The sequence below is a fragment of the Desulfovibrio piger genome (assembly GCF_951793255.1).
In the GTDB taxonomy this organism is placed as follows: Bacteria; Desulfobacterota; Desulfovibrionia; order Desulfovibrionales; family Desulfovibrionaceae; genus Desulfovibrio.
Map to the genome: position 1 here is coordinate 1,981,479 of NZ_OX636706.1, position 53,522 is coordinate 2,035,000.

General features: G+C 58.0%; 50 protein-coding genes, 2 tRNA genes and 1 other RNA gene (1 of these 53 only partly in view). 27 read left to right on the forward strand and 26 right to left on the reverse strand.

What is annotated here, in order from left to right:
* Positions 1-109 precede the first annotated feature (109 nt).
* From Q4I12_RS08740 to Q4I12_RS08770, 7 genes are all read right to left on the reverse strand, one after another.
* Positions 110-1,084 (reverse strand): DUF1848 domain-containing protein, encoded by a 975-nt coding sequence (locus tag Q4I12_RS08740; RefSeq protein ID WP_302261345.1) that lies wholly within the window; start codon positions 1,082-1,084, stop codon positions 110-112.
* A 302-nt stretch (positions 1,085-1,386) separates the two neighbouring features.
* Positions 1,387-3,096: a hypothetical protein gene (locus tag Q4I12_RS08745; RefSeq protein WP_302261346.1), complete on the reverse strand. Its 1,710-nt coding sequence runs from the start codon at positions 3,094-3,096 to the stop codon at positions 1,387-1,389.
* 77 nt (positions 3,097-3,173) lie between these two features.
* Entirely contained in the window at positions 3,174-6,224 is a 3,051-nt protein-coding gene (locus tag Q4I12_RS08750) for a type I restriction endonuclease subunit R (protein WP_302261347.1), read from the reverse strand.
* A complete protein-coding gene (locus Q4I12_RS08755; RefSeq protein ID WP_302261348.1) occupies positions 6,209-7,501 on the reverse strand; it encodes a restriction endonuclease subunit S in 1,293 nt (430 codons plus the stop codon). The genes Q4I12_RS08750 and Q4I12_RS08755 overlap by 16 nt, the downstream gene beginning before the upstream one ends.
* Before the next feature lie 384 nt (positions 7,502-7,885).
* Positions 7,886-9,646, reverse strand: coding sequence for a type I restriction-modification system subunit M (locus Q4I12_RS08760; protein ID WP_302261349.1), 1,761 nt, complete (start codon positions 9,644-9,646; stop codon positions 7,886-7,888).
* 399 nt (positions 9,647-10,045) lie between these two features.
* A complete protein-coding gene (locus Q4I12_RS08765; protein WP_302261350.1) occupies positions 10,046-12,226 on the reverse strand; it encodes an autotransporter outer membrane beta-barrel domain-containing protein in 2,181 nt (726 codons plus the stop codon).
* Between the two features lie 630 nt (positions 12,227-12,856).
* Entirely contained in the window at positions 12,857-13,276 is a 420-nt protein-coding gene (locus tag Q4I12_RS08770; protein WP_302261351.1) for a hypothetical protein, read from the reverse strand.
* Positions 13,277-13,914: 638 nt separating this feature from the next.
* Here Q4I12_RS08770 and Q4I12_RS08775 point away from each other — a divergent pair.
* The 6 genes from Q4I12_RS08775 to tnpA all read left to right on the forward strand — a co-directional run bounded on the left by Q4I12_RS08775 (position 13,915) and on the right by tnpA (position 18,794).
* Entirely contained in the window at positions 13,915-14,784 is an 870-nt protein-coding gene (locus Q4I12_RS08775; RefSeq protein ID WP_302261352.1) for a tyrosine-type recombinase/integrase, read from the forward strand.
* A 239-nt stretch (positions 14,785-15,023) separates the two neighbouring features.
* Complete coding sequence (locus tag Q4I12_RS08780; RefSeq protein WP_302261353.1) at positions 15,024-15,893, forward strand: Rha family transcriptional regulator; 870 nt, start codon at positions 15,024-15,026, stop codon at positions 15,891-15,893.
* Positions 15,881-16,216, forward strand: coding sequence for a plasmid mobilization protein (locus tag Q4I12_RS08785; RefSeq protein WP_302261354.1), 336 nt, complete (start codon positions 15,881-15,883; stop codon positions 16,214-16,216). The genes Q4I12_RS08780 and Q4I12_RS08785 overlap by 13 nt, the downstream gene beginning before the upstream one ends.
* Complete coding sequence (traI, locus tag Q4I12_RS08790; protein ID WP_302261355.1) at positions 16,213-18,021, forward strand: TraI/MobA(P) family conjugative relaxase; 1,809 nt, start codon at positions 16,213-16,215, stop codon at positions 18,019-18,021. Before Q4I12_RS08785 ends, traI begins: the two co-directional genes overlap by 4 nt.
* Positions 18,022-18,031: 10 nt before the next feature.
* Complete coding sequence (locus Q4I12_RS08795; protein ID WP_302261356.1) at positions 18,032-18,184, forward strand: hypothetical protein; 153 nt, start codon at positions 18,032-18,034, stop codon at positions 18,182-18,184.
* Positions 18,185-18,365: 181 nt separating this feature from the next.
* Positions 18,366-18,794 (forward strand): IS200/IS605 family transposase, encoded by a 429-nt coding sequence (gene tnpA, locus Q4I12_RS08800; protein ID WP_302260190.1) that lies wholly within the window; start codon positions 18,366-18,368, stop codon positions 18,792-18,794.
* Between the two features lie 77 nt (positions 18,795-18,871).
* On the opposite strand, the gene Q4I12_RS08805 is transcribed toward tnpA, so the two are convergent.
* From Q4I12_RS08805 to trbL, 6 genes are all read right to left on the reverse strand, one after another.
* Positions 18,872-19,402: a hypothetical protein gene (locus Q4I12_RS08805; protein WP_302261357.1), complete on the reverse strand. Its 531-nt coding sequence runs from the start codon at positions 19,400-19,402 to the stop codon at positions 18,872-18,874.
* Between the two features lie 1,235 nt (positions 19,403-20,637).
* Entirely contained in the window at positions 20,638-21,231 is a 594-nt protein-coding gene (locus Q4I12_RS08810) for a phage tail protein (RefSeq protein WP_302261358.1), read from the reverse strand.
* Positions 21,228-22,049, reverse strand: a complete 822-nt coding sequence (locus Q4I12_RS08815) for an HNH endonuclease signature motif containing protein (RefSeq protein WP_302261359.1) — start codon at positions 22,047-22,049, stop codon at positions 21,228-21,230. The genes Q4I12_RS08810 and Q4I12_RS08815 overlap by 4 nt, the downstream gene beginning before the upstream one ends.
* 5 nt (positions 22,050-22,054) lie before the next feature.
* Entirely contained in the window at positions 22,055-22,291 is a 237-nt protein-coding gene (locus Q4I12_RS08820; protein WP_302261360.1) for a hypothetical protein, read from the reverse strand.
* A gap of 23 nt (positions 22,292-22,314) precedes the next feature.
* Positions 22,315-22,578 carry a hypothetical protein gene (locus Q4I12_RS08825; protein ID WP_302261361.1) on the reverse strand — a complete coding sequence of 88 codons (264 nt, stop codon included), beginning with the start codon at positions 22,576-22,578 and terminating at the stop codon, positions 22,315-22,317.
* A 33-nt stretch (positions 22,579-22,611) separates the two neighbouring features.
* On the reverse strand, positions 22,612-23,733 hold the full coding sequence (trbL, locus tag Q4I12_RS08830; RefSeq protein WP_302261362.1) for a P-type conjugative transfer protein TrbL: 1,122 nt from the start codon (positions 23,731-23,733) through the stop codon (positions 22,612-22,614).
* Between trbL and Q4I12_RS08835 the strand changes: the two genes are divergently transcribed.
* Positions 23,702-24,100: a hypothetical protein gene (locus tag Q4I12_RS08835; protein WP_302261363.1), complete on the forward strand. Its 399-nt coding sequence runs from the start codon at positions 23,702-23,704 to the stop codon at positions 24,098-24,100. The genes trbL and Q4I12_RS08835 overlap by 32 nt on opposite strands.
* On the opposite strand, the gene trbJ is transcribed toward Q4I12_RS08835, so the two are convergent.
* The 5 genes from trbJ to Q4I12_RS08860 form a co-directional block, all read right to left on the reverse strand.
* Complete coding sequence (trbJ, locus tag Q4I12_RS08840) at positions 24,097-24,798, reverse strand: P-type conjugative transfer protein TrbJ (RefSeq protein WP_437438855.1); 702 nt, start codon at positions 24,796-24,798, stop codon at positions 24,097-24,099. The two genes, Q4I12_RS08835 and trbJ, sit on opposite strands and share 4 nt — an antisense overlap.
* A 103-nt stretch (positions 24,799-24,901) precedes the next feature.
* On the reverse strand, positions 24,902-25,630 hold the full coding sequence (locus tag Q4I12_RS08845) for a nucleotide-binding protein (RefSeq protein ID WP_302261365.1): 729 nt from the start codon (positions 25,628-25,630) through the stop codon (positions 24,902-24,904).
* Positions 25,631-25,647: 17 nt separating this feature from the next.
* Positions 25,648-25,989 carry a TraK family protein gene (locus Q4I12_RS08850; RefSeq protein ID WP_302261366.1) on the reverse strand — a complete coding sequence of 114 codons (342 nt, stop codon included), beginning with the start codon at positions 25,987-25,989 and terminating at the stop codon, positions 25,648-25,650.
* A 3-nt stretch (positions 25,990-25,992) separates the two neighbouring features.
* Complete coding sequence (locus tag Q4I12_RS08855) at positions 25,993-27,057, reverse strand: helix-turn-helix domain-containing protein (protein WP_302261367.1); 1,065 nt, start codon at positions 27,055-27,057, stop codon at positions 25,993-25,995.
* A gap of 202 nt (positions 27,058-27,259) precedes the next feature.
* Positions 27,260-27,333, reverse strand: an RNA gene (locus tag Q4I12_RS08860) — hammerhead ribozyme type II.
* A gap of 143 nt (positions 27,334-27,476) precedes the next feature.
* Here Q4I12_RS08860 and Q4I12_RS08865 point away from each other — a divergent pair.
* On the forward strand, positions 27,477-27,620 hold the full coding sequence (locus tag Q4I12_RS08865; RefSeq protein WP_302261368.1) for a hypothetical protein: 144 nt from the start codon (positions 27,477-27,479) through the stop codon (positions 27,618-27,620).
* A gap of 29 nt (positions 27,621-27,649) precedes the next feature.
* Here the strand turns inward: Q4I12_RS08865 and Q4I12_RS08870 are convergent.
* The 3 genes from Q4I12_RS08870 to pyk all read right to left on the reverse strand — a co-directional run bounded on the left by Q4I12_RS08870 (position 27,650) and on the right by pyk (position 29,428).
* Positions 27,650-27,726 (reverse strand) — tRNA-Glu (locus Q4I12_RS08870).
* A gap of 17 nt (positions 27,727-27,743) precedes the next feature.
* Positions 27,744-27,818 (reverse strand) — tRNA-Gln (locus Q4I12_RS08875).
* A gap of 191 nt (positions 27,819-28,009) precedes the next feature.
* On the reverse strand, positions 28,010-29,428 hold the full coding sequence (gene pyk / locus Q4I12_RS08880) for a pyruvate kinase (RefSeq protein WP_168935455.1): 1,419 nt from the start codon (positions 29,426-29,428) through the stop codon (positions 28,010-28,012).
* 279 nt (positions 29,429-29,707) lie between these two features.
* Here pyk and Q4I12_RS08885 point away from each other — a divergent pair, with 279 nt between their 5' ends.
* From Q4I12_RS08885 to ftsZ, 15 genes are all read left to right on the forward strand, one after another.
* Complete coding sequence (locus Q4I12_RS08885) at positions 29,708-30,154, forward strand: division/cell wall cluster transcriptional repressor MraZ (RefSeq protein WP_168935454.1); 447 nt, start codon at positions 29,708-29,710, stop codon at positions 30,152-30,154.
* Between the two features lie 8 nt (positions 30,155-30,162).
* Positions 30,163-31,167: a 16S rRNA (cytosine(1402)-N(4))-methyltransferase RsmH gene (rsmH, locus tag Q4I12_RS08890; RefSeq protein ID WP_204674773.1), complete on the forward strand. Its 1,005-nt coding sequence runs from the start codon at positions 30,163-30,165 to the stop codon at positions 31,165-31,167.
* Positions 31,164-31,484 (forward strand): hypothetical protein, encoded by a 321-nt coding sequence (locus Q4I12_RS08895; RefSeq protein WP_168935452.1) that lies wholly within the window; start codon positions 31,164-31,166, stop codon positions 31,482-31,484. Before rsmH ends, Q4I12_RS08895 begins: the two co-directional genes overlap by 4 nt.
* 27 nt (positions 31,485-31,511) lie before the next feature.
* The gene (locus tag Q4I12_RS08900; RefSeq protein WP_302261369.1) at positions 31,512-33,644 is read left to right on the forward strand and encodes a penicillin-binding transpeptidase domain-containing protein; all 2,133 of its coding nucleotides are present in this window, start codon (positions 31,512-31,514) and stop codon (positions 33,642-33,644) included.
* A 2-nt stretch (positions 33,645-33,646) separates the two neighbouring features.
* Complete coding sequence (locus tag Q4I12_RS08905) at positions 33,647-35,101, forward strand: UDP-N-acetylmuramoyl-L-alanyl-D-glutamate--2,6-diaminopimelate ligase (RefSeq protein WP_168935450.1); 1,455 nt, start codon at positions 33,647-33,649, stop codon at positions 35,099-35,101.
* Positions 35,092-36,513: a UDP-N-acetylmuramoyl-tripeptide--D-alanyl-D-alanine ligase gene (locus Q4I12_RS08910; RefSeq protein ID WP_168935449.1), complete on the forward strand. Its 1,422-nt coding sequence runs from the start codon at positions 35,092-35,094 to the stop codon at positions 36,511-36,513. Before Q4I12_RS08905 ends, Q4I12_RS08910 begins: the two co-directional genes overlap by 10 nt.
* On the forward strand, positions 36,514-37,590 hold the full coding sequence (gene mraY, locus Q4I12_RS08915; RefSeq protein ID WP_168935448.1) for a phospho-N-acetylmuramoyl-pentapeptide-transferase: 1,077 nt from the start codon (positions 36,514-36,516) through the stop codon (positions 37,588-37,590).
* A 110-nt stretch (positions 37,591-37,700) separates the two neighbouring features.
* Complete coding sequence (gene murD, locus Q4I12_RS08920) at positions 37,701-39,011, forward strand: UDP-N-acetylmuramoyl-L-alanine--D-glutamate ligase (RefSeq protein ID WP_302261372.1); 1,311 nt, start codon at positions 37,701-37,703, stop codon at positions 39,009-39,011.
* Positions 39,008-40,216, forward strand: a complete 1,209-nt coding sequence (gene ftsW, locus Q4I12_RS08925; RefSeq protein ID WP_204626213.1) for a putative lipid II flippase FtsW — start codon at positions 39,008-39,010, stop codon at positions 40,214-40,216. Before murD ends, ftsW begins: the two co-directional genes overlap by 4 nt.
* Positions 40,198-41,268, forward strand: coding sequence for an undecaprenyldiphospho-muramoylpentapeptide beta-N-acetylglucosaminyltransferase (murG, locus tag Q4I12_RS08930; RefSeq protein ID WP_302261373.1), 1,071 nt, complete (start codon positions 40,198-40,200; stop codon positions 41,266-41,268). Before ftsW ends, murG begins: the two co-directional genes overlap by 19 nt.
* A 38-nt stretch (positions 41,269-41,306) precedes the next feature.
* On the forward strand, positions 41,307-42,680 hold the full coding sequence (gene murC, locus Q4I12_RS08935; RefSeq protein WP_289616332.1) for a UDP-N-acetylmuramate--L-alanine ligase: 1,374 nt from the start codon (positions 41,307-41,309) through the stop codon (positions 42,678-42,680).
* Positions 42,673-43,551: a UDP-N-acetylmuramate dehydrogenase gene (gene murB / locus Q4I12_RS08940; protein ID WP_297159198.1), complete on the forward strand. Its 879-nt coding sequence runs from the start codon at positions 42,673-42,675 to the stop codon at positions 43,549-43,551. The genes murC and murB overlap by 8 nt, the downstream gene beginning before the upstream one ends.
* Positions 43,548-44,456, forward strand: coding sequence for a cell division protein FtsQ/DivIB (locus Q4I12_RS08945; protein ID WP_302261374.1), 909 nt, complete (start codon positions 43,548-43,550; stop codon positions 44,454-44,456). The genes murB and Q4I12_RS08945 overlap by 4 nt, the downstream gene beginning before the upstream one ends.
* Positions 44,457-44,475: 19 nt before the next feature.
* Positions 44,476-45,708, forward strand: coding sequence for a cell division protein FtsA (gene ftsA / locus Q4I12_RS08950; protein ID WP_168935441.1), 1,233 nt, complete (start codon positions 44,476-44,478; stop codon positions 45,706-45,708).
* Positions 45,709-45,754: 46 nt separating this feature from the next.
* On the forward strand, positions 45,755-47,089 hold the full coding sequence (gene ftsZ / locus Q4I12_RS08955) for a cell division protein FtsZ (RefSeq protein WP_168935440.1): 1,335 nt from the start codon (positions 45,755-45,757) through the stop codon (positions 47,087-47,089).
* A gap of 244 nt (positions 47,090-47,333) precedes the next feature.
* On the opposite strand, the gene Q4I12_RS08960 is transcribed toward ftsZ, so the two are convergent.
* The 5 genes from Q4I12_RS08960 to Q4I12_RS08980 all read right to left on the reverse strand — a co-directional run bounded on the left by Q4I12_RS08960 (position 47,334) and on the right by Q4I12_RS08980 (position 50,630).
* Positions 47,334-47,495 carry a hypothetical protein gene (locus tag Q4I12_RS08960; RefSeq protein WP_297231383.1) on the reverse strand — a complete coding sequence of 54 codons (162 nt, stop codon included), beginning with the start codon at positions 47,493-47,495 and terminating at the stop codon, positions 47,334-47,336.
* Between the two features lie 33 nt (positions 47,496-47,528).
* Positions 47,529-47,951 (reverse strand): tRNA (N6-threonylcarbamoyladenosine(37)-N6)-methyltransferase TrmO, encoded by a 423-nt coding sequence (tsaA, locus tag Q4I12_RS08965; protein WP_302261375.1) that lies wholly within the window; start codon positions 47,949-47,951, stop codon positions 47,529-47,531.
* Positions 47,952-48,139: 188 nt separating this feature from the next.
* Complete coding sequence (locus Q4I12_RS08970; RefSeq protein WP_302261376.1) at positions 48,140-48,508, reverse strand: cupin domain-containing protein; 369 nt, start codon at positions 48,506-48,508, stop codon at positions 48,140-48,142.
* 187 nt (positions 48,509-48,695) lie between these two features.
* Complete coding sequence (locus Q4I12_RS08975; RefSeq protein ID WP_302261377.1) at positions 48,696-49,235, reverse strand: lysozyme inhibitor LprI family protein; 540 nt, start codon at positions 49,233-49,235, stop codon at positions 48,696-48,698.
* 60 nt (positions 49,236-49,295) lie between these two features.
* A complete protein-coding gene (locus Q4I12_RS08980; protein ID WP_302261378.1) occupies positions 49,296-50,630 on the reverse strand; it encodes an MATE family efflux transporter in 1,335 nt (444 codons plus the stop codon).
* Between the two features lie 216 nt (positions 50,631-50,846).
* On the opposite strand from Q4I12_RS08980, the gene Q4I12_RS08985 reads away from it, so the two are divergent.
* The 4 genes in view from Q4I12_RS08985 to Q4I12_RS09000 are tightly spaced (at most 35 nt apart) and all read left to right on the forward strand, a layout consistent with a single transcriptional unit that may run on beyond the window.
* A complete protein-coding gene (locus tag Q4I12_RS08985) occupies positions 50,847-51,527 on the forward strand; it encodes a NifB/NifX family molybdenum-iron cluster-binding protein (RefSeq protein ID WP_168936489.1) in 681 nt (226 codons plus the stop codon).
* Between the two features lie 9 nt (positions 51,528-51,536).
* Positions 51,537-52,424, forward strand: coding sequence for a nucleotide-binding protein (locus Q4I12_RS08990; protein WP_204626220.1), 888 nt, complete (start codon positions 51,537-51,539; stop codon positions 52,422-52,424).
* Positions 52,417-53,286, forward strand: coding sequence for an ATP-binding protein (locus tag Q4I12_RS08995; RefSeq protein WP_302261379.1), 870 nt, complete (start codon positions 52,417-52,419; stop codon positions 53,284-53,286). Before Q4I12_RS08990 ends, Q4I12_RS08995 begins: the two co-directional genes overlap by 8 nt.
* Positions 53,287-53,321: 35 nt before the next feature.
* Positions 53,322-53,522: the 5' portion of a NifB/NifX family molybdenum-iron cluster-binding protein gene (locus tag Q4I12_RS09000; protein WP_205906129.1), read on the forward strand. It continues 180 nt past the right edge of the window; 201 of the gene's 381 nt are visible here — the first part of the coding sequence; it begins with the start codon at positions 53,322-53,324; its stop codon lies off the right edge, out of view.

The window sequence follows — 53,522 nt, forward strand, 5'->3', positions numbered from 1 at the left end:
GCTGCCCGCCGGGGCCGTGGGCCGGGAGACAGGCAAACGCCAGAGCCCAGAAGACAGGCTGCAACACACTGGCCGGTCAGGATGTCGGACAGGGCGGGCGATGAAAATATCAGCCCAGCAGGCTCTCCCGTACTTCCGTCTGCTGGCGGCAGCGCAGAAGGTTGGCGCGCACCGCCTGCTCCGAACGGTTGGCGTAGCAATAGACGCAGAAGTGCGGGCAGCTGTCATAGGCGCCGATGTCCTTGCTGGGGATGCAGCCGCAGGCCGTGCGCTGGCCCGTATCCTTGGACGCGCTGGCGGCCGTCTCCATGCCGGGCAGGAGGGAGAGCTGCCGGCGGGGTGCCAGCTCGGCCTGCACCAGCGCATCCTGCGGGCACAGGCGGCGGATGAGGGCATCGTCGATACATTTGTTTTTATGGATGCCCAGGGCACTCAGGTCGATGCCTTCGGCGCAGGTGGCCAGCTCCAGCCGGTGCGGCCAACCGGCGTTCAGGGTCGCGATGCCCCGGGCCAGCTCCCGCATCTCGTCCACCGTGGGCGCGCGGTAGGCCGGATTGAGCCTTTGCAGGGCAGCGGCGGTCTTGTGGTACATGTCCACGAAGCTGAAGACGAGCTTTTCCGTATAGGGGGAAAGCTCACGCCCCAGCCGGTCGATACGTTCCAGCAGGGCATCCGTACTCAAGCGGCCGCCCACGATGAGGGGATCGCAACGCCAGATGACCCGCTGCGGGCCTATGGTGTCCGCCAGCCGCTTGAACGTCTCCAGACGGCGGCACAGGGAGGGCAGGCCGGGCTCCAGCCCCTCGGCCTCGTAGGCATTGAGGGTGTACTGGAAGTAGAATTGCCGGCCTGTGGCCGCGATCTCCGCCAGATGCGGCAGGAAGGGCGCGGGATGCTTGCTCCAGAAGACGAAAACACGCGTGCGGGCAAAGGAGATGAGGCTCTCCTGACGACTATTGAAGGGATTGCGCCGACGGCAAAAGCCCGCCCGCAGCCGGGCCATGAACCACTCCCCGTAGAAGGCGGGGATGTCCGTGGCCCGGCTGGCGGAGATGACGAGGGGGGAGTGGGAGAAGTGGGACATGGAACGGAGCCCCGGGGAAAAGGTGTGCGAGATGGACTGCTGCTGTTTATGCTTTGAGAGGAAACGCGATAGGGAATTTTTGAAAGGCAGGCTGTCCGGCACGTGGGGTACGGCAGTGCAATCGTACCTTGCGTAGCTGCGTCATGAGACCTCGAGAGCGTAGAACCCCACACAAATAAAACTCCATCTTTCTCCTTTAAGGCTCGTTGCGCTGAGTAGACACAAAGGGATTTTCTGCGTCTACTCAGAGGTGCGAGAAGAGCTAATTAAGTGAAACTATAGTTATATAGAATTGAAAAAATTTATTCTTTCTTTTTATATGTTGCGATTTCATCTTTTAAGGGAAGCATGGATGTATAAAGTTTATGGAATGCGATACCTATAGCGCCCGTGTAAAGATTCATTTTGACAGGGGTATATCCAGAAGAGAGGATATGTGGTTCTGAAATGTCAGGATAGGGGTCAAGATAGACGATTTCTTTGATACCGAACTGATATGCTTTTTTAGCACAGAGGACACAGGGAGAGGCAGAGGTAAAAAGGATACCGCCGTAAATTTGATTGTTCCCATGCTTCGCGACTTGCAAAAAGGCATTCTCTTCTGCATGGAGAGCCCGCGTGTGAACTTGGTTTTTGTCTCCATCAGCTTTTGATTTTATAGATTTGAAGCAATATAGTTTCGGCAGAGCTGATTGCTCGAATGCCTTATTGTTTTGAAAATGACTTTTATCATATTTTTTGATTTCTGTAATAAATTTATCTGTATTTTTTTCATACTGACTGTAGGCGACATCATCTTCTGTCTCTTGCAATGCATCAACATTTCGAAGATAGCAAGGAACCTGTCCCCGTGGTACGCAGTTCCAACCTATCGCCAGTGGTTCGCATTGGCTATCGCTGACAACAGCGCCAACATTTCGGGAGAGGCAACCAGAGCGTGTAGCGGCTGTGACCGCAATTTGCATGAGCATCTCATAACTTGAAGGCTTTACAAGGCCTGGGTGTTGTATCAGGCTGACCATCCTTGTTAACTGGTATCGCATATGTCCAGATTCTTTCGTGGCACTTTTCTTTTTTTCAGAGTTATTGATGTAAAAGTCAGCCATAGATATGCACACCTTTATATTTTGTCCAAAAAAAGTATTTTGATTTTCGAAAAAATCTTCTTTTGGATTTTCTTTGTCATCAATCTGTTTTATTTGGGTGCGCGTAAAATCTGCATTAAGAAGTCTATCTTCACGTTCTTTATCGTTACAGTTTATAGCAATAAGGTAAAAAGAGGCATATTTTTCTCGAAAGAAATGTGCTTCCATCGGGTTACGGATAGCGTCAATGACAAAATAGCTTTTATTATTATAGGTGTTGTTTTTATTATCAATTCGACGTATTACCTTTATAAGAATATTAATACGTTGGGGGATCGAAAAAATAAATTCATTTAGGTCTGTTGAATCTTTAAATGCACAGCCAGACTTTCTGATATTGTCACCAATTTTTTGAAGTATTTTTGTATAGGTATCCTGAGGATAATGTTTGCTTATCGTATCTTGGAAGGCAGCAGAGAACGTAGTAATATGCTTTGTAATATAACTAAGGAGATTTTTGTCTTCGGCTGCTTTGTTTATTTTTTCAAGCGAGATATTATTTATGCATCGATTCTTTTCAAAAAACTCTTCATATATTTCTTTAAGTTCTGAAATATCAACTTCGAATTTGTTTTTTAGATAAGTAGACGCTTCAAAATATGAAGCTTCTAAAATGAAAGTTGATATAATATCTTTAATTTTAATGTGGTAAAATCCATGCCAATGCTTTTGTGCAAAGTTCTTTATTATATTGTATTCACGTTGTTCTATCCTTTCTTCAAAATCTATATCAAGATTTTCGATATCAGGGATTTTATTAGCAAGAATCTTTGCCGCAGTCGTACAACCGCTCCCAGTTCTTCCTGTTAGACCAATGATGATAAAATTTTCTCTGAGTTCGAAAATTTGATTAGCATAACAATACATAATAAAATCTCCTCTATAAAAGTATTGTAGAAGTAATCTGCAAGTTTTCTCTGTGCTTACGGTAAAACTGCCTTTTATCAAAGACACGTTTCCTTTTCCCGCCTTTTTTCCAGCGCCTCCTGCCAGATGCTTTCCTTGAGCAGGGTACGGATGAAGGCCAGGGTATCCGGGTTGCGGATCAGGTCAAGGAAGGCCGCGCTGTGCATGGCTGTCTCTCCGGCGCCCGCCATGAAGGCCGTATCGTAGACCATCTCCCAGGTAGCGCGGTTGTCCTTGTCGGCAAGGCCCACGATGCGTGCATCGCTGGCAAGAACATGCTTTTGCAGGGCCCGGAAATTCTCCACCTGGTCCCCGGCGTTGAATTGCGTGCCGAAGCGCTGGTTTATCTTTTCCACGATGCTGGAGAGGCTGTCGAATTCCTTTTGGGCCGGGGCGCCGGCATCGCCCTTGATGGCGGCGTAACCTTTTTCCGACGGCGTGAGGGGGATGCTGGCCTCGCCGGTCTTGACCAGTTTGTAGTATTCCAGGTCTATCTGCCCGTCGAGGTTGACCAGACCGTCGTTTTCGGCGGGCAGGGCGGCGGCCAGCTGTTTGGCGAAGAGGGAATAGATGTGCATTTCCTCATCGAACATGCGGCAGATCTGGGTGATGAAGTTGTACAGGCGCACAAAGCGGAACAGGCCGGTACGGAAGGCGCGGCGGTCTTCCTCTTCCAGCGCGGCCACCCGGGCCGGCACCGGGGCCAGCGTGGCGGTGGCCCCGGCCAGGGCGCTTTGGCCATCTTTGGCGCGGGGATCGCGCAGGGCCTTGCCGAAGGCCTCCACCTGTTCCGGGCCGTAGACGCGGAAATCATCCAGGCGGTGGCGGATGTCGTAGACCAGGTTGGGGTCGGTCTCCTCTTCCAGCAGGGTGGCCTCGTAGAAGGGAGCGAAGGACTTTTGCATGTCCTCGGCGCTGTTCACGAAGTCCAGCACGAAGGTATCTTCCTTGCCGGGGGCGGTGCGGTTGAGGCGCGAGAGGGTCTGCACGGCCTTGACGCCACTGAGCTGCTTGTCCACGAACATGGTGTGGAGCAGGGGCTCGTCAAAGCCGGTCTGGTATTTTTCGGCCACGATGAGGATGTTGAACTCTCCGGCAAAATGTGCGGGCAGCTCTTTTTCGGATATCCTGAAGCCGTGGGTCTCCTTGTTGAGGCCCTCTTCCGTATAGGTCACAGCCACGCCATCCACCGTGTCGCGGACCTCGCCGGAAAAGGCCACCAGGGCCCGCACGCCGTTGATGCGGCCCTCGCGGATCTGGCGGGTGAACTCCTGCATGTAGCGCACGGCGTGCAGGCGTGAGGGCGTGACCAGCATGGCCTTGGCCCTGCCGCCCATCTTGCGGGCCGTGACCGTGCGGAAGTGGTCCAGCATGACGGCCGTTTTCTGGGCGATGTTGTGCGGGTGCAGGCTTTCGAAGCGCATGGCGGCGCGGGCCGCGGCCGAAGTATTGTAGCGCGGGTCCCCGGCCCCTTTTTGCAGCAGTTTGAAATAGGCGTGATAGGTGGTGTAGTTGCGCAGCACGTCGAGGATGAAGCGTTCTTCGATGGCCTGACGCATGGAGTAGATGTGGAAGGCACGGAAGCGGCCGTCAGGCAACTGGCGGCCAAAAAGCTGCAGGGTTTTGTCCTTGGGCGTGGCCGTGAAGGCGAAGAAGGAAAGGTTGTGGTGCCGCCCCTGGGCGGCCAGCTCCTGCCAGAGGGCATCGTCCTTTTTGTCCTGCCCGGCCTCGGCCTCGTCTTCCAGTGCGGCGTATTCGGCCAGGGCGGCGTCGGTATCGGCCAGCGCCGTTTTGAGGGTGAGGGCGGCCCGGCCCGTCTGGGAGGAGTGGGCCTCGTCCACGATAACGGCAAAATTGCGCTGCCCGTGGCGCACCTCGCGGAAGATGACCGGGAATTTTTGCAGGGTGGTGACGATGATGGCCGCGCCCTCGTTGATGGCATCGCGCAACTGGGCGGAATCCTTGCTGATGGCGCGGACAAGGCCGTCCGTCTGTTCGAACTGGAGGATGGTGTCCCGTAGCTGCCTGTCCAGCACGCGGCGGTCCGTGACCACGATGACGGACTGGAATATCTTACCTTCCTGCGCGTCATGCAGGCCGCTGAGGCGGTGGGCCAGCCAGGCGATGGAATTGGATTTGCCGCTGCCCGCGCTGTGCTGGATCAGGTACTGTTGCCCCGGGCCATGAGCGCGGATGTCATCCAGCAGCTTGTGCAGCACGTCCCACTGGTGATAGCGCGGGAAGATGAGGCGTTCCCTGACCGTGACCTTGCCGGTGGCGGGGTCTTTTTTTTCGGTCTTTTCCAGATGCAGGAACTTGTGCAGAAGCTCCAGCAGGGCATCCCGGCACAGCACCCGCTGCCACAGGTAGGCCGTGGGGTAGCCGCCGTCCGGGGCCGGAGGGTTGCCCGCGCCGCCCACTTCGCCCGCGCCGTTGCCGCCCTGGTCGAAGGGCAGGAAAAAGGTCTTTTGCCGCTCCAGGCGGGTGGTCATTTTGACGTGGAAGGGGTCCACGGCAAAGCAGGTGAGCACGCGGCGCTTGAAGCTGAAAAACAGGTCGTCCGGCGAGCGGTCCTGCCGGAACTGGCGCACGGCGTCCTCCACGGTCTGGCCGGTGAACGGGTTTTTCAGCTCCAGGCAGATGACGGGGATGCCGTTGAGCAGCAGGGCCACGTCCACGCTGTTCTCGTGGGCCGGGCTGTAGCGCAGCTGGCGTGTGCAGTGCAGGATATTGCTTTGGTAGCGCCGCACGCTTTCGGGATTGAGGCCGGTCTCCGGCTTCCAGAAGACCACGCGGAAGCGCGTGCCCAGCACGGAAAAGCCGTAGCGCAGCACGTCCAGCAGGGAGCGGCGGCGCACCTCCTCGCAAAAGCGGTCCACAAAGCTTTGTTCCGCCTTGCCGGGGTTCTTGAACTGGTGCATCTTCCAGGCTTTGGGCTGGCTGGTACGCACAAAGTCCAGCAGGGTTTGCACGTCCAGGGCCCGCGTGCGGTCAAAGCGCGCCGGGTCGCCCGGCCGGTAGCCGCCGTGGGTGCAGAGCCAGGCGCAGATATCGTCCTCGAAGTTGCGTTCCTTCATCTGTTCCAGCATGAGGGCACCTCCCGCTTGCCGGTGACACATTCAAAGATCAGGCTTTTTTTGTACTCCGCCAGCTTGTCCAGCAGGGCCTGCTTTTCTTCCAGCAGGGCGTCGATACGCGCACACTTTTTGTCGAGGTAGGCGGCGATGCGCTCCTGTTCGGGAAGGGGGGGGAGAGTAACAGGAATACTCGCGATTGTTTTTGAATTTAAATTATTCATTGTTGTACCGACAGATGAATATTCAAGAAAATATGCTACAAATTTTGCTTGTAAATAATATATTAAATAGTATTGATTGATATCTTTTTTTATACTTGCTTTTAGGCATCCTGTTCCACAGATAAATCCTTCATGCTGTTTTTCTACTAATGCACATCTTCCCATTTCTCCTCTGCGCGCAAAAATTATTTCTCCAGTATATAAAATATGCCTTTTAAGCCTTGATACGGTATTAGAATCTAATGTGCATTTGTAATTTGCTTCTATCCTAAAGTTGTTGATATTTGATGGATTGATTAAAGGTGTTTGGTTTTCAACATAGTCTTCAGCGTGAAGTTGGCTACCAAAAGGCCCGGTAGAAATTTCAGAACACAAAGTCATTAGTCTAGTGCATTCCCACCCCGCCGGAATCTGGCCTATCCACGGCACGCCGCTGTCCTTGAGGGGGACGTCCGGGTCCAGGCCTTTGGTGACAGTCTCGGTGATGCAGGAGAGCTTGTAGGCGCGCAGTTTTTCCATGCTCTGGCGGGTCATGTCCAGGCATTGGTCGATATAGGCGCACTTGGCATCGAGGTAATCGGCGATGCGCTGTTGCTCCGCAAGGGGAGGAACAAGTAAAGGCAGTCGTGAGAGCTCTGCAAATTTTAAATTTTGTCGAACACCATTTCCCATAACATAAAATACTTTTAATTCGTCATAGCAATGTAACAAATAATGAAAAAAAACATTTTCTGTATTAACACTTTCCAATGCAATATATGCAGATGTTATAATTCCTCTCTCTATGACTAGCCCAGTGCGAAGGCTTGTCTTATCATTCTGTAAATCAGTCAACCTGAGTATAATATTTGATTTATCTACAATATTATATGTTTCAAAGCTTTCTGGGAGAAGACCCATATTGGTTTCTGTATTGCGTCTGATGATTTTTCCATAACTTAAAGATAATATATTTGTTTCTTTTAAATTGTAATTTTTCTGTTTTCTTTCTTTAAAAATGCTGAATAGAGGTGATATTTCCCACCCTTCGGGAATCTCGCCGATCCATTCTATGCCGCTGTCTTTCATCAAAAATTCCTTTGTGGGTTGAGACCTCCCCCTTCCGGGGGAAAAGAGACGTTGACAAGACGGCGAAGCCGAGGAGATCCTTTTCCGTACCCCCTCCCTTCAGGGAGGGGCGATCCGCACGACCCCTATCCGTCGGCCGCGGAGGCGGTAGCCGTTGCCCGCACCAGCGGGCTTACGGATAGCGACAGCGCTTTCATGGGCTGTCTTGCCGCGTAACACATTGCTGTCTTTATCCGTAGCTTCCTGCGTCGCAACGGCTAAAGCTCAGTCGGCGGAGGGGGCGACTGTGGATTGAAACATCTGTCGCATGGTGTGTCCTTGTAAAGCGCGCTGGGGGAGGGTCCCCTCCCCCGCGCATCTTCCCGCCTTTCCCTTTTCCTGTTCCTAGTCCTCGTCCCCGAACAGGGCGGCCAGGCTTTCGCCCAGACGCAGCTCCAGCTCGTGGAGTTCCACAGCCAGCTCGGCGGCAGGGCGGGGCGGCGTGTATTCATAAAAATAGCGGGTGAAGGGGATCTCGTAGCCGACCTTGCTCTTGCTCTCGTCGATCCAGGCATCGGGGGCAAAGGGCAGCACCTCGCGGGCAAAGTAGGCCTGTATGTCTTCCTTGAGCGGCACGTTCTCGGTATCGCGGCGGGAGGCGTCGGCCTTGGGCTTGCCGGGTTTGCGGCCCCGCTTTTTGGGGGCATCGGCGGGGGCGGCCGGGGCGTCCTCCGTGCCGGAGGCGGGCAGGGCGGGGCGCTCCACGGTGATCCTGGTGTAGCCGAAGTCGGCCACGTCAAAGATCTTGCTCAGGGGGCTTTCGGCAAAGTCGCCATACAGGCGGCAGATCTCGGCGATGGCCTCCTGGGGGATGTCGTTGCGCTTGTTGCCCAGGGCCTTGCGGCGCTTTTCGTACAGGCCGGAAGCATTGATAAGCTGCACCTTGCCGCGCCGGGCTTCGGGCTTGTTCTTGCAGAGCAGCCAGATATAGGTGGCGATGCCGGTATTGTAAAAAATGTCGTTGGGCAGGGCGATGATGGCGTCGAGGTAGTCGTTTTCGAGGATGTAGCGGCGTATCTCGGAGGGGCCGCTGCCCGCATCGCCGGTGAAGAGGGGCGAGCCGTTCTGGATGATGGCCGCGCGGCCTTCGGGCTTGAGGCGCGCCACGGCCGTCTGGAGGAAGAGCATCTGGCTGTCCGAGATGCTGGGCAGGCCGGCGCCAAAGCGGCCTTCGGGCCGGGCGGCCTCGCGTTCCACGGCGGCTTTTTCGTTTTTCCATTCGCGGCCGAAAGGCGGGTTGGACAGCACATAGTCAAAGGTCTGGCCCGGGAACTGGTCGTCGGAGAGGGTGTTGCCCAGCTTGATGTAGTCGGCATCCTGCCCCTTGATGAGCATGTCCGCCTTGCAGATGGCGAAGGTCTCGTCATTGATCTCCTGCCCGCACAGGAGCAGGCTCGCCGCGCTGTTGCAGTGGTGGATGTGCTCCTCGGCCACGGAGAGCATGCCGCCCGTGCCGCAGGCGGGGTCATAGATGGTCGTAGTGGGGCCCGTACCGGCCAGAGTGGCGTTGTCGTGGGTGAGCAGCAGGTTGACCATCAGCTCGATGACCTCGCGCGGGGTGTAGTGCTGCCCGGCGTCCTCGTTGTGCGCTTCGGAAAAGCGGCGGATGAGTTCTTCGAAGATGTAGCCCATCTCCAGATTGGAGACGCGGGAGGGGTGCAGATCGGCCTTGCTGGTGGTGAATTCCTTGAGCACCATGTAGAGCACGTTCTTCTCGGCCATGGTGGTGAGGTGCGGCCCAAAAGGTTTGAAGCGCTCCAGTATCTGGCGCACGTTGGGGGAAAAGGCGTTGCAGTAGGCCCGGAAGTTAGGCTCCAGATCATCGGGGGCGTCCAGCAGTCGCGTGAAGGTGAAGGGGCTGGTGTTGTAGAATTTGTGCCCCGCAGCATTGCACAGCCTGTTTTCTTCCAGGGGCGTGCCCGCAAAGAGCTGCGCCGCCTGCAGCACCATTTCCTTGGTGGGCTCCAGCACGCTGTCGAAACGGCGGATGACGGTGAGGGGCAGGATGACTTCACCATACTGGTGCGGCTTGAACACGCCGGTGAGCTTGTCGGCTATGGCCCAGATAAGGTTGGCTTTTTCGGCAACGGTGGCGGCAAGGGACATGAAGGGATGCTCCGGTAAGAGTGGGATACAGGTTATTCGATGACCGGAGTATAAAGGCTGGGCAAGAGCGTGACAAGGGAGGCGGAGAAAGGCGAGGGGAGGCAGATACGAAACAAGGCACCTGCATCACTGCAAGTGCCTTGTTTTTTTGACTCCCAAAGGGATTTTGCTGTCGACGGCGTGAAAGGTGCCGGGCAAACCCGGCGTTGACTTCCTCTTTACGTCGATCCTGCCTCAAAAAGCAACGTCAGACGAGCCTTTCGGGGCAGCCAACAGTTATGAACGGTATCTTCTCGGTGGCCGGGTGGGGGGATGTCGGCAAAAACCGGGGAGTGGGATGGGATTTGATGCCATGCCCCCGGCGGCAGCGAGCCGCGAACATCCCCTTTGTACCCGGAACTAGAATTCCACCCGCAAGCCTGCGCTCACGCTCCAGGGGGTGGAAGCCTTTTGCCCGTCTTCGCGTTCGAATTCGGCATAGATCCGGGCGTTGCTTGCGAATTGCAGGTCAAAGCCCGCGCCGTAATAGCCGCGCGTACCACGCAAGTCATTGGTGAACTTGATGCCGTTGACCGTGACTTTCTGGTCCCCCATGAACTCGTGGCGCACACCGCCCTTGAGATAGGGCTGGAAGTAGCGGCTGTTGTCCAGATCCCACTTTTTGCCCACCACCAGGCCGGCGCGACCGGTAAGGGCATGGGCATCATCCTGATCCACGTCCATGCCGTTGCTGGTGGTGAAGTCCATGCCTTTTATCCAGTACCAGGAAAGCTGCAGCTGCGGCTCGATGAACAGGCCGTTATCAAAGCGGAACATGCGTCCCACTTCCTGGCTGATGCCTCCCGCATAGCTGTGGTAGGAGCCGTGGACCGGCGTGCCGTCCAGCATACGGGTCTTCAGGTTCTGATCGTACCAGTCCCAGCTCAGCACGGTGTCCGCGTACCAGCCTTCGGCATGCTGCCAGGTGGCGTATGCCGCGATGCCGTAGGAACGGTTGTCGCCGGAGGCGCCATGCAGGCCGTCGACACGCTGGTGGGCCCTGCTGATCTGGCCACGCAGACCCAGCAGCCACTTGTTGTTTTCATCCTGCTCCAGCAGGCGGTCGTAACCGAAGGACGTGCCGTAGACATTCTGGCTGAGATCAGTGCCGCCCAGACCGGAAAGACGGTTCTCTTCGGTGAAGCCGCGTACCCACAGGCCGTCCGTGCCGTTGCCGTAACGTATTTCGCCCAGGCGTTCACGCAGATCGGAGAGGTGGCTCATGTGCATGGCATAGGCAGAGCTCATACCCGAAAGCCCCAAAGCCATTTCACCGGTAGGAGAAAATCCCTCCGTCCGGGCAAGATACCATTCCCTGCCGTCGTTCCTTTCGCTCGTTTCCAGGGCATAGCTATGGAGACCTATGTCGATCATCTCCCGCCCGTTGACGTTTTTTCCTCCTTTCAGGGAAAAGGCGCTTGCGGCCGCTCCAACCCCTTGCTCCGCCCTTGCCAGATAACTTTTGGTCTGTACCTGTACGGGTTCCGCGCCGCTTGCCTTCACATACAAGTTGTATGCGCCGGACAGGGACTCGGTAACAAGGACGCTGTCGGAAATATCCGCTTCCATATCGGTACGCAGATAAAAATCTCCGGCCCCGGAAAGATGACTGATCTTCAGTTCGGCAGGCGCGTCCGTCTGGGACAGGACGAGCGGGGACGGCGCAAAGCCGGTCCCGGCGTTCCATTGCCCCTGATTGCTGCCCACATAGACGCGGGAGCCATTCAGGGCCAGCTTCGTCAGATTGCCGGCGTATCTGCCATCGGCCTCCTTCGTGAGCTGGTTGGAGGAAACCATTTCCCAGACGGCATTTTTGCCGAAAGACAGATCAAGATCGCCAAGGCTGCGTGCCCAGCCCCGCAGGTTGCCGCCATCCTGGATGGCGGCGCGCACGGTGGCGCTGCCGGTCGCCGCTTCCATGTCGCCTTCTATGGTCGAAGCCTTGTCCACCGTGATCGAGTTCGGTCTGTCCCCCTCGACATACAGCGAGTAGACTTTTTTGCCAGGGGCCGCGGCCGTGGCCGTGATGGCGGTCGTGCCCTTCAAGCCGATATCGCCCGAAGCGCTGTAGGCCGCTATGGCGGTATCGCCATGTGACCGTGCCTCGATGACGCCATTGGTCAGTTCGATCGAAGCCGCCTGGTCACTACCGGCTTGTCCCCGGGCACGGACGCCGTAGGCATCCCTGCCTTCCACACTTATCCGCGTCGTGGCTTTGGCGTCGCCATAGGTGATCTTGCTGGTGGGGAAGGCGTCCATGCCGCTGGCAATAGCCGTCGAAACGACGGTGATGTCGCCACCGGTCTTGGTAATGCTACCGCCATCTTTGGCATACAGTCCGATGGCTCCGCCATCTCCATTACTTGAAGCTGTGACGGACCCTCCGCGCATGGTGATGGAGGACTTGCCTACCGCCAGGATGCCGCCAACGGTCGAGTTGGATCTGTCGGCATGGGTGGTGACGTCGATATCGCCGGTGGCCGTGAAGTTCGCATGGGTAGTCCGTATGCCATATGCCGACCTGCCGAGGCCTGAGCTCATGACCGTTCCTCCGGCCATGCGCATGTCGGTATTTTCAAGCTGGATGCCGGAGGCCCATCCACCTTGCGCACGGATATCGAGAGTGCCGGCTGTGATGTCATGCCTGCCACTGGTTGGACTGGTGACGATGCCGATTGCAGAGCCCGCAAAAGTGCCCTCGTGATCGACGGCTGCTACGCGGATGGAGGCATCCTTCATCGCCAGGGTCGATGCGGTGAAAAGATGGATCCCGGCAGCCCCGGACTTGTCAGGGGTACTATTGATCTCGCGTACGGATATGTCGGCGTCATTCATCGTCAGCGTACTATTTTTATCGCCATAGATGCCATTTACTTTTCGGGAAAAAACGTCTCCGTTATGAGTAGCCGAAACATCTACTCTTATTCTGTTGCTCGTGACGTTGAACGTACTGTTGTCTGAAAAATAGATTCCGACAGTTCTGGGATCAGAGAGCTTTTTACTCGATTCCGCCGATAATACGATAGAATCTGCACCTAAAGTCACAGAGCTGTTATTCTGGCTCATGGCACCAAAAGCTTCGGCGATCCCGTTTTTGGAGTGCGCTGATGATACGATAGTTCCACCATGAACAGATACGGAACTATTTACATCACTATAAATACCAACACTTCAGGATGATCCGTTTTCCGTCACTGCCGTAGAGGAAATGTCGAGTGGCGCCAGATTGACTGTCAGCCGGTTGCCTGAGCTGCTTTGGGCGAATACCCCAAGGGAGAGGGCACTTTGTTTTCCTATGGCTGTCGCCTCAGCACGCGTGATCGTACTCGGAACACTGTAAGTTGCAGATGTCTCAGCCTTAATGCCTGAAGCAACTGCATTTTCAGATGTATCTGTCACGGAAACTGTCGTACCTGGAGTTGATGTGGATGTCACATTATATCCAACGGCATTGCTGAATGCTTCTCCATCGGTTACGCCCATAACCAGAATAGCCGCAACAGCCAGTGAACCGAACGTATTGATGAGATGGCATTTTTTTAAAACCGATCTGTACCGGTTCACCAAATTCCCCATGGCTCTTTTTGTCATTGTTACTCCTCCTTTACCTTTTGGCTTTTTTCATTCCCGCCGTGGGAGATTGGGAATAAAAAAAGGACGCATGGAGCAGCTGGGCCGTCCCATGACGTCAGAATCTTTTTTCTTACATGAAAAGTATGTTATAGGGAATACAAGAAAATAATTATGCCTTTACATATTTATGGCTTTTTTACTTTGGATATGGCGGGAGTGATGGTTTGGTGCAGGGCAGATGCATACACATGTCCTGCAGGTACATTGGGAGGCGCATCCGTAGAACTCGGAAACGCAAGGCAGGAGGCTGGCGGGAGACCGGTGTCGCCGTGGACAGGGGGGGTAAACGTTTACAGGCAGCGCTTGTCCGCCGAAAAGGTATTTTGGGGAGGAGGATCCTTGAGGCCGCGTACGCAGTGGGAGGGAGATAGCACGCCTCTTCCAGACTGCTCAGCAGCGGCTGAAAAGGCTTTTGAAAAAGGAAGGCGATCGAAAAGAAAAAAAGCGCAGAACTTACTTTCAAAAGCACGTTCTACGCTTGATCTCTTGTTGGCGTCCCCAAGGGGATTTGAACCCCTGTCGACGGCGTGAAAGGCCGTTGTCCATCTTTCGATATCCTACTTCATTGCACGATCTGCCGAAAAAAGGGAGATCGTATGACCCTGAACGAAGCTTTTGATCTCTATCAGCAGCTCGTCCTGTCGTCTTCGACACACAAAGCAATAACAACAGAAACGGGGCGTTGGCAACACCATATTGCCCCTTTTCTCGGGAATTTTCCTCTTGAGGAGATCAGGAACCTTCAAATCATACAATTAAAGCGGAAGGTTGAGATGAAAAATCTTAGCCCTCAATCCGTATATCACTGTCTGTCCCTGGTGCGCAGGGTTCTCCGTCGCGCCGTGGAGTGGGAACTGTATCCAGGCCCCGTGCCCGTCTTCAGGATGCCCCAATTCGATAATCGCCGTCTCAGGTTCCTTTCGGAACCGGAGGCGGCCTTTTTGCTGCAAACCTTGGGGACACGCTCCGAGTTGTGGCGGGACATCGCTGTCTTTGCCTTGCATACCGGGATGCGTGCCAGTGAAATATACCATTTGATGCCATCACATGTTGACATCAATCATAGATTTGTCCGCGTATACGACACTAAAAATTCTCTGAATAGAAGCATACCTCTTAATGAAGAATCTTTTAAAATCGTTTTAAAATACATACATGAATCACATACTTTATATCCTCTTTTTACAGCAGGGGGAATTTCTCCAGAGCAGCATTACGGAATTTTTCGTAGTGCAGTAAAATCATGTGGATTCAACAAAGGTATTAAAGACAGGCGTGACCGGGTGTGCTTCCATACGTTGCGCCACACATTTGCATCATGGCTTGTGCAGCGGGGGTGCCCCCTCGCTATGGTTGGGAGCCTCCTTGGGCATAAGGATATAAAAATGACCATGAGATACGCCCACCTTGTTCCAGAGTACGGAATTTCGGCGGTGGCAGCCCTGCCACACTTCAGGTACTTTTAGCAAGATTGGTCAGCTTTTGTATTCTCTTAAAAACTGTTGTCAGCTTTTACAAACTCTTAAAAATCAGATAAACTTGCCTATTTTTGAAAAAATGTGCTATTGTTTGCAATGATTTTTGAAGGCAGGACAGGTAAAGTAACGTCACTTTTCAAGTGACTACTTTACGTCCTGCCCCCTCACACGCCGGGGGAGGCTTGCTTATTCGCCTTCGGCTCAACGCTGAACGCAGGAGAACAACTATGGACGAACATCAGAGCAATGGACAGGAGATTATCGTGCAACCCGCTGAAAACATTGTTGAGATCGACGGCGGAAACATGTTCACCACGTCGCTGATCGTGGCGCAGGCGTTTGAGAAGGAGCATAAGGACGTGCTGCGGGCCATCTCCAACTTGGAGTGCTCTGAAGAATTTAGCGAGCGCAATTTTGCGCCCGCTGAATATCAGGATGCCCAAGGGAAAATGCGGCCCGCCTATCGCCTGACCCGTGACGGTTTTTCCTTCCTGGCAATGGGCTTTACGGGCAAGAAGGCGGCTGCCTGGAAGGAGAAATTCCTGGAGGCGTTCAATGTGATGGAGAAGGCATTGCACAGCCCCATCCTGCCCATTCCCGATGTTCCCAGAGGGGATGACGAGACGCGGCGCAAGCGTGCGGTCAAACTGCTGCGCGGATTTATTTCCTACTGGGCTTTTGTGGAAAAGATCCCTTTGTCCATCGCCGAGTTCATCATAGCAGCCCGGTTCCAGGTGAGCCGTCTGGAGGAGATCCCTTCTTCAGAACAGCAAAGCGAGGCGTTGCGTTACGTCTACTTCCTGATGAACCATCCCGCATATGAGGACAACGTCCAGGGTACTCCAGAGCAAGAAATCCTGTTGCGCAACATGCTGACGGCCTGCTCCCAGTTCCGGCACACAAGGGACTGGAATATGGAGGACGATTTCAAAATGATGAGTGGCGTTTCCGTGGAGGAAGTATCTTCTTTGTCTCCGCACTCCATGGAAAAGATGCTTTCGCTGGCCGGTTGCCTTTTGCACAGGGTCTTTCAGCGAACGAAAGACTGGAATTACCTGCTGGACAGCATGAACGGAGGGAAAGGATGCGAGGCATAGCGTCCTCTCCCAAAAGCAGGCGTAGCGACCGGATTCAGGCCTATGTGACGCCGGAGGAGTTCGCACTCATCATGGCGTCGAGTGCGCGCGCCGGGCTGAGCATGTCGGAGTTTGCCCGGCGTGTCTGTCTCGGTTTTCGTATCGAGAGCCGTGCGGATCAGCAGGCCCGGCGCGAATTGCTGAAGGTCAATGCGGACTTGGGCCGCCTTGGCGGATTGCTCAAGCAAGCACTGGCCAGTGGCCATAAGGAACAAATATATGGACTGCTCCACAAGATCGACCAGGCACAGGCTGAGCTGAAGGCAAAAATCCGGGCGCTATGATCAGTAAACATATCCTTTCCGCCCCCAGAAGTGACAATTATGCCCGTCTGGCGAACTACATCGCCGCCGGGCAAGAACATGATCGAGATATGCAGGATGAAAAAAGAACCTATTCCCCACAGCGACACCTTGCGACAAGCCAAAGCCTTGCCGGAAACCGTCTGCGCCAACTGTCCGAATGCCGTCTGGCATCTTACTCGCAGCGAGAACAAAAAAGAGGAATTGCGGATTTTCTGCCTGCTGATGCACGCCCTGATCGACGCCCCTCTGACAGCCTGCGACGGGGCACGGATGTATCTGGAAAAGTGATCCTGGAGAAATGCCTTATGAGCTGGTGCGCCGGGTGCTGGGCTGGCGATGACTACGACCTGGCCGTGCAGGAGGTACTGGATACCCAGGCGCTCAACAGGCGCACCGGCAAAGAAAAAACCTACCATTTGCTTGTCAGCTTTCACCCTGAAGATGAAGGGAAGCTGACGCCAGATGTATTCAAGCAGATCGAAGAACGATTTGCCGACGCCTTGGGCCTGTCAGAGCATCAGCGCCATTGCGGCGTGCACGTCAATACCGAGAACATTCACATGCATGTCGCATACAATCTGATCCACCCGGAGAAACTGACGCGGGTGGAGCCGTGGCGCGACTACCTTAAGCGCGACAAGCTGTGTCGGGAGTTGGAAAAGGAATACGGCCTGACCGTGGATAACGGGAGGGAAGCGGGCAAGGAGAGAAGCCTTGGCAGTAAAGCTGCCGCGATGGAAGCGCACTCTGGACGGCAATCCTTTGAAGGCTTCGCGCGGCAGGAGAGTATCGCTGTCCTGGCCAGTCTGGAGCAATGTCAATCCTGGGAGGATGTTCACCAGGCCTTTGCGACCCACGGGCTGGAATTGCGGCGGCGTGGTGCCGGGCTGGTCATCAAGGATCGCTATGGGCGGCAGACGGCCAAAGCCAGCACAGCGCACCGTGAATTTTCCCTGAAGAAGCTGGAAGGCCGGTTCGGGCAGTTCCAGGCGGCAAAAGGGCAATTGCCGGACAGTGAGCGGCGCTATGGCGTATCTCCTATCCAGAAGGCCCCGGACAGAGGGGCGTTGTGGATGGAGTTCACCCAAGGGCACGAGGAGCGGAAAGCGGAACTGGAGAGCATACGCCAGAAGTGGCGACGGAAGCGGCAAGAGCTGACAGCCAAGCCTTTGGCCCGCACGACCAGGGCATATCTCCGCAAGCTGTCATGGCAGTATGAGCGGGAGGAAATCCAGGCAACGCGCTCCCGGCAGGCAGGCAACTGGCTGGATTTTTTGCGTGACAAAGCCATCCGGGGCGATGAAACCGCCCTGGCCATCTTGCGATCCCGGCAGGAGGTTGTCGCTCCGGAGAGGCCTACCGACCAGCAAGAAGTGGGCAACAGTCCACTGGCCAAGGAGACAAAAATCCTGGAAAACGCTGTCCTGTCACCTCAAAGGAAGCGTTGCCTGACCAGTGTTGCTCTGATGGAAAAAATTGTCCCAGGCGTGCAGGCCAGCATCACCACGCATGGAAATATCGTCTACCGTCTTCCCCAAGGCGGTAAAATCATCGACACCGGCAGGCAGATCAGCTTCAGCCAGGAAGCGCGAGAAACAGCGCTGGCGTATATGTCCGCGAAATGGAAGATCAAATCCTGGCATCAAGACAAAGCGGGGGACACCGTGTACACGTTGACCGGAGGTAGGCAGGTCATCGAGTGCGAAGAAGGACATCGCTTTGAGCTTGTCCCCCAGAATCGGGAAAAGACCAGGAATGTCCCAGCGCACAGCATCGAAAGATAGGAGAATTCACATGGTGAGCAAAACCCAAGTCATCCGGGCGTTACAGAAATTTTTGTCAAATCCTGCGGCGTGGTGGGAGAAACGCAAATGGGCGGTAGGCCTTGGCGTCGCGACTGCCGCCTTGCTTCAGGCTCTTATGGAGTTGGGAATTATCAAATTTTAATACTATCAATTTTATATATAATATAATTATGTTATTTATTTATTTCATACTTTATACAATTCCACAATTCGATCTGTTTTTCTTTTTCTATCAAGTAGGATACTTTATTGTCCCACTCAGGGAGGGGTAAAACCCCCACCTTTAGGTGGCGGCTTTAGCGTTTCTTTTGTAGTCTGTGGGCATGAGCAATTATCGTAAAGGCTCCCACAGTGTTTTTTCAATTCACCTGCACCTGGTCTGGATAACCAAGTACAGGAAAAAGATTTTGTCAGGCGACATCGCCCAGAGAGCCAGGTCGCTGATACGCGGCATCTGTGAAAAGCATCAGGTGGAAATTCTCAAAGGACATATAGCACCCGACCATATCCATCTTTTCGTTTCGATTTCACCAAGCCTTGCTGTGAGCAAGTTGATGCAACAACTGAAAGGCCGAACCGCGCATGCCATGATAAATGAATTTCCATTGTTGCGCCGCCAGTACTGGGGACGTCATATGTGGGCGCGTGGCTATTTCTGTTGCAGCAGTGGCAATGTGACCGATGAGGTCATTAAGCAATACATCACGCAACAGGAAGATGCAGATGAAACCTTCCGAATTGAGGGGGAATGACTTCAGCCTGCTTCAGCAGGGGCCATACCGGCTTTAGCCGGAACGCGACTTTAGTCGCCACGGTGAATCCACCGGCTTTAGCCGGTGGAGTGTTCAATTTTATTAATAAAATATATCGAAACAATAAATACTATTATCAAAAAGATACTATTAAATATTTTGCTATCCCGCATATATACATCTCCAAAAATCATATTAAAAAAAATCGTAATACATGAATTATCATCACAATTAACCATAGCAATAATAGAAAATATAAATGTCAGTATACTAAAAAAAATGTACATTGAAATGGCTGAAGCGTAATTACGACCATATTTTTTATCACCCGATAGAAGTGATGTTTCCCACGAAAATTCTTTATCACCATCTTCAATAAACACGTATAAATACATTGATGTACGAATCATGCCTTTTAAAATTGAAGATGATTCATATTGAATAGATAAGATTATAATATACGAGACAAGTGTTAATAAAAAATCCTTGTTATACGAAAAAACCAATATGCCACATACAGATGTATATAATATTTTTGAGCATAATGAAACTTGTTTCAAATTTAGTAAAATTTCTTCTCTTAACATTTTGTATTCTGCTTCTTTCATTTTTATACCTATCATTTCCCAGCAGATACGTTTTCTTAGGCACACAGAGAAGTATCTCTACAAAACTTGCATAGCTCATTTTTACCTAAGTCTCAAGGGTTCTCCGTCTAAAATGAGGGGATGAGCTACCCAGAACTGTTTGCGCTGATAGGCGGGCAGGTGCCCGATCTGCGCGGCTTGTTCCTCCGGGGATATGGCGCACAAAGCCATGCTCAGAATAATGGTACGACCATAGGTATCACCGAGACTTTGCATCAGTCTGGTAATCTTGGACAAATTCAAGGGGATGCCAGTAGGAAAATAGCTGGGAATTGGAAGGTATCGTATAGTACCTATCCTGATGGGAAACTATATTCCTCTGTACGTGAAGGGTATCGGGGAGGGGGAGGCTCCTCAGCAGGCTCAAGAACATATTTGGACACTTCTCGCATTACGCCAACAGGAAATGAAAACAGGCCAGTGAACATGGCCGTGCGCTATCTCGTCCGGGCACGGCCCTGGTGAGGCTTGCCAAAGGGAGGAGACGGCTTTATATAAAAGGGGAACCCCGGCTCCTGCGACTAACAGAAACCGGGGCTGGCACGGCGCGGTTCACGCCCCCGTGCACGGCTACCAAACGTGAGTCACATTTTACGACCCCGACCCACCGCGAATGGGCCGGGGTCAACTGCTATCTAGCGGCGGACGCCAACAGCAGGACAAGGGCCATTGCGACGAATAGAGCGAAAACGATCTTCCGCATGGCAAGCCCTCCTTTTCCGTTTGCGCCGTGCCGACGCTTAGGCCAGAGGGTAGCCGTGTAAAGTGGGTATATCTTATCCTCCTATTTTGCTCAAGGATTCTTCGTTTGATGAGCGGAGATGAGCTTACCCAGAACTGTTTGCTCTGGTAGGCGGGCATGCGCCTGATTTGAGAGGGCTTTTTTTGCGCGGCCACGGCTCCCATACGTCAACGCATTATGGCACTGTGACACACAAGAGTGCGGAACTTGGCCAGGTTCAGGGGGATGCGATCCGGGAGATATGGGGGAGCTTTCCTGAACTGATCGCACCTGGTTGGGGAACAAGCACCCAAGGGGCCATGTACTATGGCAGCCCTTGGGCTTCTGGTGTGCATCGTTCTGAAGGATCGGACTGGAGTAAAAGGGGAGCCAATTTCTACGCTTCACGTGTTACTCCGGTCGATGGTGAAATCCGTCCAGTGAATCAGGCTGTACGCTACCTGATACGGGCGCGTTAAGGAATGGCCCTGATGAGATAGCGGACGGCCTGGTTATCGGGGCGCACCTCATTGGCCACGGGAACTCCACCGGCAGAAAGATCAAGGCCATAATTGGTGCTGCTCCAATTGTTGTCCCATGTTCCCCGGATAACTGTGACCTTGTGGCTTCCTACAGGCTTAAAAATGCCGCTCCCGCTTAAATAACCGCCAAACCCGACACTGATATTGCCTGACGCGGAAATATCCCGCATGGCGTGCCCCTGCTGTTCTCCCAACCCTGCGGAATTTCCTCCATGCCCCCGGAGGAACAGGCCGCGCAGATCAGGCGTATGCCCGCCCATAAGCGCGAACAGTTCTGGGTAAACTGTTTTCGATATGCTTTGTCCATTGCATTCCAGCCAGTTATAAGAGCCGTCAGAATTTTGCCAATCGGCCGGATTCTGCGCAACCGGCCAAGCGATGATCGTGCCGACTGGGATGGAGCTGGTAGCTTTTGCCGTGACCTCTACCGCCGTAGGATTGAAGGAGGTCGCGTCAAGACTATGGGCCGGGACTGCCCACAACAGGGACCAAACCAAAAAGATGATTTTTGAAAGATGAGCCTTCATGATTCCACTTCCCTTTCACGTTTTTCAACTTCAAGTGAGAGTTTAACGATATTTAATCCAGCTTTTGTATAGTCTGGATTATTAAACCTGAGTTTGTTTTTGTTCAGACGGAAATGCTCCTTCCTGTTTACTAAGATGAGGTTGTCTTCATCAAAATTTGTGTTGTCGCCATCTGCGAAAATGACACAACAATTCGGTGGGATAGGCCCATTTTTTTGTGCCCATAAAAAACGTTGCTTGGGTATCCAACCATCTTTAGTTTTTATAAAATATCCATCTCTTTTGTTTTTGCATTCAGAATTAATTTCTTTTGTGTCTGGATATATATGCGTCAATCCAATCTTATGACACTTATTTGTTAATATTGATAGAGAAATATTTTTACCAAAATGCTTATTAAATAAACAAGTTAATTTTGAACGATTCATGTGCTGTGCATGTTCTTTAATAAAATAAATCATTTCGCTGGTAAATACAAAATGATCTGACTTCTTTTTCCCCTTACCATTATATATTTTATGATAAATACAAAATGCTCGTATCTGCTTGATTGTTTTGTTTAGTTTAAATTTTTTATTAATGACATCAGTGAGTGCTCTATAGCTCATTTTTGGAATATTCTTTTTTATAAAAGCAATGAGTTCATTATTATAGCATACTTTTTGGCATATGCCATTATCAAAGCATACTCTATGTATGGCACCTAAAGATTTTTCTTGTCCAAATGTGTCATTGAATTTTTGGGTCAACTCTCTCATAGTCATCGACCCCTTATTAGCCCGAAGGAATTCTATCATCTCAGCGGAATATCTAAACATGGTAGTCACTCCTCAAGTATTTCAGGAAGAATTTTGTTTCCGATCAGAATACTCTCTGAAGCATGCCTGCTCTTTAAGAGCAACTTCTTTACAGAGCTGACCTGTGAACACAATGTTGCCATCTCCCTGATGCGGCTGGCTTCCCGCAAGGATTGAGCGCTCCCAAGGTCTTCTTTCTTCAAGCACCCTGACTGTCGTGTAAGAGCGTCAAGGGCTTTTTTCATGGCGTGATTGCCGTACATGCTCCCCCTCCCTCTATGCCAGCCTATTGCTTGGTATCGGAATCCGGGCCGTAATCCGCTCCCAGGATAGAGGGAAGAATCTTGTCTCCCCGCACGGTGTTATCGGCTGCGATCCGGGCGCGTAGCATCAGATCCCCACCTCTGATGATTTGCTCGGCTATGCCGCTCACGGCGGACGCACGCGAGATTTCTTCCTTGAGAGCGTCTCCTTTCAAATTCTCATCGCCAAGGCGTTCAAGCTGGGCAAACAGATGGTCGTTCAGGTTGATGATCTTGTTCTTTGCCATGTCGGTTTCCTCCTCTCCTGTTGCAGATGGTCATTACTTGCGCAGGCGGGCAGCCTCGATCCGTTGCCTGAGCGATGAAGAGACGGTGTTGTTGCGCATATCCTTGTTGTGCATGGATTCTCGTGTGGCATTCCAAAGGTTGCTGGCAGTCCCTTTCATGATCCCCCGGACGCCCTGAGCACCTTCAGCTTTTGCGACTTGCGCGGCCCTGCCGACGTTAGCCATACCAGCTCCCATAGCGAGGCCCGCCCCCATCAGCCCAGCGCCCATTGCCGTGACGGTGGAAGTAAGGGCCTGTCCGGAGCTGACATGCGAGCCTTGGATGATTCCGGCAACTGTATCCGGTAACTGTTTGACCAAGGCAAGGAGAACGATGGCGACGCCTATTGTTACGCAGACCGTATAGAAGCTGGCTTTTGGGGTGATGGCTTCTTGCATAAAAGTATAACCAATACCTATGACAAGTTGCATAACAAACAGCTTGAAAGCCACAGCTAAAATATAACGAAGTACATTGATTGCATAATCCCGCATAAATGATGAGGCACCAAATCCTACAAGAATACAAGCAGCCAACATTGCCACATATGCTTCGCACTTAATAAAAATAACTTGGGCTGTAATCTGGCAGAAGCAGACGATTACTATAAAGAGAGCTGCCAGTGATCCCAAAAGCAAAGCTCCATCCTCAAGGATGCTTATCTCTTTCAATGCTGAAAAAAGCTGTTGGCAAAGATCAAGTCCTTTCTTGAAGGCATCGTCAGAAGCATTTTGAATATTTCCCATTTCGCCAGATATCGCTAATAACCCACTGATAACTTGACGAGACCATTCATAATAATTGTTAATAACAGCTAAAAAAAATCCACATACAACAACTGTTATACAAAAATTTTTAAGTGTATCCTTGATATCAGCACCACTAAGAGACATTTTAATTCCGAGCCATGCAATTTCTAAGATTGCGCACCAATAAAAAATAATCTTAGCATATTTTTTAGCGATGTCTGTCCACTTACCTGTTTTATCAGCAAATGACTTGACAATTTTATTGATGATGTCAGAATCAACAGCAGCAGCTATATCTGGATTGATTATAATAATTCCAAGGAGAATGAATATCATGAAAAAGTTTTTCTTTCTGTTTACATTCATCTTACTTCCTTTTATGGCTAACGCGGCCCCTGCTGATGTAAAAGGGTATTGGCTTAGTGAAAAAGAATATCCATTGATTGGCCATAAAGTAACATTAATAATTACAGATGACACATTACGCCATAGAGAAACAAAGCCCCAAAAAATTACTATGGAAGAAAATCCTGATGGAAGCATAATTATAAAATTCGATGAATATAAAAAGATTAACGACTCCATTTACAATAAAATGTATGATAAAATAATTATTATTGATAAAAACAAAATAATACGAGAAACTCCAGGATCTGCTGGAAATCGTGTGCAACGAATATATAACAGAATTACTGAAGAAGAAGCTCTTGAATATATAAGGCAACAATTTTAAAATTCAGGATCATCAATGGGTTTAAGGTTTAGCCCCTCACTATTCAATAAAGCACGTGACATCTCTTCGGAGAATTGCCCTTCTTTTTCCCGCTTCACTTGGCCCGCCAAATCCGATTGAATCTTGGTTGCAAGCAATTCACGGAGCTGGCGGGCTTCCTGTATCTGAAGAGCGGCAAGCTGGTTGCCTGCCATGAGGGCCTTTTGCTGGCCATCTGGAGTGGAGAGCAAGTCATTGACATACGCTTCCAGCTCCCCTGATTCTTCCAGGTCTTTTAGCTGCTTGCCCGAAAGCTGGAACGTCGCCCTGGTCGAATCGTCCACACGACGGCTCCAATTGTCCCAGCTTGTATGGTAGCGCGTCATGCCCTGAGAAAGCATTTCCTTGGGCAGCCCGGCCAGTTCTTTAAACTCGGAGCGGGCGCTGTACAGCTCGTCAAAAACCTTGCCCAATCCGACAACATCATTGCGCATTGTAGTCAGGGCACCAGTGATCTGTCCGAATTTGGACATTTCGGATGCGATCTTTCGGATCATCTCTTTGGGAAGCGCCACGGTGTTTTGCACCATGTTGGTGTATTGCTCGATATTCTGCTGGACCATCTGGAGCTGTGCCGCTGTTTGCCGGATGGCTTCGTCGTATTCCTTGACCAGCGTTTTCAGCTGTTCAAGGCTCGTGGCTTTTTCCACAGCCTGCATGAACCTGTCACTGCAATTCGTGCAGTATACTGTCCCGCCGTGCGAGGGCGCACATGTTCCGAACAGGAGAAGAAGCAGCAAAGAAAAAACGCGCATAGGGACCTCAGAGGATATTTGCCTGCTCGATGCGGGCCAGGAGTTGGTTCCAGTATTTCTTCAGGCGATGCTTGACGGCGATGTGTGTGGAGCTGCCTTTGATCCCAGCCTCAAAGCTTTGGCGTCTGGCCAGCAGCTCTTCCAGATCTTTGCCTATGAGGGCTTTGTTGCCTTCAGGCAGGGGGATCAGCGCATGGAACTGCTCCTGGTGTTCCCTGTAGATTTTGAAGTCCTCAAAGTGCTTGCCGTCCATGCTGATCTCACCAAAGAACGGATTCAGCCATACGACCAGCGGGGATTCCGGGAAGGCTTTGGCAAGTCTGGCCAGGCCTTTGCTGGTATCGCCAAGAGCCTGCCCTCCGGTAATGACTGAATGCAGGAAAACAGTATGGCCAACTTCCTCCAGTTGCTCGATGACATCATTTTCCTGGATATACGCGCCGAGCGCGATAAAGGAGGAGGCGCCGTTGTCCACGATCACATGGGCATCCTGCGGCACTTCCATGATGGCTTCCAGCAGGCTGTCAAAGCTGCGATCGTCGATCTTGCCGTCTTTCATCACGGAAAGCGTCGTGACGTTGAATTCGGCAAATGCCGCCAGTGTGGAGTTCACAGGGTCCGTGTCGTAGGCGATGACCTCTTTCCCGAAATGCCGTAGCGCCTGATACAGGAAAGCGGCGATCATCGACTTTCCCACGCCGCCTTTCCCCTGCAAAATCAGATGAATTGTTGCCATAGTGATACTCTCCTTCATCAAAAGATATCGTGGCCGAGGTCAATGTCCTCTTTGCCGAAAGGCACCTTGTCGTCTGCCTTTATGATCCGTGGGAGTTTCGTTCCAGAATTTTGCATTTCGTGCTTGCTTTTTCGCTTATCATCTTGTTTTACCGTGTTTCCATTCTGGAGTTTTTCTTTTTGCGTCAAATATCTCCCAGAAGCATAGCGGGCAAATGACGTATAACTCATCGTTATTTTATTTTTTTCTTTCAATTTTCTGAAAATCATCGCGAAGGTATAGCCTTCGGAAATCATCGTTTCTATTTCTTGTTTTGCAGCAAGAAATTCAACACGGGCAATTCCATAGTGCATCTTCATGGCTTAACAGGCGTATCGTGCTGTTTTCAGAAAATCCAGGACACTCATGCTCCCTTCGGGAGCCGTGGACGCATCCGGGGCCTTCCCCTGACGCCAGAGCAGTGACCACAGGCCCCATGCAGGCCCCCGCTTTATGTGTCCGTCAGCAAAGCGGGCCAAAAAGGCTTCAAACACAGGGCGAGCCGCTTCCAGTTCCGGTTCCGTGCGTCGCCAGCTTCTCTCAAGCTCATCCACACGCTGCCTGATACGGCCCGACCGGACGGGATCGGCGGCGCATTCCGTGACCGGGGGGAGGGAACTCTCCTGATGGGGTTCATCCAGCCAGCGCTGGCCGCGCAGCCAGTTCACAAGATGCGGGATGAAGCGCCCATGTTCCCGATTCCATGAGGGGGATTGCTTGAAGCGATCCAGAGCGGTCAGCAGCGTGCCCAGCGACGGCAGCAGACCACGCCGCCAAAGACGATGCCAGACGGCACGCGCAAGTTCCTTGGCTTCTTTGCGTGGATAGCGCTGCGAGAACTGCTCGAATGAAGAATCGGCAAGAGAAGAATCCCCCCTTCCGCCCCGGCAGGGGCGTGGACGCGGAAAGGTTAGAGCCGAGGAGGAACAGACACATGCCCGTTCACGGGGGGAAAGGGGGGAATATTTATTCTTGTTTCTTAAACTTATTTCCGTAGCCAGGGTTTGCCTGTGGCTTTGTCCAGCAGTAGCCACGGTCTGGCTATCGCCGGACAGGGGCATCCCGGACGTCCCGTCAGGGCCGGAAGGTGTGGAGCCATCAAGAGCGGCAGGGCGAAGCAGGTAATAGGTACTCGTGTACCTGCCTTCTTCCCTTCGGATGGCGATCAGCTTGTTTGTCACCAGCTCATGGAGCCAGTTTTTGATGCTGGAGACACTGCAACCAAGCTCACCGGCCAGAAGCTTGTGGGACGGCCAGCAGTGGTCTTTGTCATGGCAGTATTTGCAAAGAAGCGCGTAAAGCAGTTTCGCGCCGGAAGAGACCTCTTCCCGAAGGATAAAGGACGGCAAAAGAGACCCGGACAGGTCTTGCGGAGTGATGGTGTCCATGTCTGATGCTCCAGACAGGCCTTGGAAAAAGCGTAAAACAGAGCTGCGGAGCTTGACGCCGCTAAGCCTTTCGGCTAGAGTTAATCCACAAAATTTGCGGATGCTCCCGCAGATAGCTCCTGTGCTGCGAACACAGGAGCTTTTTTCTTTTGGCCTACAGTTTTCTCAGGTTCGCTCCAGCGATTGAGTTGTTTGTTGTTTGAGCGGGCTGGCTCGTCAGACCGTGGGCACCTATCCCCCGGTGACGCTGGTCGTAAAAACGCCAGCGTTTCGCCTTTCTTTTTCTGATCCCCAGGAACTGTCTCCGGGGGAGTTCTCATCGTCGCCATTTCCGGCGGAAAACTTATGTAAGCGTTTACAAGCAAGGCTTGCTCGACCACGGGCGGGCATTCCCTCTCCGTGGACTTTCGGGTAAGACAATGCCTGTCAGTCAACTTGCTCGTGCAATGGAAAAGGCGGGAAAGACAAAAAGCCCCTTCCAGGCTGGATCACCAGCGCTGAAAAGGGCTTTTGAAAAGGAAGAAGGGCTGAAAAAAGAAAAAAAGCGTAGAAACATGCTTTGAAAAGCACATTGCTACGCTTGATTTCTTGTTGGCGTCCCCAAGGGGATTTGAACCCCTGTCGACGGCGTGAAAGGCCGTTGTCCTGGGCCGGCTAGACGATGGGGACGCGCTATGAAGTTGTGATGGCTGGGCTGCAAGGACTCGAACCTTGATTAGCGGAGCCAGAATCCGCCGTCCTGCCAATTGAACGACAGCCCATCGCGAAAATGAAATCTACGCAAAACCGGCCCTCTTGTCAAACAAAAAAATGAAAAAAGTGGATATTTTTTTTGAGAAAAATAAAAAGATAAATTATTTTAGCATGTTGATATGTGTCTTTTGGGTGTAAAAAAAAGGCCGTCCCGATGGGGACGGCCTTGGGGATGGCAGGTGATGCCATTACGGCAGCCTTACTTCCAGTAGAGTTTGACCAGGTTGGTACCGCGCGGGGTGGCCGTGGAGCCCTTGAGCTGGCCGGCGGTGATGACGGCGCATTCGTTGGGCAGGAAGTCCGGGCAGTTGTGGATGAAGTTCTCGGCGCGGCTCAGGTGGCTGGGATCGCTGGCCGGATCGGCGACGAACACGGGATGCACGCCCCAGACGAAGTTCAGGGCCTTGATGGTCACCGGGTCGGGGGTCAGGGCGTAGATGTCCTGGGGAGGACGGCGGCAGGAGACCTGACGGGCCGACGCACCGCTGAGGCTGTGGGAGACGATGGCCTTGGCGTGGGCCTTCTCGGCCAGCAGGCAGGCGGAGTAGGCCAGGAACTCGGGGATGCCCTTGTCCGCGGCCGGTTCTTCCAGCTTGCGGTCATTGACCAGCAGCTTCTCGGCCTCGTCGGTGATCTTGCGCATGTACTGCACGGTCTCCACCGGGAAATTGCCCATGGCGGTCTCTTCGGAGAGCATCACGCAGTCGGCGCCGTCCAGCACGGCGTTGGCCACATCCGTGGTCTCGGCGCGGGTGGGGGCGGGGCTGTTGACCATGGAGAGCAGCATCTGCGTGGCCACGATGACCGGCTTGGAGATGGCGTTGCAGGCGCGGATGATGCGCTTCTGCAGGGCGGGCAGCAGGGGCAGGGGGCATTCCACGCCCAGGTCGCCGCGCGCCACCATGATGACGTCGGTCTCCTTCAGGATCTCGTCCAGGTTGTCCACGGCGTTCTGGCGCTCCAGCTTGACCACCACGGGCACGCGGCGGCCCGAGGCGGCGATGAGCTGTTTGGCTTCGCGCACGTCGTCAGCCGTCTGTACATAAGAGATGGCCACGGCGTCCACGCCCAGGGCCAGGCCGTCGCTCAGGTCCTTTTTGTCCTTTTCGGTCAGGGCGCGCACCTTGGTGGCCTTGCCGGGCAGGGCCAGGCCCTTGCGCGAGGTCACAATGCCGCTGTTGTTGGCTTCCAGCAGCACCAGGCCGTCGGGGCGGCTCTGCTGCACGGTGAATTGCAGACCGCCGTCGGCCAGCACCATGCGGTCGCCGGGCTCCAGGGTCTCCAGGATCTCGGGATGGTCGAAGGGCAGGAAGGGCATCTCATCGGTACGCTGGTCGGAAAGGCCCAGCAGCAGCTGCATGCCCTTGGTGACCTGGATGGTCTTTTCCTGCACGACACCCAGACGGATCTTGGGGCCGGACAGGTCCTGCATGATGGTGATGGGCTTGTCCAGCTCCTTTTCCACTTCACGGATATCATTGATGATACGGACGAAATCCGCGGCCGAACCGTGGGAGAAGTTCAGGCGGAAGACGCTGACGCCCGCTTCGACGAGCTGACGCAGCTTTTCCTTGGAATTGGAAGCCGGGCCGATGGTGGCGACGATCTTGGTTCTCATATCTTTATTCCTTTCATACCCGTGCGGGGGCACGGATGTTCTCTCATAAAGCTGTATGTCCAGAAAAAACTATCCGGGCTTTCCTGCGGCTTGTCAAGCGGCAGGAAGCGTGCGGGCGGGCGGGGACGCCTCGCTTCGAGTCCCAGGCAGCCCATTGGAATAATTGACAAACAAAATCACATGATTGTCACCGTCCCGTCATGTTCGCTTGACAGCGGGGGAAAGGGTGGGGCATAAGTGGGAAAACGTGGTAAATAGTGGGCGACAGGTGGTGGATCGGTGGCAAATCTGTTTATCCAGAGCGCATATCGCAATCTTGACGCCAAGGGCCGTCTGCTGCTGCCGCCAGAGTACAGGGATGCCCTGCTGGCCGCCGGGGATGGTTCCTTCTGGCTGACCATAGGTCTGTACGGAGGCCTCAAGGCCTACATGCCTGCGGATTGGGAAGCCATCGTCGAAAAGCTGAACAGCGTCCCCCTCCCTTCCATGAAGCTTTCCCACGTCAAAACGAAGTTGCTCGGTCTTGCGCAGAGGATGGTCCCCGATGCGCAGGGCCGCATACGTATCCCGCAGCCCCTGATGCGTGCCGCCGGTCTGCAAAAGGACGTGGTACTGGTGGGCATGGCGGACAAGTTCGAGATCTGGGATCAGGCCCGCTTCGATGCCCTGCTGGTGGAAGACGTCAGCGATGAAGTGGCGGCCTGTCATCTTGATATAGCTCTTTAGAGGTAAGCATGACCATGCAGCAGCAGGGACAGGAACGAAATGCGGCTGATCTGCATATCCCTGTCCTGATGAAGGAAACCCTTGCGGCCCTGCAGCCCGTGCTGGATGCCGGAAGGGATCGCCCCGTGCGCATCCTGGACGGCACGCTCGGCATGGCCGGGCACAGCTCTGCCATGTTGCAGGCAGCCCCCCAGGCGGAACTCTGCGCCCTGGACCGGGACGAGGAAGCCCTGGAACTGGCCCGGCGCCGGCTGGAGCCTTTTGGTGGGCGTGTCCATACCTACCATTGCCGCTACAGCCAGTTCGAGGAGGCCCTCGACGACCTGGGCTGGGACAAGGTCGACGCCGTGCTGCTGGATATCGGCGTCTCCTCCCTGCAGCTGGACGAGGCGGAGCGCGGCTTCAGCTTTTACGGGGACGGGCCCCTGGACATGCGCATGGACCAGCATTCCGGCGCGCCTTCGGCCTGGCACTGGGTCAATCGCGAAAGTTTCGACCGCCTCAAGGAATGCATCGCCACCCTGGGCGAGGAGCCGCAGGCCGGGCGCATAGCCCGGGCCATCGTGGATGCCCGCCAGAAGAGCCCCATCGATACCACCGCCCAGCTGGCGGCCCTGGTGGAGAAGGCCTATCCGCCCGCGTGGCGTGCCAAGGCCCGCCGCCATCCCGCCACGCGCACCTTCCAGGCCCTGCGCATGGCCGTCAACGACGAGCTGGGCGAGCTGCGCCGCTTCCTTGATGCCATCCTGGGCCGTCTGTCCCTGGGCGGCCGTCTGGCGGTCATTTCCTTCCATTCCCTGGAAGACCGCATGGTCAAGCAGACCATGCGCTACTGGGCCGAGGGCTGCCGTTGCCCCCGGCATGTGCCGGTGTGCGTGTGCCACCATGTGCCGGAAGTCGAGATCCTGTACAAGAAGCCCGTGCAGGCCGACGATGACGAGCTGGCCGTCAATCCGCGTGCCAGCAGCGCCAAACTGCGGGCCGTGGAGAAAATAGCCGAGGCGGTTTCATGAAGAAGCTGTCGGTCGGGCTGCCGTTCCGCGGACAGGGCAAGGTCCAGACCAAAAGCTGGCTGCTCCTGCTGGCGCTGGGACTGCTGGCCTGCATGACCATGTGCCTGATCCTGGTCTGGAGCAATATCGAGCGCATCGATACCACCTACTTCATCAATATCGCCCAGAACAAGTTGCAGGAACGCAAGGCCCTGCGCGCCAAGCTGGAAGTGGAGCGGGAGCGCCTTCTTTCCCCGTACGAGCTGCGCCGCAAGGCGGAGGAGATCGGCATGAAGGAGCCGAAGCCGGGGCAGGTCCGGCGTATGGAAGCGCACTAGCCGGCAAGCATCACAAGCGGGGGACGCATGTTCAAATTCTCATCCGATACCGGAGACAAGAAACGTCGTCCGGGCCGTACCGCATCGCGTACCGTACGCAGCGGTGGGGCCCGGCGTGTTTCTGTTGCGCCCAAAAACAGGGGCCTGAGCTGGGTCGACAGGGTGGACTGGGGCAAGGCCCGCATTGCCGCTGTCGTGGCCATCTTCTGCGTCCTGTGGCTGGGCCTGTGGGGCCGTGCCTGGTATCTGCAGATGATCGAGGGCCCGCGCCTGGCCGACAAGGCCCGCCGCCAGCATATGGCCACGGAGCTGGTCACCGGCAAGCGCGGCATGATCATGGACCGCAACGGGCAGGTGCTGGCCCGCAGCGTGGAGGCCCGTTCCGTCTATGCCCGGCCGCAGGAGATCCAGGATTTTCTGACCATGGCCAACACCCTGGGGCCCATCCTCGGCATCGAACCGCAAAAGCTCTATGACGAGCTTTCCAAGACCAAGCGCCGTTTCGTCTGGGTGCGCCGCAAAGTGGACGATTACACCGCCGAGGCCGTGCGCAAGGCGGGCCTGCCCGGCATCGGCCTTTCCAAGGAATACGACCGCGTCTATCCCTTCAAGCATCTGGCCGGGCAGCTGCTCGGCTTCGTGGGCGTGGACGACAAAGGCCTGGAAGGCCTGGAACGCTCGCTGGACGACCGTCTTGCGGGCACGCCCACCCGCATGGTGGTGCAGCGCGACGCCATGGGCCGCCGCTTTTACCTGCATGAAGAAGGCAAGGACGAGCTCCGCGGCGAGGACTTGATGCTGACGCTGGACGTGCAGCTGCAGTTCATCGCCGAAGAAGCCGTGGCCCGTGCCGCCCGGGACTTCGATGCCCGCTGGAGCGGGGCCCTGGTGGTGGATGTGCCCAGCGGCGACATCCTGGCCTGGGCGCAGTATCCCTTCTTCAATCCCAATACCTACCGGCAGTCCAGCCCCATGATCTACCGCAACCGGCTGGCCTCCGACGCCCTGGAACCCGGCTCCACCTTCAAGCCCTTCGTCATGGCCTCGGCCCTGCAGGAGCGCAAGATCAACCGCAATACGGCCATCGACTGCGAGAACGGCAAGTGGGAGATCAAGAAGGTGACCATCCGCGACACCTCGCGGCAGGGCGTGCTGCCCGCGCACAAGGTGCTGCGCTATTCCTCCAACATCGGCATGGCCAAGATCGGTCTGGAGCTGGGTTCGCCCACGCTCTACAAGTACCTGCGCGCCCTCGGCTTCGGGGAGAGCACCTGCGTGCCCGTGGCCGACAGCCGGGGCATCCTGCGCCAGCCCCGCTCCTGGAGCGAGGCCGACCTCATGTCCGCCTCCTTCGGGCAGAGCGTGTCCGTCACGGCCCTGCAGATGGCGCAGGGCTACTTGACCCTGCTCAACAATGGTGTCTACAAGCCGCTGCGCCTGCTGCGCGAGCAGGTCAATGTGGAACAGCGTTACGAGCGCATCTTTTCGGAGCGCGTCTGCCGTGAGGTCATGGGCATGATGCGCGACGTGGTGGAAGAAAAGGACGGTACCGGCAAGCGGGCCCGCATCGAAGGGGTGGAAGTGGCCGGCAAGACCGGCACCGCCCAGAAGGCCGACCACAAGGCGGGTTCCTACGGCGCCAAGCGTCTGGCCTCCTTCGTGGGCTTTTTGCCCGCCGACAATCCCCGCTATCTGATCGTGGTGCTGGTGGACGAACCCACCAAGAACCAGTACGGGGGCGTGGTGGCCGCGCCCGTGTTCCGCGAGATCGCCTCGCGCGCCATCACCTACAGCGGCGCCATCGTGCCTGATGCCACCAGTCAGGCGGAAAAGGACGACAAGCCGGACAAGGACAAGGGCCGTCAGCGCGGCCTCAAGCTTTCGCGTCTGGATGTGCCCTTCCTGGCCAAGGAAGACGTCCAGACCAGCCGTCCGCCGTCCATGCAGCAGCCCGGCCATCTGGCCAAGGCCTCCAGCCGGGTCCCCGACGTCAAGGGCAAGATGGTGCGCAACGCCGTGGAACTTTTTGCCCGCGCCGGGATCGTGCCGGAGCTCAAGGGGACCGGCACGCGCGTGGTCAGGCAGAGCCCGCCGCCGGGCACGGCCTGGCCCAAGGAAGGAGAAAACGTCACTTACATTCTGTGGCTCTCGGAGAGGTAACCGTGAATCGCGAATTCGAACAATTGCTCGACAAGGTGCGCCGTGAGGGAGGGGAGATCCGCTCCGACTCGCGTGAGGTCGGCAAGGGGGACATCTTTGTGGCTGTCCCCGGGGTCAATGCTGACGGCGCCCGTTTCATCCCGCCGGCCGTGGAGGCCGGTGCGTCCACCATCGTCTGCCTGCCCGGAGGGGCCGAAGCCGAGGCCGCCCGTGCCGCGGGCTGCACGGTGGTCCATCATGACGATCCCCGCGAGGCCCTGTGGCGTCTGGCCGAGGCTCGCTGGCATACCGGCAGCCTGCCGCTGCGCGTGCTGGGCGTCACCGGCACCAACGGCAAGACCACCAGCGCCTATTTGCTGGAGCATCTGTTCACGGCCACCGGACACAAGGTGGGCGTGCTGGGCACGGTGAGCTACCGCTGGCCCGGTCATTGCGAGGCCGCGCCCCTGACCACGCCCGATCCCCTGCGCGTGCACGCCATGCTGGCGGCCATGGCGCAGGCCGGGGTGGACATCGCCGTCATGGAGGTCTCTTCCCACGCCCTGGAACAGCAGCGCGTCTGCGGGGTGCCCTTTGCCGGGGCCTCCTTCAGCAACCTGACCCAGGACCATCTGGATTTCCACCAGGACATGGAAAGCTATTTCCGGGCCAAGTCCCGTCTGTTCCTGGAACTGCCCCGCGCCGACAAGGTCATGGCCATCAACGGCGATGATCCCTGGGGCCGCCGCCTGCTGGAGCTGTGCCCGCGGGCCCTGTCCTTCGGCCTGCAGAAGGCGCTCCCGCAGCAGCGTCATCTGTGGGGCGAGCTGTTGTCCGCCGGTACGGACGGCTGCCATCTGCGCATGCATCTGGACGGCCAGCAGTGGGAACTGCGCTCGCCGCTGGTGGGGGCCTTCAATGCCTCCAACCTGCTCTCTGTGCAGGCCCTGGCCCTGGAGCTGGGCCTGATGCCGGACGATCTGCGCCATCTGGAAGACTTCCACGGTGTGTGCGGCCGTCTGGAACGGGTTCCCAATGCCCGCAAGCTGCACGTCTTCGTGGACTATGCCCACACGCCGGACGCGCTGGTCAACGTCCTGAAGGCCCTGCGCGGCGCCGGTTTCAAGCGCATCGTCACGGTCTTCGGCTGCGGCGGCAACCGTGACCGCACCAAGCGCCCCATCATGGGCGAAGCCGTGGCCCGCTATTCCGACGTGGCCGTGCTGACCTCGGACAATCCCCGTTTCGAGGACCCGGAAGCCATCCTCAAGGATGTGCTGCCCGGCCTGCGCGAAGCCAGGGAAGTCGTCGTGGAAGTGGACCGCCGCAAGGCAACGGCCAAGGCCGTGGAAATGCTCGGTCCCGATGATGCCCTGCTGATCGCCGGCAAGGGCCATGAGGATTATCAGATCATTCAGGGCACCAAACATCACTACAGTGATCAGGAAGTGGTGCGGGAGCTGTTGGGGTGCGCCTAGATCTTGCTGAAATCGTTCGTTGTCTGGGCTGTGCCCGGGATGTGAAGGTGACCGACGGCAGCGTGACGGTCACCTCGGTCGTCACGGACAGCCGCGAGGCCGTGGCCGGCAGCCTGTTCGTCTGCATCGCCGGCGAGCGCGTGGACGGCCATGACTATGCCGCCCGTGCCGTGGAGCAGGGCGCTGTGGCCGTGCTGGCTTCCCGCCCGCTGGAAGGCCTGTCCGTGCCTGTCCTGCTGGTCCAGGATACGGTGCGCGCCTTGGGCGCCGTGGCCGCCCTCTGGCGCGGCAAGTCCTCTGCCCGGGTGGTGGGCATCACCGGCTCCGCGGGCAAGACAACGGTCAAGGAACTGCTGGCCCATGTGCTGTCGCGGCGCGGCAAGACCGCCTGCAATGCCCTCAACCTCAACAATCAGGTGGGCATGCCCCTGTGCATGCTCAAGACCGACGGGGACGAGGACTTCTGGGTCTTCGAGGCCGGTATCAGCCACGAGGGCGACATGGACGAGCTGGGCGCCATCCTCCAGCCCGATCTGGCCCTGATCCTCAACGTGGGCGCCGCCCATACCGAGGGGCTGGGCGAACGCGGCGTGGCCTGGCACAAGTCCCGTCTTCTGGCCCATCTGGCCCCCGAAGGCCAGGCCCTCGTGAGCGCCGACTATGACGACCTTGTCCGCGAGGCGCGGGCCGTGTTCGGCGATGTGCTCTTCTTCACGGCCAGCGGGCGTCCGCTCTCCTATCGTGCGGCCTATGCCGGGTGTAGCGATGGGGTGCACGGGCAGTACCGCCTGTGGCTGGACGGCCGTCCCTGTGACGTTATCGCGCCTTTCCGCGGCGATTACGGTACCGAGAACTGCATCGCCGTGGCGGCCGCCGCCCACATGCTGGGCCTGACCGCCGAGGAGATCGCCGCCGGTTTCGCCGACGCGCAGCTGCCGCCGCAGCGCTTTGCCCGCAGTCGTCGCGGCAACTGGGATATCGTGGACGATACCTACAATGCCAACCCGCTTTCCATGGCCCGCATGCTTGACGCCGCGGCGGAAAGCGCCCAGAAACGGCCTTTCGTGGTGGTGCTGGGCGAGATGCGCGAACTGGGCAGCGTGGCGGACAGGGAGCATGAACGCCTGGGCAGGCATCTGGCCCAGCTGCGTCCTGTGCTGGTCTTCTGGCGCGGCGGCCATGCCGATGCCGTGCGGGACGGCCTGGAGCACGGGCTGTACACGGGCAAGTTCCTGCCCGTGGATTCCGGCGAGGCCTTCGTGCAGGCCCTGCGTGAACATCTTCCCGCCGAGACGGGAGAGCAGGGGGGCCTCATGCTCTTCAAGGGATCGCGCGGCAACCATCTGGAAGAATTGCTTGAAGCTCTGGAGCAGAGCGACTGGCTGCCCGGCAGCCGTACGGAGAGTCTGTAGATGCTGTATAACCTGCTGGTACCGTGGGCGTCCGAATGGACGGCGCTCAATGTTTTCCGGTACATCACCTTCCGTTCCATGGCCGCGCTCATCACGGCCCTGGTGCTCTCCATCCTGCTGGGTCCCCGGTTCATCGCCTGGTTGCGCCGCCTCAAATGCGGCCAGCACATCCTGCATGAAGTGACGGCCCATGCCTGCAAGGAAGGCACGCCCACCATGGGCGGCCTGCTGATGCTCTTCAGCCTCACGGTCAGCCTGCTGCTGTGGGCGGATCTGGGCAATTTCTACATCTGGCAGACCCTGCTGGTGTTCTGGGGCTTTGCGGCCGTGGGCTTCTGGGACGACATGACCAAGCTGCGCCATGCCGAGAACCGCGGCATCAGCGGCCGGGCCAAGCTGGCGGGCCAGCTGGCGGTGGCCGTGGTGGCCATGCTCTTCCTGGTCACGGATCCCGGCTATTCCAGCCAGCTGAGCATCCCCTTCGTCAAGGACTGGGCTCCTGACCTTGGTCCCCTGTATCTGCCGTTCGGGGTCTTCGTCATGGTGGCCTCGTCCAATGCCGTCAACCTGACCGACGGTCTGGACGGTCTGGCCATCGGGCCCTGCATCGTGGCCGGTATCGTTTTCGCCATCTTCATCTATGTGACGGGCCATGCCCGCTTCGCCAATTATCTGCTGCTGCCCTATACGCCGGGCGTCGGTGAGGTCACGGTGTTCTGTGCGGCCCTGGTAGGCGCGGGGCTGGGCTTTTTGTGGTTCAACGCCTATCCGGCCCAGGTCTTCATGGGCGACGTGGGCTCGCTGGCCCTGGGCGGCGTGCTCGGCTATCTGGCCCTGCTCTGCAAGCAGGAACTCATCCTGGCCGTGGTGGGCGGTCTGTTCGTGGCCGAGACCCTGTCGGTCATCATGCAGGTGAGCTACTTCCGCTGGACAGGCGGCAAACGCCTGTTCCGCATGGCGCCCCTGCATCATCACTTTGAACTGAAGGGCATCCCGGAATCGAAGATCATCATCCGGTTCTGGATCACGTCCGCACTGCTGGGGCTGGTGGCCCTGTCGGTACTGAAACTGCGCTGATGGCGAGGGCTCCGGCTGCATGAGGCCGGGGCCCGCTCGCCGTTTTTTATCCTGTCCGCCGTGCCTGCCGGTGCAGTGCGCGGCAATATCTTATCCGCGAGGAATGTGACATGGCTCAGAATGAAGATCGTGGCCGGTGCATCAAGGCCGGTGAACTGGCTGTAGTGGTGGGCGCCGGGCGTTCCGGCAAGGCAGCGGCCCGTCTTCTGTTGCGGCAGGGCGCCCGGGTGCGCCTGCTGGAGAGCAATCCCCAGGCTCTGGACGAAGCGCAGGCCGCGGCCCTGCGCGCGGAAGGCATCGAACTGGTGCTGGGGGAACAGGGGCCGGAGCTCTTTGCCGGTGCGAAGATGGTGGTGCCCAGCCCCGGCCTGCCCGTGGTGCGCCTGCGCGAGATGATGGGCCCCCATGCCGATGCGGAAGGTACCGAGATCCTGGCCGAGATGGAGCTGGCCTGGCGCGCCCTTGACGGCGAGCCCGTGCTGGCGGTGACCGGCACCAGCGGCAAGACAACCACGGTCAGTCTGGCGGCGGCCATGCTGCGGGAGCAGGGCCTGCGTGTTTTTTTGGGCGGCAATATCGGCACGCCCCTTTCGGAATATCTGCTTTCCGGCGAAAAGGCCGACGTGCTGGTGCTGGAGGCCTCGAGTTTCCAGCTCCAGTGCTGTTCCACCTTCCATCCCCGGGTGGCCGTGGTGCTGAACATCTCGCCCAACCATCTGGATTACCACAAGAACATGGAAGAATACATCGAGGTCAAGTTCCGTCTGTTCCGCTGCCAGACGGAAGAGGACCTGGCGGTTTTGGAGCCCGGGCTGGAAGAGACCGCCGCCCGCTTCGGCCTCAGGGCCCGCAAGGTGTGGATCCGGCCCGAAGGCCGCTTCCCGGACTGCCCCCTGTTCGGGCAGCACAACCAGTTCAATACCGAAGCCGCCTGGCAGGCCTGCCGTCCCTTCGGCGTGACGCTGGAGAATGCCGCCCGCGCGGTGGCTGCCTTCAAGCCCCTGCCCAACCGGCTGGAATCCGTGGCCCGCGTGCACGGCGTGCTCTATGTGAACGACTCCAAATGCACCACGGTGGCCGCTCTGGAAGTGGCGCTGGAAGCCATGGACCATCCCGTGCACCTGCTGTGCGGCGGCAAGTTCAAGGGCGGGGATCTGGACGGCATGAAGGATCTGCTGCGCCGCAGGGCCAAGAGCGTGAATCTGTACGGGGCCAGCCGCGAGATCTTCGAGGCTGCCTGGCAGGGCGTGGTGCCCCTGTGCTGGCACGAGCGCATGGAAGACGCTGTCCTGGCCCTGCAGGGCAAGGTGAAGGAGGGCGATGTGGTCCTACTGGCTCCGGCAACTTCCAGTTTTGACCAGTACCGCAATTATGTGGAACGCGGCAACGACTTCAAGCGCATCGTGGGAAGCCTGGCATGAAGAACATGTTCCTGAGCAGGAAGGAAAAGAAAAAGGAAGAAGCCGCTCCCCAGGGCGGAGGCATCTCGCGCGCTCTGGGCAAGGTGAGTTTTGAGGGCTTCGACTGGTGGCTGTTCACCCTGATGCTCATCATCCTGGCCATCGGCCTCATCATGGTGCTGTCGGCCAGCGGCATCGTGGCCGAGCAGGTCAACGGTGACAAATACTACTTTTTCAAGCGCCAGCTGATCTTTGCCTGCGGCGGGGGCCTCGTGCTCTGGGGCGCGGCCCTCATGCCCCGCAGCTGGCTCTACAAATTGCAGTATCCGGCCATCTTCCTCTCCCTGTTCCTGCTCCTGCTGACCCTGTCGCCCCTGACGCCGTCCATCAACGGCGCCAAACGCTGGATCCCTCTGGGGCCCGTGAACCTGCAGCCCATGGAGTTCGTCAAGATCTCCCTGGCCCTGTACCTGGCCTATTTCATGAGTTCCAAGCAGGCACTGGTCAAGACCTTCAGCCGGGGCGTCATCCCGCCCTTTGCCGTGACGGGCCTGTTCTGCGGCCTGCTGCTGTTGCAGCCCGACTTCGGCAGCGCCGTGGTGGTGGCCAGCATCTTGTTCTTCATGTGTCTGGCCGGGGGCACGCGTTTCATCTATCTGTTCTTCGCCATGATCCTGGCCTGCGCCGGTGCCATGGCCCTGGCTATCCTTGAACCTTACCGCCTGCGCCGCCTGCTGGCCTTTCTGGATCCGTTCGCCGATCCCACCGACACGGGCTATCACCTGGTGCAGTCCCTGCTGGCCATCGGCTCGGGCGGCTTTTTCGGCGTGGGCGTGGGTGCCAGCCGACAGAAGATGTTCTATCTGCCCGAAGCCCACAACGACTTCATCATGGCCGTGCTGGCCGAGGAGCTGGGCTTTGTGGGCATCACCGTGGTCATGCTGCTGTTCGGCCTGCTGTTCTGGCGCTGTTACCGCATCATCATGCGCCAGACCGAACTGCGCGACCGGCTGACGGCCTTTGGCCTGACGGTCATCCTGGCCATGGGTGCCGTCATGAATCTGGCCGTGGTCATGGGGGTGGCGCCGCCCAAAGGCGTGCCCATGCCCCTGATGAGCTACGGCGGCAGTAATCTTATGGCCACCATGCTTTGCGTGGGCCTGCTCATGAATTTTTCTCGCACGGCCACGGGCAAGGAGGGGAGCATATGGAAAGAGTCCTCTTAACCACCGGCGGTACCGGCGGGCACATCTTCCCGGCGCTGGCCGTAGCGGAAGCCCTGCGTCAGCGCCATCCCGGTGTGGAACTGCTGTTCGTGGGCTCGCAATACGGCCCGGAACAGCGTCTGGCCCGGGCGGCGGGCATCGACTTCATCGGCCTGCCGGTGCGCGGCTTTTTGGGACGTGGCCTGCGGGCCTTTGCCGCTGCGGGGCGCATGGCCTGTGCCGTCTGCCGGGCCCGGGGCATCATCCGGCGCTTCCGGCCCCAGGTGGTGGCCGGTTTTGGCGGTTATGCCGCCTTCGCGCCCATGCTGGCGGCCCGTCTGGCCGGTGTGCCCACGGTGCTGCATGAGCAGAACGCCATCGCCGGCATGAGCAACCGGATTTTGGGACGCCTTGCCCGGCGCATCTGCCTGTCCCTGCCGGGGACCGAGGGCTTCGACGCCTCCCGGACGGTACTGACGGGCAACCCCGTGCGCGCCGCCGTGGTGGCGCTGGCCGGACGGCAGCATGATTTTTCCGGCAAGCGCCTGCTGGTCATGGGGGGGTCCCTGGGGGCCCATGCCCTGAACGTGCATGTGTGCCGCCATCTCGACGCCCTGCGGGCCGCGGGCATCGAAGTGCGCCACCAGACCGGCGTGCGTGACGAGGCCGTGACCCGCGAGGCCTATGCGGCGGCGGGCTATGACCCGGCCTGTGTGAGTGCCTTCATCGACGACATGGCTTCGGCCTATGCCTGGGCGGATCTGGTGCTTTGCCGCGCCGGGGCCACCACCGTGGCCGAGCTTTGCGCCGCGGGCCTGCCCTCGGTGCTGGTGCCGTTCCCCTATGCGGTGCATGACCATCAAACGCGCAATGCCCAGGCCCTGGTGGCCGAAGGCGCGGCCCTGATGCTGCCCGAGGCCCGCATGGAGAGCGACGGCCTCATGGCGCAGGTCACGGACCTGCTGCAGGATACCGGCAGGCTGCGCAGCATGGCCGCTGCGGCTTCCGGCTGTGCCCGCGTCCGCGCGGCGGAGCTGGTGGCCGCGGAACTGGAGACCGTGTGCGCACGGTAAGTTCACGATAACATCTTCTTCCGGATAGAGAGAGACATATGGACAGCAAGATTCGGCAGATTCACATGGTGGGCATCGGCGGCGCCGGCATGAGCGGCATCGCGGAAGTCCTGCTCAACCTGGGCTATGACATCTCGGGCTCGGACATGAGCGATTCGGCCGTGGTCAAACATCTGCGCAGTCTTGGGGCCCGCATCGCCGTGGGCCATGCGGCCGAGAACGTGGGCAACGTGCAGGTGCTGGTCAAGTCCACGGCCATTGCCGAGGACAACCCCGAAGTGGTGGAAGCGCGCCGCCGCAACATCGCCATCATCCCCCGTGCCGAGATGCTGGCCGAACTGATGCGCCTGCGCCAGGGCGTGGCCATTGCCGGTACCCACGGCAAGACCACCACCACGTCCCTGACGGCCTCCATCTTCGATACGGCCGGTCTGGACCCCACGGTCATCATCGGGGGGCGCCTCAATGTCTACGGCACCAATGCCCATCTGGGCAGCGGCCACTACCTCATCGCCGAAGCTGACGAATCCGACGGCTCCTTCCTCTGTCTGTTCCCCATCATCAACGTGGTCACCAACGTGGACGAAGACCATCTGGACCACTACGGGACCCGGCAGGCCATCGACGACGCCTTTGTCCAGTTCATGAACAAGGTTCCGTTCTACGGCCTCAACGTGGTCTGCGGCGATGATCCCGGCGTGCGGGCCCTGCTGCCGCGCGTCAAGCGCCCGGTGCTGACCTACGGCTTTGCCGCCGACAACCAGCTGCGCGCCGTGTTGCTGGAATCGGGCATGACCAGCCGTTTCGAGGTCTGGCGCGATGACCAGAAGCTGGGCGAAGTGAGCCTGCCCCATCCCGGCCGCCACAATATCCTCAATGCCCTGGCCGCCATCGGCGCCGCCACGGCTGCCGACATCCCCTTCGAACGCTGTGTGGAAGGTCTGGCCACCTTCCGGGGCGTGGGGCGCCGCTTTGAATTCAAGGGCGAACGCAATGGGGTGACCGTCATCGACGACTACGGCCATCATCCGGCCGAGATCGCGGCCACGCTGGCCACGGCCCGCCAGGTCTTCCCTGACCGCCGTCTGGTGGTGGCCTTCCAGCCGCACCGCTTCAGCCGTACCCAGGCCCATTTCGGCGAGTTCTGCAAGGTCTTCGACGTGGTGGACCAGCTGGTGCTGACCGAGATCTACGCCGCTTCCGAAAAGCCCATCCCCGGTGTTTCCGGCGAGAGTCTGGCCCAGGGCATGCGTCAGGTCTCCGAGACCCCGGTCACCTATTTCCAGACCATCGACGCCATGGTCAAGGGCCTGGACGATATCCTGCAGCCCGGTGACGTGCTGCTGACTCTGGGGGCCGGCACCATCACCCGTGTGGGGCCCGCCTGGCTGGAGGGCGGCAAGGATGCGTGAGATCCTGTCTCCTTCGCTGGCAGAGCGGACATCACTGCATCTCGGGGGGCGGGCCATCGCGGAACTGGTGCTTGAGCGTGCCGAGGATTATCCGCTGCTGGCAGAACGTTTGCAGCAGCTGGGCGGGAGCCCGTTCATCATTGGCGCGGGCACGAATTTGCTTGCCCGCGATGGTGAATTACCAGTCGTGCTGCTTCGTTCTGCAATCAAGGAAGGCCCCGAGATCGTCTGGGAATCTGAAGCGCGGGCCCATGTGCGGGCAGGGGCGGGCGTGCCCCTGCCGCGCCTGCTTGGTTTCTGTGCCCGGCGGGGTTTAGGCGGTCTTGAGGGCCTTGTCGGCATCCCCGGGAGCGTCGGGGGGGCCGTGGCCATGAACGCAGGCTCCTACGGTTGCGAAACCTGCAGGAATCTCTTGGAAATCAAGGCCGTTGTCGATGGTCGCCCGCGGGTCTTCCCGGCAGCGGAACTGCAGTATGGTTACAGAACCCTGCTGGTGGACGGCAAAAAAAACGGTTTTCTTGTGCTCGAAGCCACATTTGACTTGACCAAGACTGACAGGGATGGCATTTCTAAACTCATGCATCGCAATATTTGCGAGAAAAAGTCTAAACAACCTGTGACAGCGTGGAGTGCGGGCTGCGTATTCAAAAATCCGGCCCCGGACAAACCAGCCGGCATCCTTCTGGATAGGGCCGGCTTTCGCGGCAGGCGGCTTGGCGGGATGGCTTTTTCGACCATGCATGCCAATTTTTTGATAAATGAAGGGAATGGCAGCGCGAGTGCCGCGTTCGAACTTATAGAAAGTGCGCGGCAGGGAGTGCTGGAGCAGTTCGGCATCACGCTGGAAACGGAAGTCAGGATCGTGCCGTGACCTTTTCGCTGAAAAAAAACCGGCGCAATACGCGCTCCTACAGCGGTAGTTCGACACCTGCTCCCAGTCGCAGCACCGCTTCCCGCCCCAATACCCGCAACCGGGCCAAGCCGGCGAGGGAAAAACGTCAGTTCTCCCTTTGGAGCAAGCTGCAGGGCGGGCGTGTGCAGCGTTTTTTTTGCGTCCTGTTCCTGCTGGCAGGGCTGGTAGCGGCTGTGACGGGCCTGTGTGCCGGGTCCATCTGGCTGTACGGCAAGGCCACGACCAGTGACTTCTTCGCCACGCGGCATATCGACGTGGCCGGGAATGTCAGGTTGTCGCGGGAGATGGTCCTGCAGTATGGCGGCCTGAAGGAAGGGGAGAACTCCCTGGCGGTCAGCATCGCGGAAGTGGAGCGCAAGCTGCGTGCCACGCCTTGGGTGGAAGAGGTCTCGGTCAAACGTCTGTTGCCGGACCGCTTCGTCATCAAGATCAAGGAGCGTATGCCCACCTTCTGGGTCCACAAGGACGGGGTGCTGTATTACGCCAATGAATCCGGCGAGGCCATCGCGCCTGTGGAGAGCCGCAACTTCCTCTCGCTGCCGACCCTGTCCGTGGAAGCGGGGGCCGAGGATGACGTGGCCTACCTGCCGCGATTCATGAAGGATCTGCATGCGGGCAGCCTGCCGGTGGAGGCGAGGGCCATTGCGTCGATCACGGTGAGCCCCGCACGGGGTATCGAGATATATCTGGAAGACCGCGAGATGCGGCTTTCCATCGCAACGGATGACTGGGCCGGGAATCTTGCCCGGATCGGCCTGACGCTGGGGGATCTGGCACGCAGGCACGAGCTGAAGAACGTGCGTGAGGTGCGTTCGGTCAACGGCAGTGTCTGGGTGACGCTCAGTCAGCCCATGCGCGGATGATGTTTGGTGAGGAGTAACTATGGCGGATCTCATTGTAGGCCTGGATATCGGCACTACCAAAGTGTGTGCGGTCGTAGGGGAAATGGCGGAAAACGGCCTGGTGGATGTCGTTGGGATCGGCACCCGTCCCTCTCACGGCATGCGCAAGGGCGTGGTGGTGAATATTGAGCAGACCGTGCAGTCCATCCGGGGCGCCATCGAGGACGCCGAGCTCATGGCCGGCTGTGAGATCAATTCGGTCTATGTGGGGATCGCCGGCGGGCATATCGCCGGGATCAACAGCCATGGCGTCATCGCCGTCAAGGGCGGCGAAGTGGGCCAGCGCGATGTGGAACGCGCGCTCGATGCGGCCCGTGCCGTGGCCATCCCTGCGGACCGTGAAGTCATCCACATCCTGCCGCAGGAATATATCGTGGACAACCAGCGCGGCATCGCCGATCCGCTGGGCATGGCGGGCGTGCGTCTGGAGGTCAAGGTGCACATCGTGACCGGGGCCGTGACCTCGGCCCAGAACATCGTGCGCTCCTGCCACCGCAGCGAACTGGAAGTCTCGGACATCGCGCTGGAATCCCTGGCATCGGCCAAAGCCGTGCTGACGGAAGAAGAGCGCGAGCTGGGCGTCGCGCTGGTGGACATCGGCGGCGGCACCACGGACATCGCCATTTTCGCCAACGATTCCATCAAGCACACCCATGTGCTGGCGCTGGGCGGCCAGAACCTGACCAACGATATCGCCTTTGGCCTGCGCACCCCCATTGCGGCGGCCGAGCGTATCAAACTCAAGTATGGCTGCGCCCTGACCGACATGGTGCGGCATGACGAATTCATCGAAGTCCCCACCGTGGGCGGCCGTGATCCCAGCCGCATCTCCCGCCAGATCCTGGCGGAGATCTGCGAGCCGCGCATGGAAGAGATCCTGTGTCTGGTGAACCGGACGCTGGAAAACTCCGGTTACAAGAACTTCCTGGGCGCAGGTGTGGTGCTGACCGGCGGCACGGCCCTTATCGAGGGCTGTCAGGAGCTGGGCACGCAGATCTTCAACCTGCCCACGCGTATCGGCTACCCCCGCAATGTGGGCGGCCTCAAGGACGTGGTGAACAGCCCCAAGTTCTCCACGGCTGTGGGTCTGCTGCGTTACGGTGCGGAAAAGGAAGTTTCCGGCCAGAAAAAGTTTACTCCCACGCACAGCGACAGCGGCGTTTTCGAAGGCCTGCTGGCGCGCATGAAGAAGTGGTTTTCCGACATTTCCTAAAAAAACAAAGCGGGCAAGCTTTTAGAGTATTTGAGGAGAGGGAACTATGTCACAATCCATTGTTGATGATATCGACATCACGCTGGGCAATAATGCCAAGCTTAAGGTCATCGGTGTAGGCGGTGGCGGCGGCAACGCCGTGCAGAACATGATCACTTCCGGTCTGCAGGGGGTGCAGTTCATCTGCGCCAATACCGATATGCAGGCCCTGAGCCGCAACAACGCCCCGGTCAAGATCCAGCTGGGCGAAAAGCTCACCAAGGGCCTGGGGGCCGGTGCCAACCCCGCCGTGGGCCGTGAGGCCGCCCTGGAAAGCGTCAATGCCATCCGGGAAGCCATCGGCGATGCCGACATGGTCTTCGTGACCGCCGGCATGGGCGGTGGTACGGGGACGGGGGCCGCGCCCGTCGTGGCCCAGACCGCCAAGGAAATGGGCGCTCTGACCGTGGGTGTCGTCACCAAACCTTTCTCTTTTGAAGGGGCCCGCCGCCGTCGCTTTGCCGAAGAAGGTCTGGAAGAGTTCAAGCAGCATGTGGACTGCCTGATCACCATCCCCAACGACCGTCTGCTGGCCTTCGCTCCCAAGAAGACTCCCTTCTCTGCCATGCTGCAGAAAGCCAACGACGTGCTCTTCTATGCCGTCAAGGGTATTTCCGACGTCATCCTGGCCGATGGTATGATCAACCTCGACTTCGCCGACGTGCGCACCACCATGTCCGAATCCGGCATGGCCCTGATGGGCACCGGTGTGGCCGCCGGTGAGAACCGCGCCCGCGAGGCCGCCCAGCGCGCCATCAACAGCCCGCTGCTGGAAGACGTGTCGCTGGAAAGCGCCAAGGCCGTGCTGTACAACATCACGGCGTCCATGGACATCTCCACCGACGAGATCGCCGAGATCGGCGACATCATCGCCGATGCCACGCCCGAAGATACCAACATCATCTTTGGTGTGGTCTATGACGAGAACATCGGCGACGAACTGCGTCTGACCGTCATCGCTACGGGTATCGATCCCAGCGCCACGGTGGTGCAGCCCGTGGCCGAGCCCGTGAAAAGCTCCAGCGTGACCAAATTCCCCGGCTCGCAGGCGGCCCAGGCTGCCCGCCCCATGGAAGCGCCGCAGGCTCCTGCCTATGAGCAGCCCCGTCCGCGTCCCGTGCGCCAGCGTGGAGACTGGATCCCCCAGAACTCCTATCCGCAGGGGGGATACGGTCCCTATTCCGCCCAGGACCAGTTCGAGAAACCGACCTATCTGCGCACCGGCGCCACGCTGGGCCAGCAGCCCATGCCCCGGCGCCAGCACAACCCCGGTCATGAGGACTTCACCTACAGTGAAGAAGACTTCGAGATTCCTACGTTCATCCGCACTCAGGCCGACTAGGCCGTGCGGCAGGCCGCTGAGGCATGAACGCATGAGATTTCAGGGCTCACCTCTTCGGCCCTGAAATGCCCGCCGGGAGGCCCATGGGGGGCCTCCCCTTTGTACCGTTCCGGTGCACAAAAACGCCCGCAAGTTCGTCTTGCGGGCGTTTTTCGTTTTGCGTGCCAGTCTATGCATTACCGGCGGCACGATACCAGGCAGATGATCGACAAAAATGACGGAGCAGGGCGAAGCCGGTGCGGCCTCAGCGGTATTGCCACCAGCGCCAGAGCATCCACAGGGCAAGGCCTGCCAGGGTCGCCGACAGGATCAGGAGATTCTTGCCCGGTGAGCGAATCCAGCCCGCAAGATAGGCGCGACCACCAAAGAAAATGGCCAGCAGGGCGAGGATGATGGCAAGGCTCATGTCGTTTCGGCCGTGATCGCTGAAAAAGATCGGTCACAGCAGCGAGCCGCTGTCCAGATCGGGGGAGCTGGGCTTGATGTCCAGCAGGGGCGTGCCGTCCAGCATGTCCACATGCGAGACGTGGAGGATGTTCCCGTCCCGGCGCAGCAGCGGTACCAGACTCATGCCGATGCCGCTTGGACGGCAGGGAGCACGGGTAGTGAAGACGCCGCGTTCCTGCGTCTGCCCGTGCGGGATGACCTGCAGGCGCGGAGCCTCCGCCCTGTGGAAGGCGAAGATCAGCCAGATGCGGGCAAAGCGCTCCAGGCCTTCAAGCCCGGCCATGAATTCGGGAAAGATCTCCACCCGGCCGGTGTAGTCTGCGGCGTGGATGGGTTGACGGGGCGTTTGGGCCGGATCGGTATGGGGGGTGTGGATGATGCCGATGGGGCGGCAGGTGAACAGGGGCAGCGACATGGACTCCTCCTGTGAGCGTTTTCCCGGGGAATGTCACAAGGCTCGGCTGGCGGTCGACGGACAGTCGTACTGCCCCGGATGCCTTTGCATGGAACCTGTGAATGCAACCTGGCTGGACGATACCGCCCCCAAATCCGTATTTCCACTAGCGCTAGCCGCGTGCTGGCGGAAAGGGGGCTGGAGCCACGCTATCCCTGCGGACAGGCGAGCGTGCCGTCGGCTTCTTGCGGGCGCAGCTGCGGCGCGTGGATGGCCAGCCAGACACAGGGCTTGCTGGTCTCCAGTACACGATGGCGCACATGCTTAGGCAATAGCAGACACTGGCCGCGTTCCAGGGATACTTCACGGCCATCGTCAAAGCCCAGCCGGGCGGCGCCTTCCAGCAGCAGGACCCATTCGTCTTTTTCCTGATCGTACCACTGGCCTTCCGGCGTCACATGGCCCCAGGAAACGATGCGCTCCACCAGCAGCCCGCTGTCTGAGGTGAGCAGAGCCGTGAAATGTTCCGGCATGCCGGGAAGATGGATGTCATCCGGCAGCGTGAGCAAAGAATCCATGATGCCTCCGCAAGATACGATGACAGGCGGCAGGCCGTTCGGCCAGCCCGGCAAAAGGATACCCCGAAGGGGGACATGACGGAAAGGCCGTTTTTTGCGGCCCGGGAGCGGGCAGGAGCCCTTCGAAGGGCAGGAACGGGGCAGGATGCTGCTCCGTTCCTGCTTTTGGCAAAAGCCCCAAAGGGACCTACTCCAGGCCCATTTTCCTCATGCCGGAATTGAACAGGGATTCCATGCTGTTGCCAAAATCCGACAGCCCCTTCTCGATGTCATCCATGGCATTGGAACGGCGGGCCAGCTTGTCAGCCAGCGAGGGGTCGAGGGTCTCCAGATCGTGGATGCGCTTGCGCAGCTGGTCGATCTCGAACCAGGCCAGGTTCTCCATGGCGCTTTGGCTGTTGGGATAGTTCTCGGCCACAGGACGCATGCTGGCCTTGTACGCCAGCCAGCTGTGCTGGCTCTCTTCCAGGGCTTCCAGGCAGGCTGTGCTGCGTTTTTCCGCTTCGGGGCCGGAGAATTTTTTGCAGATGCCCTGCATGGCCTGATAACGGGTATCCAGCTTTTTCTGCCAGTAATCACGCTCCATATCCAGGCACTGTTTCTGATCCGAGCTTTTGGGATTTTTTTTGATGCAGGCTTCGAACCCCGGAGCGTGTTCGGCTGCCATGGCGGGAGCGGCCAGCAGCAGGGCGGCCAGCAGAGCGGGCAAAAAGCGTTTCGTGGACATAGGATCTCCTTGTGTCATGTACTGCCAGCATACGGTATGCGGTGGTTCCTGTCAGCAGGTCTACCAGCCGGTACGCCGTCGACCGTGGACCAGCAGGCCGATGCCCAGCAGCAGGGTCAGGGCCTCGGCCAGGGGGATGGCCCAGAAGATATGCTCGTCTTCCAGCCAGAGGGCGAACAGGCTCAGGAACAGGGCGGGAAAGACCAGACTGCGGCTCAGCGCCATGCCCACAGCCTGCAGGGAGCGGTTGAGCCCGGTCAGGTAACAGGCGATGCCCATGTTCAGGCCGCTGAAGAAAAAGCTCCAGCGGAAATCGGCGATGAAGTCACAGGCCAGGCTGCCCACAGCGGCGTTGTCGGGCAGGAAAAGGCGGGCAAGTTCCTGCGGGTAGAGGCTGAAGACAAGGAACATGACCACGCCCAGTGCCAGCAGGCTCAGCAGGGCGACGTGCAGGAATCTGTGCGTCCGCTGGCGCAACCCGGCAGCATGGTTGGCACTGACCAGGGGCGACAGGGTATCGCTGAGGCCGTAAGCCAGGGTCAGGCCGAACCACGAACCGTAGCTGACCACGGTGAAGGCGGCCACGCCGGAGGAGCCGAAGCGGGCCATCATCAAATGATTGATGAGCAGGATGATGCTGCCCACGGAGATCTCGTTGATGCTCTCCGCACTACCGTTGAGGCTGGCCCGCAGTATCTCCCGCCAGCCGCAGCCCTTCAGGGTCAGGCGCAGCAGGGCACGGCGGGAAAGGAAGTGGATCAGGAACAGGAGCAGGGTGCAGCTGAAGCCCAGTCCCGTGGCCAGGGCCGCCCCCTGCACGCCCCAGCCGAAGCGGGCGATGAACAGGTAATCCAGGAAGATATTGACGGCAGCGCTCAGGATGAGCCCCAGAGAGGCCAGGGTGGGATGCTGGTCCACCCGGGCGAACTGCGAAAGGGCATAGGAGGCGGGCAGCACAGGGCTGAAAAGCAGGATGGTGGTCAGATACTGGTGTGCGGGCCGCATCACATCACCGTCTGCTCCCAGCAGCGTCAGCAGCAGCGGCCGGAACAGCAGCGAGAGCAGGGCCAGTACCAGACCGGCCAGCAGGATGAGCAGCATGGTGCGGCCAAAGACCGCCGAAGCGGCCCGCAGATCGCCACGCCCCACATGGTGGGCACTGCGGACCGTGCCGCCCACGGAAAGCATGACGCCCATGCCGAAAAAAATGCTGAAGACAGGGCTGACGATATTGACGGCTGCCAGAGCCTGGGCTCCGACATAGCGACCGATGAAAATGGTATCCACCAGACCGGCGGACGAAAGCAGGAGGAAGGCCGCGGACCAGGGCAGGCCGTAGCGGAAAAAGGTCTGGGCCACGGGGCGGTCCAGCATGCTGGCACGATTTTGGGACATGGGAACCTCGGGATGGCTGCACAGGGCAGGTCCGGGACTTGTACCATGCGGCCAAGAAAAGCGTCAACGCGCTGCGCGGAAGCGGGAAAAAGCGGCGGGATCCGGGAAAGGGGCTTGACATGGCCGCCGCAAGGATTATGCTCAATTGTGCAAAACGTCCGCAAGCCTGCCATCCTTTCCGGCTGCGCGCCCGTTTTGCCAGATATTGGAGAAATCATGCCGCGTCCCAGACAGTGCCGCTATGTGGCCACCACTCCCAGTGTCACCTACTTCAAGCCGCGGGGCATCCCCATGACGGCCCTGGAGGAAGTCTGCCTGGGCGTGGAAGAACTCGAAGCCCTGCGTCTGGCGGATCTGGAAGGTCTGACCGGTTCCGAGGCCGCCTGCCGCATGCGTGTGTCCCGGCATACGTTCGGCCGTACTCTGGCTGCTGCCCGGCGCACGGTGGCGCTGGCCCTGGTCACGGGCCGGGCCCTGCGCATCGAGGGCGGTCATTATGCCCTGGCCGAACCGGATCAGCGGACTGCGGACGCAAAGGAGAATACCATGCAGAAGATTGCCATTTCCAGTGAAGGCCCCACCCTTGACGATCTCGTCGATCCCCGTTTCGGTCGCGCGGGCGGCTTCGTGGTGGTGGATCTGCCGGACATGAGCGTGAGCTATATCGACAACGGCGCTTCCCAGACCATGAGCATGGGCGCCGGCATCGAGACCGCCGAACGTGTGGCCAACGCGGGCGTGCAGGTGGTGCTGAGCGGCTATGTGGGCCCCAAGGCTTTCGACGCCCTGAAAGCTGCGGGCATCAAGGTCTGCCAGGATGTGAGCGGTACCGTCCGGGAAGCGGTGGAACGCTTCCAGAAGGGCGAATTCCCCTTTGCTGACGCGCCCAACAAGTAGAGGACCCGTATGCGTATCGCCATTGCCAGCGGCAAGGGCGGGGCAGGCAAGACCAGCGTGGCGGCCTCCCTGGCCAGCGTCTGGGACAGCCCCCTGGTGGCCGTGGACACGGACGTGGAAGCGCCCAACCTCCACCTCTTCCTGCCGCCGCAGGTGGAGGGGAGCAGCAAGGCCTGGCTGGAAGTTCCTTCCCTCGATCTGGCCGCGTGCAGCAAGTGCGGCAAATGCCGCGAGATCTGCAGCTTCAAGGCCATCGCCTCCTTTGCCGGCAATATCAGCATCTTTCCCGATATGTGCCACGGCTGCGGCGGCTGTTTCGCCGTCTGTGCGGACAAGGCCCTCAAGCCCGTGGGTCGGGAGCTGGGCGAACTGGAACACGGCACGGTGCTGGACGGTACGGTCCGCTTCCTCATGGGGCGTACCCGTATCGGCGAATCCATGACGCCGCCCCTGCTGCGCCAGTTGCGGGCCCGCCTGGACGCCATGCTGGCTGAGATCCCGGCCGATGCCATCCTCGATGCGCCTCCCGGGGTCAGCTGTCCGGCGGTCACGGTCACCCGTGATGTGGATCTGATCCTGCTGGTGGCCGACCCCACGCCCTTCGGCTTCCATGATTTCAGATTGGCGCATCAGGCCTTCCTGCCCCTGAACAAGGCCATGGCCGTGGTCATCAACCGGGCCGGGGCCGAGGGCAATGCCGATGGTGACGCCGCGGTGCGTGACTACTGTCGCGAACACGGCCTGCCCCTGCTGGCGGAGCTGCCTTTTGAACGGGCCGCCGCCGAGCAATATGCCAATGGCCGTCTGCTGGCCGCGTTGTCCCCGGAATGGAAACAGCGTTTCGAACACTTGCGCGATGCCCTGCGCCGTCTGGGCGGGGAGGTGTGTCATGCGTGAGATCGTCGTCATCAGCGGCAAGGGCGGGACGGGCAAGACCACGGTCTGTGCCTCCTTTGCCCATCTGGCCGAAAGCAAGGTCATCTGTGACCTGGATGTGGATGCGCCCGACCTGCACATCCTGCTGCAGCCGGAGGTCAAGGAACGCACGCCGTTCATCTCGGGACACAGCGCCCGGATCCGTCAGGAGGACTGCATCCGTTGCGGCCAGTGTGCCGATTTGTGTCGTTTCGAAGCGGTACGTCCGCATGACGGGGGCTTCCTCATTGATGACCATTGCGAAGGCTGCGGCGTCTGCGTGAAGCTCTGTCCGCAGCAGGCCATCGATTTTCCCGACAATCATTGTGGTGACTGGTATGTGAGCGACAGCCGCTTCGGGCTGATGGTCCATGCCCAGCTCTTCCCCGGGCAGGAGAACTCCGGACGTCTGGTGAGCCTGCTCAAGGCCCAGGCCAGGGAGCGTGCCAGAGCGCTGGGGCTGGAGACCATCCTGTGCGACGGTTCGCCGGGCGTGGGCTGTCCCGTCATCAGCTCCCTGTCGGGGGCCAGTCTGGCCGTGGGCGTCGTGGAGCCCACGCCGTCAGGCCGCCACGATTTCAGCCGCGTGGCCGATCTGTGCCGGCATTTCCGCATCCCGCTGGCCATCATCATCAACAAGGCTGATCTCAATGTGAACGAGGCCGATGCCATCGCCGCGGAATGCGCCGAACACGGCCATACCCTGCTGGGGCGGCTGCCCTTCGATCCGGTGGTGACCCGGGCCATGGTGCAGCGTCGCGCCCTGACGGAATTCAACAATCCTCTTGGCAACAGCCTGAAGGACATGTGGTCGGCCCTTCAGGATATGCGCACCGGCCGCTAGGCCGCGCACCTTCGACCAGAAATGGAGCGTTTATCATGAGCTTTCTTCTTGCCGTGCCTTCCTGCATGCCTGGCGGTCTCGATGCCCAGATGGGCATGCACTTCGGCCATTGTGACATCTACACCATCGTGGAAATCGAAGACAACGCCATCAAGGCCGTGGGCACGCTGGAAAACGTGCCTCACCAGCAGGGCGGCTGCATGGCTCCCGTGCAGCACTTGGCCAGCCACGGCGTG

Bases quoted from the DNA above. Each gene is read 5' to 3' on its own strand.
- Q4I12_RS08740 (WP_302261345.1), bottom strand. From the start codon at position 1,084: ATGTCCCACTTCTCCCACTCCCCCCTCGTCATCTCCGCCAGCCGGGCC.
- Q4I12_RS08745 (WP_302261346.1), bottom strand. From the start codon at position 3,096: ATGTATTGTTATGCTAATCAAATTTTCGAACTCAGAGAAAATTTTATC.
- Q4I12_RS08750 (WP_302261347.1), bottom strand. From the start codon at position 6,224: ATGCTGGAACAGATGAAGGAACGCAACTTCGAGGACGATATCTGCGCC.
- Q4I12_RS08755 (WP_302261348.1), bottom strand. From the start codon at position 7,501: ATGAAAGACAGCGGCATAGAATGGATCGGCGAGATTCCCGAAGGGTGG.
- Q4I12_RS08760 (WP_302261349.1), bottom strand. From the start codon at position 9,646: ATGTCCCTTGCCGCCACCGTTGCCGAAAAAGCCAACCTTATCTGGGCC.
- Q4I12_RS08765 (WP_302261350.1), bottom strand. From the start codon at position 12,226: ATGAGCTCAGGCCTCGGCAGGTCGGCATATGGCATACGGACTACCCAT.
- Q4I12_RS08770 (WP_302261351.1), bottom strand. From the start codon at position 13,276: ATGACAAAAAGAGCCATGGGGAATTTGGTGAACCGGTACAGATCGGTT.
- Q4I12_RS08775 (WP_302261352.1), top strand. From the start codon at position 13,915: ATGACCCTGAACGAAGCTTTTGATCTCTATCAGCAGCTCGTCCTGTCG.
- Q4I12_RS08780 (WP_302261353.1), top strand. From the start codon at position 15,024: ATGGACGAACATCAGAGCAATGGACAGGAGATTATCGTGCAACCCGCT.
- Q4I12_RS08785 (WP_302261354.1), top strand. From the start codon at position 15,881: ATGCGAGGCATAGCGTCCTCTCCCAAAAGCAGGCGTAGCGACCGGATT.
- traI (WP_302261355.1), top strand. From the start codon at position 16,213: ATGATCAGTAAACATATCCTTTCCGCCCCCAGAAGTGACAATTATGCC.
- Q4I12_RS08795 (WP_302261356.1), top strand. From the start codon at position 18,032: ATGGTGAGCAAAACCCAAGTCATCCGGGCGTTACAGAAATTTTTGTCA.
- tnpA (WP_302260190.1), top strand. From the start codon at position 18,366: ATGAGCAATTATCGTAAAGGCTCCCACAGTGTTTTTTCAATTCACCTG.
- Q4I12_RS08805 (WP_302261357.1), bottom strand. From the start codon at position 19,402: ATGAAAGAAGCAGAATACAAAATGTTAAGAGAAGAAATTTTACTAAAT.
- Q4I12_RS08810 (WP_302261358.1), bottom strand. From the start codon at position 21,231: ATGAAGGCTCATCTTTCAAAAATCATCTTTTTGGTTTGGTCCCTGTTG.
- Q4I12_RS08815 (WP_302261359.1), bottom strand. From the start codon at position 22,049: ATGTTTAGATATTCCGCTGAGATGATAGAATTCCTTCGGGCTAATAAG.
- Q4I12_RS08820 (WP_302261360.1), bottom strand. From the start codon at position 22,291: ATGTACGGCAATCACGCCATGAAAAAAGCCCTTGACGCTCTTACACGA.
- Q4I12_RS08825 (WP_302261361.1), bottom strand. From the start codon at position 22,578: ATGGCAAAGAACAAGATCATCAACCTGAACGACCATCTGTTTGCCCAG.
- Q4I12_RS08835 (WP_302261363.1), top strand. From the start codon at position 23,702: ATGAAAAAGTTTTTCTTTCTGTTTACATTCATCTTACTTCCTTTTATG.
- trbL (WP_302261362.1), bottom strand. From the start codon at position 23,733: ATGAATGTAAACAGAAAGAAAAACTTTTTCATGATATTCATTCTCCTT.
- trbJ (WP_437438855.1), bottom strand. From the start codon at position 24,798: ATGCAGGCTGTGGAAAAAGCCACGAGCCTTGAACAGCTGAAAACGCTG.
- Q4I12_RS08845 (WP_302261365.1), bottom strand. From the start codon at position 25,630: ATGGCAACAATTCATCTGATTTTGCAGGGGAAAGGCGGCGTGGGAAAG.
- Q4I12_RS08850 (WP_302261366.1), bottom strand. From the start codon at position 25,989: ATGAAGATGCACTATGGAATTGCCCGTGTTGAATTTCTTGCTGCAAAA.
- Q4I12_RS08855 (WP_302261367.1), bottom strand. From the start codon at position 27,057: ATGGACACCATCACTCCGCAAGACCTGTCCGGGTCTCTTTTGCCGTCC.
- Q4I12_RS08865 (WP_302261368.1), top strand. From the start codon at position 27,477: ATGCCTGTCAGTCAACTTGCTCGTGCAATGGAAAAGGCGGGAAAGACA.
- pyk (WP_168935455.1), bottom strand. From the start codon at position 29,428: ATGAGAACCAAGATCGTCGCCACCATCGGCCCGGCTTCCAATTCCAAG.
- rsmH (WP_204674773.1), top strand. From the start codon at position 30,163: ATGACCATGCAGCAGCAGGGACAGGAACGAAATGCGGCTGATCTGCAT.
- Q4I12_RS08895 (WP_168935452.1), top strand. From the start codon at position 31,164: ATGAAGAAGCTGTCGGTCGGGCTGCCGTTCCGCGGACAGGGCAAGGTC.
- Q4I12_RS08900 (WP_302261369.1), top strand. From the start codon at position 31,512: ATGTTCAAATTCTCATCCGATACCGGAGACAAGAAACGTCGTCCGGGC.
- mraY (WP_168935448.1), top strand. From the start codon at position 36,514: ATGCTGTATAACCTGCTGGTACCGTGGGCGTCCGAATGGACGGCGCTC.
- murD (WP_302261372.1), top strand. From the start codon at position 37,701: ATGGCTCAGAATGAAGATCGTGGCCGGTGCATCAAGGCCGGTGAACTG.
- ftsW (WP_204626213.1), top strand. From the start codon at position 39,008: ATGAAGAACATGTTCCTGAGCAGGAAGGAAAAGAAAAAGGAAGAAGCC.
- murG (WP_302261373.1), top strand. From the start codon at position 40,198: ATGGAAAGAGTCCTCTTAACCACCGGCGGTACCGGCGGGCACATCTTC.
- murC (WP_289616332.1), top strand. From the start codon at position 41,307: ATGGACAGCAAGATTCGGCAGATTCACATGGTGGGCATCGGCGGCGCC.
- murB (WP_297159198.1), top strand. From the start codon at position 42,673: ATGCGTGAGATCCTGTCTCCTTCGCTGGCAGAGCGGACATCACTGCAT.
- ftsA (WP_168935441.1), top strand. From the start codon at position 44,476: ATGGCGGATCTCATTGTAGGCCTGGATATCGGCACTACCAAAGTGTGT.
- ftsZ (WP_168935440.1), top strand. From the start codon at position 45,755: ATGTCACAATCCATTGTTGATGATATCGACATCACGCTGGGCAATAAT.
- Q4I12_RS08960 (WP_297231383.1), bottom strand. From the start codon at position 47,495: ATGAGCCTTGCCATCATCCTCGCCCTGCTGGCCATTTTCTTTGGTGGT.
- tsaA (WP_302261375.1), bottom strand. From the start codon at position 47,951: ATGTCGCTGCCCCTGTTCACCTGCCGCCCCATCGGCATCATCCACACC.
- Q4I12_RS08970 (WP_302261376.1), bottom strand. From the start codon at position 48,508: ATGGATTCTTTGCTCACGCTGCCGGATGACATCCATCTTCCCGGCATG.
- Q4I12_RS08975 (WP_302261377.1), bottom strand. From the start codon at position 49,235: ATGTCCACGAAACGCTTTTTGCCCGCTCTGCTGGCCGCCCTGCTGCTG.
- Q4I12_RS08980 (WP_302261378.1), bottom strand. From the start codon at position 50,630: ATGTCCCAAAATCGTGCCAGCATGCTGGACCGCCCCGTGGCCCAGACC.
- Q4I12_RS08985 (WP_168936489.1), top strand. From the start codon at position 50,847: ATGCCGCGTCCCAGACAGTGCCGCTATGTGGCCACCACTCCCAGTGTC.
- Q4I12_RS08990 (WP_204626220.1), top strand. From the start codon at position 51,537: ATGCGTATCGCCATTGCCAGCGGCAAGGGCGGGGCAGGCAAGACCAGC.
- Q4I12_RS08995 (WP_302261379.1), top strand. From the start codon at position 52,417: ATGCGTGAGATCGTCGTCATCAGCGGCAAGGGCGGGACGGGCAAGACC.